The organism is Rhodothermales bacterium (assembly GCA_034439735.1).
Classification (GTDB): Bacteria; Bacteroidota; Rhodothermia; order Rhodothermales; family JAHQVL01; genus JAWKNW01.
Map to the genome: position 1 here is coordinate 1 of JAWXAX010000118.1, position 52,013 is coordinate 52,013.

The 52,013-nt window shown below is 61.4% G+C and carries 42 protein-coding genes and 1 pseudogene; 19 read left to right on the top strand and 24 right to left on the bottom strand.

The annotated features are described in order from the left end of the window. Both SH809_09390 and add read right to left on the bottom strand, forming a co-directional pair. The coding region (locus SH809_09390) for a hypothetical protein (protein ID MDZ4699905.1) at positions 1-733 on the bottom strand (733 nt) is incomplete at its 3' end. Next, positions 693-1,739 carry an adenosine deaminase gene (add, locus tag SH809_09395; protein MDZ4699906.1) on the bottom strand — a complete coding sequence of 349 codons (1,047 nt, stop codon included), beginning with the start codon at positions 1,737-1,739 and terminating at the stop codon, positions 693-695. The genes add and SH809_09390, both read right to left, overlap by 41 nt. A gap of 616 nt (positions 1,740-2,355) precedes the next feature. Here add and SH809_09400 point away from each other — a divergent pair. The 6 genes from SH809_09400 to SH809_09425 all read left to right on the top strand — a co-directional run bounded on the left by SH809_09400 (position 2,356) and on the right by SH809_09425 (position 9,001). Next, entirely contained in the window at positions 2,356-2,643 is a 288-nt protein-coding gene (locus SH809_09400) for a twin-arginine translocase TatA/TatE family subunit (protein ID MDZ4699907.1), read from the top strand. 2 nt (positions 2,644-2,645) lie between these two features. Beyond that, entirely contained in the window at positions 2,646-4,193 is a 1,548-nt protein-coding gene (locus tag SH809_09405; GenBank protein MDZ4699908.1) for an amidase family protein, read from the top strand. 95 nt (positions 4,194-4,288) lie between these two features. After that, entirely contained in the window at positions 4,289-5,164 is an 876-nt protein-coding gene (gene sucD / locus SH809_09410; GenBank protein ID MDZ4699909.1) for a succinate--CoA ligase subunit alpha, read from the top strand. Between the two features lie 20 nt (positions 5,165-5,184). Then, positions 5,185-5,775 (top strand): ribosome biogenesis GTP-binding protein YihA/YsxC, encoded by a 591-nt coding sequence (gene yihA, locus SH809_09415; GenBank protein MDZ4699910.1) that lies wholly within the window; start codon positions 5,185-5,187, stop codon positions 5,773-5,775. A 32-nt stretch (positions 5,776-5,807) separates the two neighbouring features. Continuing rightward, the gene (serA, locus tag SH809_09420; GenBank protein ID MDZ4699911.1) at positions 5,808-7,394 is read left to right on the top strand and encodes a phosphoglycerate dehydrogenase; all 1,587 of its coding nucleotides are present in this window, start codon (positions 5,808-5,810) and stop codon (positions 7,392-7,394) included. Positions 7,395-7,468: 74 nt separating this feature from the next. Further along, complete coding sequence (locus tag SH809_09425; GenBank protein MDZ4699912.1) at positions 7,469-9,001, top strand: GMC family oxidoreductase; 1,533 nt, start codon at positions 7,469-7,471, stop codon at positions 8,999-9,001. A 670-nt stretch (positions 9,002-9,671) separates the two neighbouring features. Here SH809_09425 and SH809_09430 read toward each other — a convergent pair. Then, on the bottom strand, positions 9,672-9,899 hold the full coding sequence (locus SH809_09430) for a hypothetical protein (protein MDZ4699913.1): 228 nt from the start codon (positions 9,897-9,899) through the stop codon (positions 9,672-9,674). Between the two features lie 367 nt (positions 9,900-10,266). Between SH809_09430 and SH809_09435 the strand changes: the two genes are divergently transcribed. The 3 genes from SH809_09435 (at position 10,267) to SH809_09445 (ending at position 14,360) form a co-directional block, all read left to right on the top strand. After that, positions 10,267-11,172 (top strand): hypothetical protein, encoded by a 906-nt coding sequence (locus SH809_09435; GenBank protein MDZ4699914.1) that lies wholly within the window; start codon positions 10,267-10,269, stop codon positions 11,170-11,172. A 24-nt stretch (positions 11,173-11,196) separates the two neighbouring features. After that, entirely contained in the window at positions 11,197-12,075 is an 879-nt protein-coding gene (locus SH809_09440) for a nucleotidyl transferase AbiEii/AbiGii toxin family protein (protein MDZ4699915.1), read from the top strand. A gap of 1,127 nt (positions 12,076-13,202) precedes the next feature. Continuing rightward, complete coding sequence (locus SH809_09445) at positions 13,203-14,360, top strand: hypothetical protein (GenBank protein ID MDZ4699916.1); 1,158 nt, start codon at positions 13,203-13,205, stop codon at positions 14,358-14,360. 549 nt (positions 14,361-14,909) lie between these two features. On the opposite strand, the gene SH809_09450 is transcribed toward SH809_09445, so the two are convergent. The 6 genes from SH809_09450 to truA all read right to left on the bottom strand — a co-directional run bounded on the left by SH809_09450 (position 14,910) and on the right by truA (position 20,251). Continuing rightward, complete coding sequence (locus SH809_09450) at positions 14,910-15,917, bottom strand: YpdA family putative bacillithiol disulfide reductase (GenBank protein ID MDZ4699917.1); 1,008 nt, start codon at positions 15,915-15,917, stop codon at positions 14,910-14,912. A gap of 6 nt (positions 15,918-15,923) precedes the next feature. Then, a complete protein-coding gene (tadA, locus tag SH809_09455; GenBank protein MDZ4699918.1) occupies positions 15,924-16,400 on the bottom strand; it encodes a tRNA adenosine(34) deaminase TadA in 477 nt (158 codons plus the stop codon). Between the two features lie 5 nt (positions 16,401-16,405). Continuing rightward, positions 16,406-17,668 carry an arginine deiminase family protein gene (locus SH809_09460; protein MDZ4699919.1) on the bottom strand — a complete coding sequence of 421 codons (1,263 nt, stop codon included), beginning with the start codon at positions 17,666-17,668 and terminating at the stop codon, positions 16,406-16,408. A 114-nt stretch (positions 17,669-17,782) separates the two neighbouring features. Beyond that, the gene (locus SH809_09465) at positions 17,783-17,971 is read right to left on the bottom strand and encodes a hypothetical protein (protein MDZ4699920.1); all 189 of its coding nucleotides are present in this window, start codon (positions 17,969-17,971) and stop codon (positions 17,783-17,785) included. Between the two features lie 46 nt (positions 17,972-18,017). Continuing rightward, complete coding sequence (locus SH809_09470) at positions 18,018-19,367, bottom strand: kelch repeat-containing protein (GenBank protein MDZ4699921.1); 1,350 nt, start codon at positions 19,365-19,367, stop codon at positions 18,018-18,020. Between the two features lie 122 nt (positions 19,368-19,489). Further along, positions 19,490-20,251 (bottom strand): tRNA pseudouridine(38-40) synthase TruA, encoded by a 762-nt coding sequence (gene truA, locus SH809_09475; GenBank protein MDZ4699922.1) that lies wholly within the window; start codon positions 20,249-20,251, stop codon positions 19,490-19,492. A 43-nt stretch (positions 20,252-20,294) separates the two neighbouring features. On the opposite strand from truA, the gene SH809_09480 reads away from it, so the two are divergent. Further along, complete coding sequence (locus SH809_09480) at positions 20,295-20,876, top strand: shikimate kinase (GenBank protein MDZ4699923.1); 582 nt, start codon at positions 20,295-20,297, stop codon at positions 20,874-20,876. A gap of 3 nt (positions 20,877-20,879) precedes the next feature. Here SH809_09480 and SH809_09485 read toward each other — a convergent pair whose 3' ends face one another. Continuing rightward, on the bottom strand, positions 20,880-21,539 hold the full coding sequence (locus tag SH809_09485) for a ribonuclease HII (protein ID MDZ4699924.1): 660 nt from the start codon (positions 21,537-21,539) through the stop codon (positions 20,880-20,882). Positions 21,540-21,560: 21 nt separating this feature from the next. Between SH809_09485 and SH809_09490 the strand changes: the two genes are divergently transcribed. Beyond that, positions 21,561-22,670, top strand: a complete 1,110-nt coding sequence (locus tag SH809_09490) for a Gfo/Idh/MocA family oxidoreductase (GenBank protein ID MDZ4699925.1) — start codon at positions 21,561-21,563, stop codon at positions 22,668-22,670. Between the two features lie 336 nt (positions 22,671-23,006). Beyond that, complete coding sequence (locus SH809_09495; GenBank protein MDZ4699926.1) at positions 23,007-23,702, top strand: TorF family putative porin; 696 nt, start codon at positions 23,007-23,009, stop codon at positions 23,700-23,702. A 96-nt stretch (positions 23,703-23,798) separates the two neighbouring features. On the opposite strand, the gene murF is transcribed toward SH809_09495, so the two are convergent. Next, positions 23,799-25,427 (bottom strand): UDP-N-acetylmuramoyl-tripeptide--D-alanyl-D-alanine ligase, encoded by a 1,629-nt coding sequence (murF, locus tag SH809_09500; protein MDZ4699927.1) that lies wholly within the window; start codon positions 25,425-25,427, stop codon positions 23,799-23,801. A gap of 25 nt (positions 25,428-25,452) precedes the next feature. Then, a complete protein-coding gene (locus tag SH809_09505) occupies positions 25,453-26,253 on the bottom strand; it encodes an alpha/beta hydrolase (protein ID MDZ4699928.1) in 801 nt (266 codons plus the stop codon). A 350-nt stretch (positions 26,254-26,603) separates the two neighbouring features. On the opposite strand from SH809_09505, the gene rho reads away from it, so the two are divergent. The 7 genes from rho (at position 26,604) to SH809_09540 (ending at position 38,446) form a co-directional block, all read left to right on the top strand. Further along, a complete protein-coding gene (gene rho / locus SH809_09510) occupies positions 26,604-27,713 on the top strand; it encodes a transcription termination factor Rho (protein ID MDZ4699929.1) in 1,110 nt (369 codons plus the stop codon). 375 nt (positions 27,714-28,088) lie between these two features. Then, positions 28,089-28,730, top strand: coding sequence for a TetR/AcrR family transcriptional regulator (locus SH809_09515; GenBank protein MDZ4699930.1), 642 nt, complete (start codon positions 28,089-28,091; stop codon positions 28,728-28,730). Between the two features lie 36 nt (positions 28,731-28,766). Further along, positions 28,767-30,407 carry a TolC family protein gene (locus SH809_09520; protein MDZ4699931.1) on the top strand — a complete coding sequence of 547 codons (1,641 nt, stop codon included), beginning with the start codon at positions 28,767-28,769 and terminating at the stop codon, positions 30,405-30,407. 49 nt (positions 30,408-30,456) lie between these two features. Beyond that, positions 30,457-31,620 (top strand): efflux RND transporter periplasmic adaptor subunit, encoded by a 1,164-nt coding sequence (locus SH809_09525; protein ID MDZ4699932.1) that lies wholly within the window; start codon positions 30,457-30,459, stop codon positions 31,618-31,620. Between the two features lie 28 nt (positions 31,621-31,648). Further along, positions 31,649-35,545, top strand: a complete 3,897-nt coding sequence (locus SH809_09530; GenBank protein MDZ4699933.1) for an efflux RND transporter permease subunit — start codon at positions 31,649-31,651, stop codon at positions 35,543-35,545. 295 nt (positions 35,546-35,840) lie between these two features. Then, entirely contained in the window at positions 35,841-36,965 is a 1,125-nt protein-coding gene (locus tag SH809_09535) for a hemolysin family protein (protein ID MDZ4699934.1), read from the top strand. Then, positions 36,962-38,446 carry a Mur ligase family protein gene (locus tag SH809_09540; protein MDZ4699935.1) on the top strand — a complete coding sequence of 495 codons (1,485 nt, stop codon included), beginning with the start codon at positions 36,962-36,964 and terminating at the stop codon, positions 38,444-38,446. The genes SH809_09535 and SH809_09540 overlap by 4 nt, the downstream gene beginning before the upstream one ends. Before the next feature lie 114 nt (positions 38,447-38,560). Here SH809_09540 and SH809_09545 read toward each other — a convergent pair whose 3' ends face one another. From SH809_09545 to SH809_09600, 12 genes and pseudogenes are all read right to left on the bottom strand, one after another. Further along, the gene (locus tag SH809_09545; protein ID MDZ4699936.1) at positions 38,561-39,205 is read right to left on the bottom strand and encodes a DUF937 domain-containing protein; all 645 of its coding nucleotides are present in this window, start codon (positions 39,203-39,205) and stop codon (positions 38,561-38,563) included. Between the two features lie 216 nt (positions 39,206-39,421). Continuing rightward, positions 39,422-41,143, bottom strand: coding sequence for an amidohydrolase (locus SH809_09550; GenBank protein MDZ4699937.1), 1,722 nt, complete (start codon positions 41,141-41,143; stop codon positions 39,422-39,424). A gap of 28 nt (positions 41,144-41,171) precedes the next feature. Further along, the gene (locus SH809_09555; GenBank protein MDZ4699938.1) at positions 41,172-42,626 is read right to left on the bottom strand and encodes a glycine--tRNA ligase; all 1,455 of its coding nucleotides are present in this window, start codon (positions 42,624-42,626) and stop codon (positions 41,172-41,174) included. Positions 42,627-42,715: 89 nt separating this feature from the next. Continuing rightward, positions 42,716-43,036, bottom strand: coding sequence for a helix-turn-helix transcriptional regulator (locus tag SH809_09560; protein ID MDZ4699939.1), 321 nt, complete (start codon positions 43,034-43,036; stop codon positions 42,716-42,718). Between the two features lie 319 nt (positions 43,037-43,355). Further along, positions 43,356-43,994: pseudogene (locus SH809_09565) on the bottom strand (methyltransferase domain-containing protein). A 45-nt stretch (positions 43,995-44,039) separates the two neighbouring features. Then, positions 44,040-44,426: a HigA family addiction module antitoxin gene (locus tag SH809_09570; GenBank protein MDZ4699940.1), complete on the bottom strand. Its 387-nt coding sequence runs from the start codon at positions 44,424-44,426 to the stop codon at positions 44,040-44,042. Between the two features lie 80 nt (positions 44,427-44,506). Next, complete coding sequence (locus SH809_09575) at positions 44,507-44,872, bottom strand: type II toxin-antitoxin system PemK/MazF family toxin (GenBank protein MDZ4699941.1); 366 nt, start codon at positions 44,870-44,872, stop codon at positions 44,507-44,509. Further along, the gene (locus tag SH809_09580) at positions 44,848-45,090 is read right to left on the bottom strand and encodes a hypothetical protein (protein MDZ4699942.1); all 243 of its coding nucleotides are present in this window, start codon (positions 45,088-45,090) and stop codon (positions 44,848-44,850) included. The genes SH809_09575 and SH809_09580 overlap by 25 nt, the downstream gene beginning before the upstream one ends. 90 nt (positions 45,091-45,180) lie before the next feature. Then, complete coding sequence (gene radC, locus SH809_09585) at positions 45,181-45,924, bottom strand: DNA repair protein RadC (protein MDZ4699943.1); 744 nt, start codon at positions 45,922-45,924, stop codon at positions 45,181-45,183. A 185-nt stretch (positions 45,925-46,109) separates the two neighbouring features. Beyond that, positions 46,110-47,183 carry a mannose-1-phosphate guanylyltransferase gene (locus SH809_09590; protein MDZ4699944.1) on the bottom strand — a complete coding sequence of 358 codons (1,074 nt, stop codon included), beginning with the start codon at positions 47,181-47,183 and terminating at the stop codon, positions 46,110-46,112. Positions 47,184-47,328: 145 nt separating this feature from the next. Beyond that, positions 47,329-48,234 carry a glycosyltransferase gene (locus SH809_09595; GenBank protein MDZ4699945.1) on the bottom strand — a complete coding sequence of 302 codons (906 nt, stop codon included), beginning with the start codon at positions 48,232-48,234 and terminating at the stop codon, positions 47,329-47,331. A 146-nt stretch (positions 48,235-48,380) separates the two neighbouring features. Continuing rightward, the coding region (locus SH809_09600) for a C25 family cysteine peptidase (protein MDZ4699946.1) at positions 48,381-52,013 on the bottom strand (3,633 nt) is incomplete at its 5' end.

Consider the following 52,013-nt stretch of genomic DNA (forward strand, 5'->3'; position numbering starts at 1 on the left):
GGGGTGGGGACGGTCGGAACGGAGACACCTTCGGCCGCAGGGCCATCTCGCCCGGCGGCATGGTCAGCAGCGGGTTCGCCGGCGGCATCCGCCATCCGGAATCGTCGCCAAGGTCCCTATGATGCGTGTGTCCATCGGAGGCCCCAACCGGTCGATACAGCGCCAGCGGCGCCGTGGTCGCCAGGTCGTGCGGCTCCATTCGGAGGCTGGGCGACCAGCCCCGGAGGACCAATCTGCCAGAGCGAGTCGTCCCTTCCGCGTCGGCCTCGGCGGAGATCAGCAGGACGAATTTATTCAGGGCGATCTCGGCCAGCATGGTCGTGCCGTTGCGGACGACCCCGAGCAGGACCGGCTCGGCGAACTCGGGCGTGGTGAGCCACGCTTTATACAGCGAGTAGGGCCCCAGCGCCGCCGGCTCGGGCAGGCCGTCGATGTGGACCACGGGGGTGTACCGGTGGATGCCGGCGGCCGTGACGCTGGCGCCGAAGGGACTCGATACCGGCACGAGTTCGACATATCCCGACGCGCCGCGCAGCGCCGGGACGGGGACGAGGGTCGTGCAATACAGGTCTGAAACGCGAAGCGTATCCGCAAACGTGGGGTCCAGGCAATACTCCTTTTCAACGTCCTGTGCGTGGGCGGGCGGTGCGGCAAACGCCATCCCCACGGCGACGAGTAGCCACCAGAAGTAGTTAAGGGGAAGAGCCAGGGGTGGGGAAATCGTCAATCGCATGCTGGAGCATGTCCTGTTTTTCTTGCCAAGATAGGAAACTGAAGCGGAATCCATTTAGCGCGATTTCGCGCAACTGGTCGGCCGTCAGGCCGCTATGGCGGTAGACGTGCCACAGCTCATCGGTGACGGTCGTCCGGCTAAAGAGGCGGTTGTCCGTGTTGATCGTCACCGGGATGCCGGCGTCGACATACTGGCGCAGCGGATGTTCGGCGTAGCCGGGCACGACGTGAGTCTGGACGTTGCTCGTCGGGCAGATCTCCAGGGGGATCTGATGGTCCACTACGAACTGCAACAGGCGAGGGTCTTTGTAAAGCGATGTGCCGTGTCCGATCCGGTGCGCACCGCCGTAGAACAGCGCCTGGTGGATTGATTCCGGACCCCAGGATTCTCCGGCGTGGATCGTCAGGTTCAAGAGGTGGTTGCGGGCGTAATCGAAGGCGTGGAGGTGGTTCTTGGAGGGGTTGCCGGCCTCGCCGCCGGCGAGGTCGAACGCCGTCACGCCGCGGTCTCGGTACGCCACGGCCAACTCGGCCTGACGGAGCGACGCGCTCTCGAACCGATCCCGCAAACCACACAGGATCAGGTTCGTCCGCACCCCGAAATCGCGCTGGGCGTTCCGCAGTCCGTCCAGCACCGCCTCCACGATTTGCTCGAGCGTCAGCCCTTCTTCACGGTGCAGGATCGGGGCGAAGCGTACCTCCAGGTAGCGCACGTTTTCACGAGCGTTGTCCTCCGCCAATTCATACGCCGCACGCGCCAGGCACTCACGGGATTGCAGGATCGGAATCGTGTATCGGAACCAGGCGAGGTAGGCTTCGAGGGACTCCGAGTGGTCGATTAGCCGCAGCGCATCGTCCAGGCCGGCGAGGCTGTCCGCCGGCAATACGCTCAGTTTTCCCTGTTTTTGCGCCTCATCCAGCAACGTCGACAGCCGCAGCGAGCCATCGAGATGACAATGCAACTCGGCCTTGGGCCACGTTAGGATATCAAGACGAGTCAGGGACACAGTATTCTATTGTGAGTTTATAATTGACGGTACGCGCCAAGCCTGAACATGTCCTCCTGAGACCCATAGCCCGAAGTCATCCCGAGCCTGTCGAGGGACCCCCCGGACGATCGAGAGGTCCCTCGACAGGCTCGGGATGACTTCGGATAAGGGTATGAACCGCCCTTCACTACGTCTGCTAATGAACACACCGTTCCAGACTGGTCGTAAATTCCTGTAAAACAGCATCTTATGGGAATTAGCGATTTGGTCCTTTAACCTTGCGTTCATGCCCGAGCAGAAAACCCCCGAAGCTGGGCTTTGGGTCTCAGCAGGACAAGATCGAGAGACGTACGTCAGATCCGTTTGTATGAAGGTGAATGAAGGTACGCATCGGGCCGCCTTCCTTAAACCATTATCCTTGAACCTTAAACACAGAAAGGAACACCCACCCCCTCGTTTCGTTTTCTAGAGGCAGCCGGGTTAGTGCTCCGTGTGCAAATTTTGGAGCAGTTTCGCGGGCCGGCTTGCTTTTTGCCGCCCGTTTTCACGAAACTTCCGGTTCCGGCACAGTACGTCAGGCACGCGGCCTGGGGCGCTTTCCGGACGCTGATACATCATATTTGAGGTATTCGACATGGGTAATCTGGGACCCTTCGAGATTTTATTGATCTTTCTCGTCATCCTGCTTGTATTCGGAGCCAAACGCATTCCGGAGATCGCTCGCGGGCTTGGTAAAGGCATTCGCGAATTCAAGGCGGCGACGTCGGAGCTGAAAAACGAGCTCACGGTGGATTCGTCGCCCCACCGCATCCAACCTCCTCAGCAGGGCTCCACCGCACCGCGCGCCGATACGTTTACGCCTCCCGCGTCGCAGCCCTCCCCGGTTGACCGCGGCGCTTCGGCCGGCTCTTCGGAGCAGTAGTCATGAGCGTTCACGAGGCCCGTGCGGCTATTGTGAGAAAAGAGACCAGTGCGTTGGAACTGGTCTCTTCTTTTTTGTCGAAGATCGAACGCGACAATACACGTTACAATGCCTTTCTATCGGTAGATGAGGCTGGCGCGCGTGTGGCTGCGGCCGCCGTGGACCGAGCCGTCGCCGCCGGCGACGCCCCTCCGCTCGCGGGGCTCGTGCTGGGCGTGAAAGACGTGATCTGCATCCAGAACGGTCCCGTCACCTGCGGCTCCCGCATCCTGGAAGGGTTTACCTCGCTGTTCGACGCTACGGTCATCCGACGCCTCAAGGACGCCGGCGCCGTCGTCGTGGGCAAGACGAACTGCGACCAGTTCGCGATGGGGTCGTCCAACGAGTCGTCCTACTTCGGCCCGGTGCGCAACCCTCTCAATCGAGACCTCGTGCCCGGCGGCTCGTCGGGTGGGTCGGCGGCGGCGGTCGCAGCCGGCTTCTGCAGCGCGGCGCTGGGGAGCGACACCGGCGGCTCGATCCGCCAGCCGGCGGCCTTCTGTGGCGTCGTGGGTCTCAAACCGACATACGGACGCGTGAGCCGCTACGGGCTCGTCGCCTACGCCTCGTCGTTTGACACCATCGGTCCGCTCACCACCTCGGTCCACGACGCGGCCCTGATCCTGAACGTCATCGCCGGCCAGGACCCCAGCGACGCCACCAGCGCCCCCGTGCCGGTGCCCGATTATACGGCCAATCTCGACGCCGGCGTGCGCGGGCTCCGCATCGGCCTCCCCTCCGAGTACTTCGCCGAAGGGTTGGAAGAGGGGATACGCGCCGTCATCATGGATCAGGTGGCCCGCCTCGAGCGCGCCGGCGCCTCGATTGTCCCCGTCAAGCTGCCGACCACGGCCTACGGCATCGCCACGTATTATATCCTCACCATGGCCGAGGCGTCGAGCAACCTCGCCCGGTTCGACGGCGTCCGTTACGGCTATCGGGCCGACATGCGCGACATACGCCGCCGGGCGGACCAGGAGCGCAAGGCCCTCGACGCCGCCATCGCCGGCGCCGAGCGGGCCGGCGACCCCGCGGAGGTCGCCGCCCTACGCTCGCGCCGCGACGAGCAACGGTCCCTCCTCCAGGAACTCTACACCCGCACCCGCTCCGAGGGCTTCGGCGAAGAAGTAAAACGCCGCATCATGCTCGGGACGTACGTCCTGTCGTCGGGGTATTACGACGCGTATTACGCCAAAGCGCAGCAGGTGCGAACACTGATCCGGCGCGACTTCGACGCCGCGTTCGAGCAGGTGGACGCCCTGCTCACCCCGGCCACTCCGACGCTCCCTTTCCCCCTTGGCAGCAAGACCGACGACCCGCTGGCCATGTACCTGCAGGACGTCTACACCGTCACCGCCAACCTGGCCGGCATCCCCGGCCTCGTCGTCCCCCTCGCGGGCCACCCCTCGGGGCTGCCTGTTGGCCTTCAGCTCCTCGGCCGGCACTTCGAAGAATCCACGCTGCTACGAGTAGGCCAGGCCGTGTCCCATTCTTCCACAGATTTCCATTGATAAATTCCGGCTTAGACGGAGCGAAACCAGCGGCTTCGTGTTAGAGCAACCAATCTTGATTTTTGCGCGCATCCAGAGTAGACCGAACCGAACGCATGAGCATCCTAGTCGATAAGAATACCCGCCTCATCGTGCAGGGCTTTACCGGCCGCGAGGGCACGTTTCACGCCGAGCAGATGCTGGCGTACGGCACAAACGTGGTAGGCGGCATCACGCCGGGCAAAGGGGGGCAGCAGCACCTCGGCCGGCCCGTGTTCAACACTGTCGCGGAAGCGGTTGAAAAGGAAGGCGCCAATACGACTGTCATCTTCGTACCCCCGCCCTTCGCGGCGGACGCGATCATGGAAGCGGCCGACGCCGGCATCAAGGTGATCATCTGTATCACCGAAGGCATCCCGGTCCGCCAGATGATCCCGGTGTATCCCTACGTCAAATCGAAAGGCGCGCACCTCATCGGCCCGAACTGTCCCGGCGTCATCACCCCGGGCCAGGCCAAGGTGGGCATCATGCCGGCGATGATTTTTAAACCCGGCCCCATTGGCGTGATCTCCCGTTCCGGCACGCTCACCTATGAAGCGGTCGACCAGCTCAGCCGCGAAGGCCTCGGGCAAAGCACGGCCGTCGGCATCGGTGGGGACCCGATCATCGGCACCCGCCACGTGGACGCCCTGGTGCTGTTCCAGGCGGATCCGCAGACGGAGGCGGTTGTGCTGATCGGTGAGATCGGCGGCACGGCGGAAGAAGAGGCGGCAGACTACATCAAGGCGCACATGACCAAACCGGTGTTTGCGTTTATCGCCGGTCGGACCGCCCCTGCCGGGCGCCGCATGGGCCACGCCGGCGCGATCATCTCGGGCGGCAAAGGCACGGCGGCCGATAAGTTCGCGGCGCTGGAAAGCGCCGGCGCCGTCATCGTTCTCAATCCCGCGCTCATCGGCGAGACCGTCAAAGCCCACATGAAGGCGGCCTGACCCCCCTACCCCCGGTACCCATGACCATACGAGACGTCCGCTTCACACGGGGCGCTGCGCGCTGGGAGCACCTGGCCGACGACGGCCTCCCGGAGGTGGCGTTTATCGGGCGCTCGAACGTGGGCAAAAGCTCCCTGTTGAATATGCTGACCGGCCGGCGCGCGCTGGCGCGTACGAGCGGCACACCGGGAAAAACGCAGGAATTTAACTACTACCTGGTCGATGAAACCCTGTATTTCGTCGACTTGCCCGGGCTCGGGTATGCCAAAATCTCGCAGGCGGAGCGCGCCCGGTGGGAACGCTTTATCGTCCGATACATCACCGAACGCGAGCCACTCCGGCTGGTGGTGCAACTCATCGATTGCCGACACCCGCCGACGTCGATCGACCGGGACCTCATGCACCTGCTGAAGGAGCACGAGATCCCCACGGTCATCGCGCTCACGAAGGCGGACAAGCTGTCCTCCAACCAGAAGGCGGCCAGCCTGCGCGGCCTCAAAGAAGTATTTACCGCCATCGACTACGAACTCCCCGCCGTCTTTACCTCCGCCACCCAACCCGCCGGCCGCGACGAATTGCTCCGCTGGATCGGCGACCTGGCGGGCGTCTGACGGTCCATCCGCCTACCCTCACCCTCATGGCCATGAACGTGATTATCACCGATGCCGTCGCTCAGGCGTGCATCGATCTGCTTGACGCTGCCGAAATTCGCGCGGATATCCAGCTCAAAAAATCCCCCAAGGAACTCAAAACGCTCCTCGCGCATGCCGATGGGTGGATTATCCGCAGCGGAACGACGATCACGGCCGACCTCATCGAAGCCGCCCACAACCTGAAAGTGATCGGCCGGGCCGGCGTGGGGGTGGACAATATCGACCTCGACGCGGCCACCCGGCGCGGGATATTGGTCATCAATGCGCCCGACGGCAACACGATTTCCACGGCCGAGCATACCTGCGCCATGCTCCTCTCGCTCGCCCGGCACATCCCTCAGGCCAACGCTTCGCTAACGAGCGGCAAGTGGGAACGCAAGGCATTTACAGGGTCCGAACTGGAGGAGAAAACGCTTGGCATCCTCGGCCTCGGGAAGATCGGCCGGACCGTCGCTGCGCGCATGCTGGCGTTTGGGATGCGCGTCATCGGATACGACCCCGTCATGTCCCGCGAAGCGGCCGAGCGGATGGGGATCATCCTGGTGTCCATCGATGAGGTCATCGAGCAAAGCGACTTCATCACGGTCCACACGCCGCTGAACGACATGACCCGCGGGCTGCTCAATGCAAAATCGCTCGCGCGGTGCAAGCCGGGCGTCCGGATCGTGAACTGTGCGCGCGGCGGTATCGTGGACGAGATGGCGCTGCTGGAAGCACTGGAAAGCGGCCAGGTGGGCGGCGCGGCGCTCGACGTCTACTCGCAGGAACCCCCGCCGGCCGCGCTCGAACGCCTCGTGCAACACCCCAACGTGGTCGCCACGCCCCACATCTCCGCTTCCACGGAAGAGGCGCAGGAAAAGGTCGCCCGCCAGGTCACCGAGCAGGTTGTGCTTGCCCTCCAGGGCAAACCGGTGAACTCGCCCGTGAACGGCGCCGCCATCCGCCTCGCCGCGCAGCCCGAAGTCCAGCCCTTCCTGGTGCTGGCGACGAAGCTGGGTCGGATTGCCGGCCAGCTCATGGAAGGCAACATCGAGTCCCTCATGGTCCGCTGCTACGGCGATGTGCCCCATCGCTACGCCGAGGTTATTTCCGTGGCGGCCCTCAGCGGCCTTCTGGGTTCGTTGCTCACGCAGCCGGTAAACCTCATCAACGCCCCCGTCCTGGCCGAGTCGATGGGCCTCCGGGTCGAAGAACAGCGCGCGGCCTTGCACGACAGCTTTACCAATCTCATTGAGGTCGTCGTAGGATCCGGCAAACGCACACGCCTCGTTGGCGGGACGGTGTTCGATCGGAACGACCCGCGCCTCGCGCGCGTGGATGATTATGATGTGGAGGTCCGCCTCGAAGGCCGGCTCCTGTTCTACACAAACGAAGACCGCCCCGGCATGCTCGCCGCCGTCGGTGGGATCCTGGCGGACGCCAATATCAACATCGGGGTGCTCCAACTGGGCCGGAAGGGCGGTCGCGGCACGATGGCCCTCACGGCGATGAGTGTGGACGACGATATCCCGAAATCCGTGCTCGACAAGATCGCCGGCCTCAAAGGGGTGCTGGGCGTGAGGTTGGTGCACGTCTAACCGGCCGGCCGCGTCTTGGAGGCCGGTACCCTGCGTCGTATCCTGGATCCCACATCCACGGAACGCGAGGTCCCATGCACATCGACGCGAGAACGCTTGAACCGGGGTCCCTGATCGAAGGGGATTTGTGTATCGTAGGCGCCGGTGCCGCCGGCATCAGCCTGGCGCTGGAATGGGCGAATCGCGCCCACCGCGTCATCCTGCTTGAAGGGGGCGGGTTCGACTACCACCCGGCCTTGCAGGACCTCTACCGGGGCGAAATCGCCGGCGAGCCCTACCTCCCGATGGAAACCGTTCGCCTTCATTATTTCGGTGGGACGACGGGGCACTGGGCCGGCTGGTGCTCGCCGATGGAGCGGTCGGACTTCGAGGCACGGGACTGGGTGCCGAACAGCGGATGGCCCATCACGCGCTCCGATCTGGATCCCTACTACGCCCGCGCTCATCCGTACCTCGAACTCGGGCCTTACGCCTACGATACGGCCCACTACGAGGCCGAAGACCCCGCCCGTCGCCGGCTTCCGTTTGACCCTGGCATGATCTGGAGCAAGATGTGGCAGTTCAGTCCGCCGACCCGCTTCGGGACGACGTACCGTGACGCCATCGTGGCCTCGCCGAACATCCATCTCTATACCTATGCCAACGCCACGGAAATCGTCGCCAACGACCCTGTTCGCGCGGTAGACTTCCTCCGGGTAAAAACGATCGATGGGGTCGAGCACCGGGTGCGGGCGCGGCAGTACGTACTCGCCTGCAGCTCGACCCAGAATGCCAGGCTGTTGCTGGCGTCCAATGCTCAGGCCTCCGCCGGCCTGGGGAACGACAGCGATGCCGTGGGGCGGTACTTCATGGAGCACATCGAGATGCCCGGCGCGCAGCTCGTTCTGAATAACGCGGATCCGCTCCCGCTATACGGGATGGATTATACGGTTCGCCGGCCTCGCGCCGAACTGGCCATCGGGGAGGAGGCGCAGCGCCGGCACGGGGTGCTCGCCGGCACCTGCTCGCTGAACCCTGGCGTCTTCGGGAAGGAGATCACCAGTTATTTCACCCGTTTCCGCGAGCGGCTCCGCCGCGAGGCCGGCGGCGAGCAGGTAGAAGCCACGTCCGTCCCTCCCCCTCCGCCACCGCCCTCGGAGGAGGGCCGCACGTACATGCTCCTGTCGCGCGCCGAACAGGCCGCCAACCCGAACTCCCGCATCGTGCTCAGCCGGGAGGTTGACGCCCTGGGGATGCCGCGTGCGGACCTCCACTGGCGGTTTACCGAGCAGGATAAACGCTCCATCCGCGTCTTTTACGAGACCCTCGGCCACGAATTCGGCCGGCTGGGACTCGGGCGCGTGCAGCTGCTCGACTGGCTCACCGAGGGTAGCGATACGGATTGGCCCGACTTCCTGAGCGCCGGCCGGCACCACATGGGCACCACACGCATGAGTGACGACCCCAAACGCGGCGTCGTCGATGCGCGGTGCGCGGTCCACGGCGTCGCCAATCTCCACGTCGCCGGCGCCTCCGTCTTCGTCACCTGCGGCGCCCCGAACCCGACCCTGACGCTCGTCGCCCTCACCCTCCGCCTGTCCGATCGCCTGAAGACCCTCCTGGCGTGAGGCCGGCTACTGGACGTTTTCGCGCAGCGAGCACAAACTTCATTCTACCTCGCTTGATACGCAACCGATCGACGTCTCGGCGAACCGGACGCCGCGAAAGGACTGTCGAGTACGACACCACAGCGTCCCTCCACTCCCGCTTCCTGACTGATCAGATGCAGGTCTCGCGATCTTGTCCTGCTGAGCCTGGTTGTCTGACACGTTGAATCTGCGGCGTATCCGTTCCGGGTTCCGGGTTCAATCTTCCGGGCAAGCATGCCCGTATCGCCCGATTGCCCGGAACCCCGAACATCCATACTTCGGACAGTTTCCGCGGCTTAGCCGCGCCGGGCGACCAGGCCCATCCTCGCCGCGAGGAGGGGCAAATCCCGTCGGCGCGAAGCGGTGACGGGATGGGGAGGAGCGAACGGATCCCGGGCGGATGGGCCAAAGGCATCCCCAGTCTCTTCTGCCTTAATTTTCGCAAACTCGGCCGTCAGGTCGAGTGGCAAAAAAATGATCCGTGTTGACGCTGGGTAGCACGTTTCCCCGTTTCGATATCGATAAATCGGCATGAAACTCACTCCTCCTCGATCCGAGAATGAGGCCTGATTTGTCACGCAGCAGCGCCCTGCTTTGTAAACTGTCCGAAGTATTAACTATCAAAGAACAATCAACGGAAAACTCCGATTCACGCTGAGCCAGTACGCATCCCGATGACGGCCGACACGCGGGCAAAGGTGTAGAGCATGACGCCGAGCAGGGCCCGGTCGCGCAGCCCGCTTATTTTTGCTACGTCGATCGCGCCGAACAGGTCGCGCACCTGGGCGGGGGAGAGGACGGGCGTTTTGCCTTCCCGGGCGGCGTGGCTTGGCCCCTTAACAACGGTGGTCGGGTTCGAGGAGACGATCTGCCTCATGACAAGATAATCGAAAAGCATCCGGAGCGCGGCCAGGTGCTGTTTGATGGTTGGCGCGACCCCGTGCGTATGGTGCAGCCTGATTCCGGCTTTCAGGCCCGTTAGAAGGGAGCCGGCGACAATATTTGGGGATGAGCGTCACTGGGCTGGCTTATTTTCTTGTAAACGCCTATTTTCTTAACCAAGAAAACAAAAGATTCCAGGAAAACTTTTCAGGCGTATGCTGAGCGAGAGAGAGGCCGCGGAACGGCTAAAACGAGGCGAACTCGATGTGTGGCCCCTGAAGGTGTTGGCGGCAGAGGACACCGCGCCCAGGCAAGCCTCCGGCGCGGACTTTCTGATCGACCTAACATGGGAAGGGACGGAGATGAAGCGCGGTTTTGTGGCGGAATACAAATCGGTTGCTACCCCGAAAAACGTGGAGGTGGCCATCCAACAAGCTAAAAAACAGGCTCGCTCAAGCATGGGCCGGCTGCCGATGATTCTCGTTCCCTACATATCGAAGGAAACCGAGAAGCGGCTGATCGAGGAGCAGGTAAGCGGGCTCGATTTTTCGGGAAACGCACTCGTCGTCGTGCCCGGCGAGCTCATCATCCGCCAAACGGGGAATCCCAACCGTTTCCCGTCAAGCCAGACGATCAAGAACGTCTACGAAGGAAAAAGCGCGCTAGTCGGCCGGGTGCTCTTTTGTCGTCCACAATTCAGCAAGGTACAGGACGTCCGCGACGAGATCATCCGCCGCGGCGGAGAAATCAGCCTGGCCACCGTATCTAAAGTGCTCTCCTCCCTGGAAGACGACCTGATCATCACAAAGAAGGAGGGCGTTCAACTGATACAGCCGGAGCGCCTTCTCGATCTCCTGGTACAAGAATACAAAGGGCCGAGGATTAAACGACGCCTGTTGGGAAAATCGCCGGATAACAAGGCCTTCCTGGAAAGCATTGTCGCGGCGGCGCCGGAGGGTGTTCGGTTTACAGGGCTTTCGGAAGCACTTTATGTGCTCTCGCCGCAGAGCGATGAGGTGACCCGAGTGTATGTTTCGACCATGGGGGACTGGGTTGGGCGTGTATCTATCCAGGAGGTAAGCCGTTTCGCCAACGTGGAGCTGGTGGAGGTGGAAAGGGGGGAGGTGTTTTTCGACACCACGCCTCATGGGGGATTCCCCTGGTGCTCGAAGCTGCAGATTTATTTGGAGCTGATGCAGGGGGGAAAGCGGGAGCGGGAGGTGGCGGCCCAGCTGCGCCGAGAAATACTCGCCGTATCCATGGCGTGACACCAACCGAACGAGGGCTTGACGATGGGCTTTCCTGCAGGGGAAACCGATGTGCTGCGAGACGAACTGCACGCGCTGAGCATCCGGCTCAAAGGCCGCGACGTGCGCCTTATCATCGGGGGAGGATATGGTCTATTGCTGCGTCAACAACACGTAGCGAAACAGGGAGCGCCCACGCTTCGGCCGATCCCCGCCGCACGATCGACGGAGGACATCGATCTGTTTTTGTCGACAGAGCTGATCGTTGACGAAGAGCGCTTCAGCGTATTGCGAGATGCGTTGGCGGAGCAGGGATACCGTCCCGTCGAGAGGGCAAAATATTATCAGTTTGACCGGACGGTTGATTACTTTGGGCAGAGCCGTACCGTAAAAATTGATCTGCTGGCTCCGCTACCCTTAACGGAGGATTCTCGGATAAAGAAGGATTCTCGCCGTATTAGCCATCGCGCCGTGAAGGGAATCCACGCACATACTGCACCGGAGGCATTGACGCTGGAGGAGCACCTGCTCCCCGTGGAAATATCTCGGGGCCAGGAGCCGGCGACCGTCTTTTTGCCACATCCGTATACGTTTCTGGTGCTCAAGCTCCACGCCTACAAGGATCGCCGAGAGGACGAGGCGAAAGATTTTGGTCGCCACCACGCCTTTGATCTTTATCGAATCCTGGCCATGACAACGGAGTCGGAATGGGAAGAAGCAACGGGAATTCGAGACCGATATCGGCACCTGGCACCCATACAAGAAGCGTGTCGCATCGTCGGAGAGTTTTTTGGGGGCGAGATAACACCGGGGACGATTGCCTTGCGGGGCGGAGCGCAAAGAGGTGGGGCCGAGTTACTTGGAAGGGACCTGGTGGAGTTCTTGCGAGATTTGCAGGAACTCTTCCCGCCAGTTGGTGAATAGCAGGATACCGTCAAAAGAGGGTGGAATGCCCTCACCCTCCGCTTGTCCAATCGACTCAAGACGCTGGTGGGGTGACGCGCTGCCGCTTCAGCGAGCGAGCAGCATCTCCGTGTTATCACGCACGTTGTGCAACCAATCAACTTCTCAGCGAACCGGACGCCGCGAAAGGATTGTGGAGTACGGCACCATAACGCGGCTGCGTGGATGAGCAGCGCGCCAGGCGACCAGGCCCATCCTGGTTCTCGGGGGCAAATCCCGTGGGCTGGAAGCGGTAACTAGACGGCAGGGTGGAGTTTGATTTCTTACGCTGCTCCGCCCTGTTCTGAATTCGGTACGGAGCATCAGATAGGAAAGAACAAGCAACGGAAACTCCGATTCACGCTGGGCCAGTATACAATGACCTTGGAGACCCATAGTCCACAAACATCAAACGAACATTATCACATATATTTCTATCCATAATGCCAAATATAACATCGGAGTCGATGAAGATGAACTTTTTTTCAACAAAACACGTTGCCGTGTTTATTATTCTATCTTTTCTTGGAATGGATACGCTTGCGCAGTGTCAAGATGCTGATCCGCAGATTTATCAGATGGTTTATAATAAAAACGGAGAATGTATAGGATATGATAGTGTTAGGCATGCATATGGGATATTGTATTGGGACAGTGGTAGGGACTCTCTGTTGGAATCTGCTCTGTATCCAGGCAACGATATCGACCCTGCGATATTCGGCACGGCAATTAGTTATTCAATGAATGAAAACAAATACGAGTATTCAGTTTCAAACGGAACCGCAAGATTCAATAGTATTTATTCCATTGTGATTGAAACAGATATGACTCATTATGATGTTGTTGTACCAGGGTTCGGTTGGAATACATCGGCGTCTTTAGATCTAATGTGGTTCTATTCGGTGCCTACACTCGCCGGTTTAGGTCGCGATCATCGTGGCATTCGACGAGATTCAACAGTTAATGGGTTTTCCTATTTTAGTTCAAAACTTCCGGGCATCGTAAATAGTTACTTCAGAACCGCTGGGGGGTATGGTGGCTGGGATGATGAAGGGCCTACTAGCAAGATAGGAGACGTTGCTGATTCACTCTATCAAGCTACGCGTTCTGTGCGCATGGAGACCGTCGGCCCTGTAGTCGACACAGATACCTGGGGTGCCACCCAGATAGTCGACACGCTCATAACCTACGTACCCAGAAGCGAGAATCTGGATTGGATCCTCATTTCGGCCCTGGCGACCGATATCGAAGCCCACCTGCAATCTACACGGACTGCCCTGATCGCTGCCGACGAAGGGGCCGCGGCAACTGAACTCGCCGCGCTACTCGCCCTGGTCGAAGCTGAAAAAGACGCGAACCTCACCAGCGAAGCCTACGCCATCTTCCGGTACAACGCCGAATACTTGCTCGATCAGCTGGAGAACGTCTCCGCTCAGTCCCTCGCGGCCGGCTGGCAGTTGGGCGGTCTGCCGCTCGACGTGCCGGATTCCAACTACGAGCAAGTCTACAGCACAGTCCCGCTTACGCAGGCCCCCTTCGCCTGGGGCGGGACGAGCTACGTCTTCGAGGAAGACATGGCGCTCGAACGGGGCTACTGGATCAACACCGACAGCGCCGGTACACAGATCGTTATGGGCACCCCGGTTGCGTCTTCTGTGCTCGATCTCATGGCCGGTTGGCATCTCATAGCCGGCCCGAGCTGTGACCTGGACGTAACCGCCATCGACGACCCGGGCAGCATTCTCGTGCCCGGCTCCATCTTTGGCTACAACGGCGGCTATGTTGCAGCTGCCACCCTTGATGAGGGCGAAGGATACTGGCTCCAGACCTCAGCCGCAGGCCAACTCACGCTCGACTGCGCCGCCTCGGCCGGCAAGACCGCGCTCCCGGCCGTCATCCAGGACCCGACCGTGGCCGCCGCCTTCCGCCGGCTCATCGTCCGTGGCAACGGGGGCAGCCAGACCCTCTACTTCGGCGCGGCCTTCCCGCAGCCGCAGGCCGTTTCTTTTGCGCTTCCGCCGCCTCCACCCGCCGGCTCGTTTGATGCCCGCTTCGAGGGCGATAGCCGGCTCGTCGAAGCGGGAGAAGGGGTTGTCCAGATCCAGTCGGGCCAGTACCCGGTCACGGTCGAACTGGGTGCCGGATCGAGCATGATACTCGAAGAACTGGCGGACGGCGACGTCGTCGCTACCCGGCCCATCGCGGCCGGCGAACCCCTGCCCATCACCAATCCCGCGGTTACGGCGTTCCGCATCAGACCTTCCTGATTAGCGAGTAGCGAATAACCAGTAGCGATTAGCGATGAGGCCGGGAGTCTGTCGCCGAGTGGTGTGAGAACCAAAATCGCCCTGTCATCGCGATCGGACGCAGCGGCGCCAGCCGATGTGGGAGCAGAGCGACCTCCATGATAGTACCGAGGAGTGAGTAGCGGATCAGGTATTCGTTCGGGCGACGAACGTGCCGGCGTGGCTCGTGCTCGACCACAACGAACTTCCACTCGGTACACTGGCCGAAGGCGAGGAGCGCCTGAACGTGATTCTGTTGACATTTTATGTAGAAACGCCCCGGTGGGGCGTCTCAGCGAGGTATCCGGCTTTCGTAGGGCTCGGGAAAATCGTTGCCGTCAGGAGACGCCCCACCGGGGCGTCTCTACGACCAAAATATTTAAGAGGGGTGCGATCGTCGTCGGACACCGTTTGTCATGCCCGATAAGAAAGCCCCGTGAGCCGGCCGGTTGCGGCCAAAATCAATCAATCGAGGGGGAGGAACGACACGATTATCAAGCGACTCCAGAATGACAGCGACGGCGCGGCCGGCTACTGGACGTTTTCCGCCACCGGCCCCGGGATCTGGCTTGCATCCCCCACGACCCCTCGGGCGATAAACTGCATGATCAGCTTCGCGTGGTAGCGGCCGTTTTCGATGAACCAGCGGCTAGTCCGCAGCCCGCCGCAGACGGTGCCGGCCATGAACAGCCCCGGCCGCTCGGTCTCGAACGTATTGGGGTCGTGGATGGGGGAAAGGTATTCGTCGCCGGCGATCGTCACGCCCAGCCGCTCCAGGAAGGTGTAGTCCGGCCTGTACCCCGTCAGCGCGAGTACCCGGTCGTTCGGGATGGTCGTGCGTACGTCGGGTCCTTCGAAGGTGAGGCGGCCGGGCTCGATGGACACCACCCGGCTGTTGAAGTGCGCCTTGATCGCACCTTCTTTGATCCGGTTCTCGATGTCGGGCTTGATCCAGTATTTGATCTTATCCGATAGCTCCGCGGCGCGGACAATCATCGTCACGTGGGCGCCGGCGCGGTGGCACTGCAGCGCAGCCTTCGCGGCCGAGTTTTTGGCCCCGATGACGGCGACCTGGAGCCGGGAATAGGCGTAGGGCTCCCGAAAATAGTGGGTCACGTGGGGAAGATCCTCCCCGGGCGCCCCGATGGGATTGGGGATGTCATAAAACCCGGTTACGACGACCACCTTTCGGCACGCATACGCATCCTTGTCCGTCACGACCGTGAACGCCTGGTCCTGGCCTTCGAGGTCGACCACCGATTCATACAGACGGATGTCGAGCCCCTCCACGTCCGCTATACGGCGGTAGTAGTCGATCCCTTCCTCGCGCGTGGGTTTGACGCCCCGTGTTGTAAACGGGTGGTCGCCGATCTCGAGCAGCTCCGGCGTCGAGAAAAACTCCATGTTGGTGGGATAATCCAGCAGGGAGTTGACCAGCGCTCCTTTTTCGATGATCAGCGCCGAGAGTCCCTCGCGCTTCGCGCTGATGCCGCAGGCGAGGCCGACAGGGCCGGCGCCGATGATGATGACGTCGTGCATGGGGATCTAGCGGACGAGGCGCTTTTTGCGGAAGAAGTCGCGCATCAGGCCGGCCGCGGCGTCCTGTTCAACGCCCGAGACGATATCCACCTGATGATTCAGCCGACGATCCTGTAGGATATTGTAGAGGGTGGAGGCGGCGCCGGCTTTTTCGTCGAACGCACCGAACACGACGCGGGCGACTTTGGCCCACACAATCGCGCCGGCGCACATCGGGCAGGGCTCCAGCGTCACATACAACGTACACCCCTCCAGGTATTTCTGCCCGATCGTCTCGCACGCGGCCGTCACGGCGATCATCTCGGCATGGGCGGTGGGGTCCTTCAGCTGCTCCACCATATTCCGACCCCGGCCGATCACCATTCCCTGGCGCACAACGACCGCGCCGACGGGCACTTCGTTCGCGTCGAAGGCACGCTGTGCTTCGGCGAGGGCCATCTTCATCCAGCGCTTGTCGGGCTCGAGGAGCAATGAAAGACTCATGGGCGCTACAGGGTCTTGCGTGAGAGCGGGAGCGTCATGCAACGGGGCCCGCCCCGGCCGCGCGACAACTCGTTGCCTTCCAGCTTGATCACCATCTTTTCGCCCGGCACAAAATCACTTTCGTCGTGATAGGACAGGAAACCGCGCGCCGTCACGATCCGGTAGCCGCGCTCGCGCATCTCCTCCATCGTACGCACGTTGCGCTCGTAGCCAATCACCAGCCCGGGGGCCAGGGCGAAGAAGTTGGCGCCGTCCGTCCACTGCTCCCGCTTCTGCGCGAGCGGGTCATCTCCGCCGCAGGGAATAAACGAGAGGGTGCGCCCAAGCACGGACTCGAGCGCCGTCTTGAGGCCGACCCCGGTCTCGGCATAAAACCGGCTCGGGCTATCGCCACGGCTGTACAGTGCCACGTTGCCGGGCCGAGTCTGCTCGATCAGCGGGGGGAAGATCACGCATTCGTCGGGCGACACGAAGGTGAACACGGTGTCCAGATGCATGCACGCCCGTTGCTTGGGCAGATTGGCCATCACCACATGCTCGATAGGCGTCCGGGCAAACAGCTCGCGCACGACATTCATGACGCCGCCAAACGACGTGCGTTCGGAATGCCCGATCAGGATGGCCGACTCGTTCAGGACCAGCAGATCTCCCCCTTCAAACGTAACGCCCTCCGGCAGCTTAACGATGTGGTCCTTGAGTGCTACGAACCGGGGATGATAGTGGAGGACGACACTCAGGATGATGCTTTCTCGGGCGCGGGCGGCATTGGCGGGGTGACTCAAGATGATCGTGTTGCCGACGGTCGCCCCGAGATCGCGGGTAAAGAGCAGGTTGGGCACCGGCTGGGCATGAATCGGGAGACGCGACACGCCTGTGAGTGCGAAACGGTGCAGTTCGTTCGGGGAGAGGGCCTTGAGCTGCTTTTCAAACGCCTGCAGGTTCTGCGCCTGGGACACCTGGCAGAGTTGCTCGACAAAATCGAATCGGGCGGATTCCTGGTCGAATGCTTCCCGGAGCAAGGTCGCGATCTGGAGCACGGCGTCGTTCTCACCGATCACCTTCTCGAACACCGCACACATGAGCTGGTGTTCGTTATGGGCGTCCTCGACATGTAGGATATCCTCAAAGAGCAGCTCTTCCCTGTTTTCGGGCGAAACCATCGACATTTCTTCGCCCGGCGTATGGACGATGACACGGGTCAGATATCCTGTTTCGGACGTGACGTCGAGAGGACTGGCAACCAGATCCGGCTGTGGGGAGGGCGACACCGGCGGTGAAGTTGGAGGCACGGAGATGCAGCGGCTTGAGTGGCGTAACGGGATTCGTGTGCCTCTAAACGCGTGATCCAGTGGAAAGAGCCCGGGGGGAGACGATTGACGCGTTCAGCCGCGCCGTTCTTGTAGGACGCCGATAAAGCGTAGTATGACGGCGATGACGAAGAGCAGTAAGAGCGCCTTGAGTGCGTAATGGAGCAGGAAGCCGGCAATCTGCAGGATCACGCCCAGAATCATGATCGCGACGAGCAGAACGATCGCGATAAAGATCCATCGGATGATGTGTTGGAGGTCCATGGGCGCGTGTGGTGTGAGGCGGCGTGTAGAGCTTACGGTATACCGGTCAAAAACCAAACCCCGGATTAAAATACTCGGTGCTCGAGAGGGCGTCACCATTTCCTATGAAGCCGCCCACCAGCAGTATTCGTCCCGAAGGCAGTTTGGTTGCGGTATGACCGTGCCGGCGCTGCGAGGGCGACTCGTTCTCAAACAGAAAAAATTGGTCCAAGGATTCCACGTAGACCTCGGAGTTCTGAAGCACAGGTCCCCCCAGGAAGATCCGCCCGCCGAACGAGAAGATGATGCCAGGTTGCAGCGTGGCGGTGGCGTGCCGGAATCGCCCCTGAACGAACGGGGTGGAGCCTATGATCTGCAGCGGGGAGGAGTCGAAGTCGATCGTGAAGTTCATCTTCTCTTCCGAGGTCTCCGTGTAATACGTCCCGGCGACCAGGTAGCGGCCGTTGCTGCTTGCCCCTTCCGGATCCAGAGGGGCTACGGTATGGCTGTAGATTTCTCCGATGCCATCCACGGCAACCCCGCCGTCGCCTACGGCGAACAGGGTGTCGCGAGCGAAACGGAACGTCTGGAAATCCCGAAGCGGTTTGATCTCGCTGCGCGTGTCCGTCTCATTTTCGCCGATTCCCCCCTGAACGTCGATCACCGTGCCCCGGGAATCCGTCGTGATAAACATGACGTGGTAGGCGCGAGCGATCGGGGGCCCGACATACGGCACTCGAATAAAACGATTTGTGGCCGGGTCAAACAGTTCGACTTCGGGCACCAGGTGGGATAGCTGCACGGGGGTGCCTCGCGAGGCGCCGCCGAGGACGAGCAGCCGGCCATCGGGCAGGCGCGCGGTGGCGTGGCCAGTCCGGCCGCGGATCATACGGTTGGGGAGTAACTCAAAAGAAGGCGCTTCGGGGTCGAGCGAAAAAGCCGTGTTGAGCGCCGGATCGACCATGCCCGGGGCGCCACCGATCAGGATGAGCCGGCCATCCGGCAGCAGCGTCGCCGTGTGTTCGCCGATTCGGAAAGGGGGCGGAAGTGTGGGGCTTTCGTTCGAAAACTGGAACTGCATCCGGATGAGGGAGACTTCCTCAACACCTTCCACGCCGGCCACATCGATGGCCTCCACCCGAAAGTCGTTGACCCCAAGCGCCAGGGTTACCGTGTCCACCCAGGTATCGTCGATCGGGTCAAACGCCATCTCCCGGCCATCGATCTCGATATGATCGATGAGACGAAACGAAGAGGCGCGTACTTTTATCGTGACGACCGAGTCCTCGAAAATCTGATTCACCGAAGGGGCCAGGAGCTCGAGCTCGGGCGGTCTGGGGTCGACAAACGGGCGGTCGCAGGCCGCGAAGATGAAGGTGACCGCCAGGAAAAGCGCCGGCCCGAATAGACGCGGCATGGCCGGGACGCGTTGACCAACGGCCGTGGCGGCATCAAGTGGGGCAGTACCGGCGCGAAGCATAAGCAAGGTGGCGTAACAGCGATTCGACGCTGAGTATAACCGTCAGCAAGATTCAACACCTAATCGATCGGCGAAGTTCGCGGCTCATCGAGGTAGCGGACGGCCTCCAGTGTGAGGCCGTGGGCCGGCGCGGCCGGCCCCGCCTCCCGCCGGTCGCGGGCCTTCAACACCCGCCCGATGTCGTCCGCCGGCCGCTTGCTTTGGCCGATTTCGACCAGGGTGCCCACGATGGCGCGGACCATCCCGTGGAGGAAGCGGTCCGCCGCAATACAGAACAGCCAGTCTCCCGCGCGCTGTTCGGGGCGCCACACGGCGTCCCGGACGGTGCAGACCCGGTTCTGCGTCTCGGAGGCGGTGAGGCAAAACGAGTCGTAGTCGTGCTCGCCCAAGAGCGCATGGCAGGCAGCGTTCATCCGGTCAACATCCGGCGAGGGCACGACCAGCGCGCGGAAACGCCGCTCAAGCGCGATGGGCGTCGTGCTCACGCGGTAGTGATAGAGGCGTTCGACGGCGTCGTAGCGGGCGTGAAAGGAGTCGGGCGCCGGCGCGACATCCCGCACCGCGATGGCGTGGGGCAATAATCCATTCAGCGAGGCGCGCAGCCGGAACGGGTCGATCGGTTCCGCCGTTTCGAAGTGGCCGACCTGTCCGCGCGCATGCACGCCGGCGTCCGTCCGCCCTGATCCAACCACCGCAGTCGGACGGCGCAGGGCCACGCTCAGGGCGTCCTCCAGGGCTTCCTGGATGGTTGCGACGCCGGATTGGCGCTGCCATCCGGAAAATTCCGTCCCATCGTATTCGATCAACAGGCGATATTTCATGGGCAGGCGTGGTGGAAACGCGTCGAATTAACGATCATCCAGGATGTCCGAGCCGAAAATACTCCGCGACGCGCTGCCGCGCATCTACCTGACGGGATTCATGGGGAGCGGGAAAAGCACCCTCGGCGCCGCGCTGGCCACGCGGCTCGGCTATGATTTTGTCGATCTCGATGAGCGGATCGTGGAGCGGATCGGGATGCCGATCGCCCCTTTCTTTAAACAGTTCGGCGAGGCGGCTTTCCGCTGGCACGAGACGGAAGCCTTATACGAAACAGCTGAACGGGCGCCACTGGTTGTGGCCGTCGGCGGCGGGGCATTGGTTTCGGAAGACAATCTGGCTTTTGCCCTGGCCCATGGGCTCGTGGTTTACCTGCACGTGGAGCCGGCCGAGATCGTACGACGCCTCCGAGCGGAACCGAACACCCGGCCCATGCTGCTGGATCCGGAAGGGCATCCGATGCCCGAGGCGCTGGTGTCCGAACGAATCACGCGCCTCATGACTTTCCGGGATCCCATCTATCGCCGCGCTCATCTAACCGTGGATGTTGGCCCGTATTCGGTGGATGAAGGATGCCGGCAGCTCGACGCGCAGATAAACGGGTACGTGTCTTCTCCTTCGCCATAATCTTCAGGGGATACGCACCGGCGTGAGACGGAACGTACGGCGATGGTACGTCGTCGGGCCGTGTGTGGCCAGAGCCCGGTAGTGCGCGGGGGTCGGGTAGCCGGCGTTGCGGGCCCAGCCGTACTCGGGATGCGTCGCGTCCAGATCGCGCATCAGGCCATCGCGGACCGTCTTCGCGATGATCGACGCTGCCGCGATGCTGTGGGAGAGGGCGTCGCCCTTCACGATGGTGCGTGTGGGCCATGCCGGGTTCGGAAACGAACGGTTGCCGTCGATCAGGACAATATCCGGGTCGATCATCAGGTTGACCGTTGCCCTCCGCATGGCTTCGAGTGAAGCCCACAGGATGTTGAGGTGGTCGATTTCTTCCGGCGAACAGATGCCGATGCCCACCGCGACCGCCTCCCGTCGGATGTCGATCGCCATCCGTTCCCGTTGTTCGGCCGGCATCGTCTTGCTATCTCGTACGCCCTGAAGATACACGTCCGGAGGAAAAACAACCGCCGCCGCCACGACCGGGCCGGCCAGGCAGCCTCGTCCGGCCTCGTCCGCGCCGGCCACCCGAGACCAACCCTGCCGCCAGTAGATCTTTTCTATGTCGAGTGATGGACTAATCGCTTCCCGTTCCTTTCTTTGCTGTGCATCAGAAGCCCTTTCAGGCATCAAACCACAAGGAGTGAGTATATGGCGAAAAAAGTCAACGTCGCAATCATCGGGCTCGGCTTCGGGGCCGAGTTCATCCCCATCTACCAGCGCCACCCGGACGCCGTCTGCTACGCCGTCTGCCAGCGCAATGAAGACAAGCTGCACGAGATCGGCGATGCGTTTGGCATCGAGGTGCGGTATACCGACTACCAGTCGGTCCTGGACGACCCGAACATCGATGCCGTGCACATCAATACGCCCATCGCCGTGCATGGCATCATGAGCTTGCAGGCGCTGCAGGCCGGCAAACACACGGCCTGCACGGTACCCATGGCCACCACCGTGGAGGAGTGCCTGCGGATCGCCGAGGCGCAGCGCGCCAGTGGGAAGAACTATATGATGATGGAGACGGCGGTCTACACACGCGAGTTTTTGTATGCGAAGGAGTTGCTCGATAGTGGGAAACTGGGCAAGATCCAGTTCCTGCGCGGCTCGCATCAGCAGAATATGGGGTTGCCTGGATGGCCGGCCTACTGGTATGGCTTCCCACCGATGCATTACGCCACCCACGCCGTCAGTCCGCTCCTGGCGCTTGCCGGCACCACGGTCGATGAGGTCGTCTGTTTTGGGTCCGGCCGGATCCAGGAGGAATACGTTCCGCTGTACGGCTCGCCGTTCGCCGTGGAATCGGCCCTGATGAAGCTGCGCGATTCGGAGCTCGCCTGCGAGGTCACGCGTTCGCTCTTCCACACCATCCGCCAGTACCGCGAGAGCTTCGATGTCTACGGCACCCAGCGCTCGTTCGAATGGGAGCAGCTGTTCGAGGAAGGGATGGTGCTGTTTTCCGGTTTTGAGGACGCGGAGCGGGTTAAAGTGCCCGACTACGGTCATCGCCTCCCGCGCGAGATTCAGTCCTTCACTCAGGCAGGCGTATACGACGAAGAACACGAGCACACCTCCTTCATCCAGGGCAGTGGCCACGGCGGATCCCATCCCCACCTCGCCAACGAGTTCATCGAGTCCATCGTCCAGGGCCGGGCACCGATGCCCGACGCGGCCACTTCCGCGAACTGGACCATGGCCGGCCTCTGCGCGCACGACTCGGCCATGAAAGGCGGCGTAGCGATCACGGTACCCCGGGTCGACTGATCTCGCCGGCTGCTCGTTTAACCCATAAAATTGAAGCCCGGAGGCAACACCTTCGGGCTTCTTTCATTTCTCGAAAGCCCCTTTTATTTCTCGACAAGTCGGCAATAGATAGCCCGGATACGAAAACTGTCCTCCGTAATAAATTCCTGACTTTCTGCGCATCCGAGGTGACTTTTTCCTCATTTTTGGATGTTTTGTTTGAAGAAATAGAAGAGAAAGCGCTTTTATTATTTCGGCATACTGGCTTGTCGCCTTAAAAAATTATATATATCGATCCACCGACTAAGCCTTCCGTCGAATCAACCCCCAACCAAACGAATATCCTACATGAAAGCCATGCGACCTGTACTCCTTCTGCTAGCCGTTCTAATTTTAGGAAACATTCGCCCCGCGGCGGCTCAGTCGTTTAGCCTGGGCGCCGATGTCGTCAGCCGGTACATCTGGCGCGGGGTCGACTTTGGCGAGTCGATGAGTGTTCAGCCCGCGCTTGAATTCAGTGCGGGCGCTTTGACGGTCGGTTCATGGGCCTCCTACTCGATCTCGGCTTCGGGAGCGTATGCCAACGAGCATGACCTGTATGCAAGCGTGGCGCTTGGGCCCATCACGGTGGGTATCACGGATTATCACTTCCCGGCGCCGGGTAACGACTCGCTCGGCCTCGACTACTTCAACTACGAGGATGGCGGTTCGCACTTTCTGGAACTGAACGTGGGCGCCGGCGGGACGGAGACCTTTCCCCTCTCGATTTCGGCGAACATTTTCTTCCACAACGACGACGACAACTCGGTCTACATCCAGCTGGATTACCCCTTCACGGTGGAGGATGTGGATCTGGGCGTGACAGTCGCGTTTGTGCCTCAGGAAAGCGCGTTTTACCGCACGTCGGCCTTCGGATTCGTGAATCTCGGTCTGTCGGCGTCCCGCGAACTCAAGATCACCGACTCCTTCTCGTTGCCGGTTTCGGTAGCCTACATGATCAACCCAACGCCGAATGCGGCGCGGAGCTTTCTGGTGTTCGGCGTCAGCCTGTAGCGTCTTGTCCGTCTCGTAACTTTCTTGCCGGGCCAGCAAGGATACGTCATGCGCGGCGTGTTGCCGGATTTCTCCGGGGCACGTCGCGCATGTTCGTCAGGAACGGGCGTTGTAGGTGTCGGGCAGGTCGTTTTCGAAGAGCACGGTGTCGCCGGCCTGGAGATGGCAGTCGAGGTAGGCGCGGGCATCGGAAAAGGAGGGGTAGATGAGGATGTGGTCCTCCGGGAAAGCTCTCCGGCGGAGGCCTTCCTGGATGGGACGCGTCTGTTCGTCGCCGATGAGGATGGCGAGGTCGACCTGGCCGGCCATGTGTTCGCCGAAGAGGCGGTTTTCTTCCTCCTGGCGGGCGCCGAGTTCGACCATCCCGGGCGTGACGACGACGCGCTGCCCGCCGGTGAACGCTCCCAGCACGTCCAGCGCATGCCGTGCGCCCACCGGGTTTGCGTTGAATGCGTCGTCAATGATCGTGTACGTTCCCTGTCGTCGTAGCTGGAGGCGGTGTTCGATCGGTTCGATCCGGGCGACGGCATGGGCAATCTGTCGGAGGCGCATGCCATAGTGCCGGCCGACGGCCACGCCCAGCAAGATATTGACGACATTGTGCTGCCCGAGCAACTGCGACCGGAAAGGATGTTCGGCGCCCGTGTCATCCCGCACGATAAAAGACAGGCCTTCCGGACCGTAGACGAGATCGCGGGCCACGATGTCGGCGTCCGGCACGGCGCCTGCGGATACGCGCCACACCTTGCCCGGTGCGCGGGCCGCCATCGCCTCGACATTCGGGTCATCGGCGTTTAGCACCGCGACTCCGCCGGGTTTGAGCCCTCCGAGCAGGTCGCTTTTTTCGGCCGCGATCGCTTCGATAGAGCCCATCGTTTCGAGGTGCGCCGGCCCGACGGACGTGACGATGCCCAGGTCGGGCGCGGCGATGGCGCACAACTCCCGAAGATCGCCCCGATACCGCATGCCCATCTCGAGGACGAGTAGCTGGTGTTCCGGCTTGAGCTGTTCGTTAATAACGAGACAGATACCCATGGGAGTGTTATAGGAGCCCGGAGTAGCGAGCACGTTCCCCCGCTGACGCAGGATTTCGGCCACGATGAACTTGACGCTTGTCTTGCCATAGGAGCCCGTGACCCCGATCACCTGCAGGTCGGTTCGCCGGCGCAGCGTCTCGGTGGCCTGTCGTTTGAACCCATTCTGGAGCCAACGTTCATAGGGCGCCATGAGGTAGGCAGCCAGGAGCACCCAGAGCGGAGCGAGGAGGTCCGCCGCGAGCCACCCGAGCAGGTATCCTGCGGCGCCCTGGAGGGGGCCCGCGGAAAAAGCCAGCAGCGCGCCGCCGGCGACCGGGGCCGTTGCGCATACGAAGGCGGCGCCAGCGAGGCGCTTCATCCGGCCCGTGAAGGCAATCGGCTTCTTGATCTGAAATCCGAGGTAATGCCGGGATGAAGCGAAGGCAATCGTCCACAACAGGGCTGCCGCGACGGCGCCGTACCGGTGAAAGGCGGCTGTCGCAACGAGGAGCAGGCCGAGGATATGGGATATACGTACGATCTGGCTACGCCCGCGGGAGCGTAGCCAGGACCGAAACCGGGGTGGTTTATAAGACTCCAACTGCAGCATGTGCAGGTAGAATCGCAGGCGTTGCCAGCATCGCCATAACGCGCTCAACGTAGCGGCGGCGATGCCCAGGCTGTAGAGGATCTGAAACAATGCGTCCATGCAGGGGATGATCCGGGTGGAGCGATCAGGCGGCGGGCGTGGGTTCGAGAAAGCGGGTGATGGCCTCGCTCGTCAGAGCCGGCTGGTCGAGGTACCCGTAGTGTCCGGCGTCCTGTAACGGGACTAACGTGGCGTTTGGCAGGCCGGATACCAGCGTCGTCATCTGGGTATGGGAAATGGCATCGTCCCGGGTGCCCCAGAGGATTAGAACCGGAGCGGTTATCCGGTCGAGCCGATCTTCCAGATAACAGGTTACTGTTTTTACGAAGGTCTCGCGCATGACCCCCTGTAACTGCCGGAAATCTGAGGACCCCAGCATGGGCCAGATCCACGTGTGTCTGAGCCAGTCCATCCCGATGGCGCGCAGGCGAGGAGGGAGGAGGGTCATGGGCGCTTTCAACGTGCGGGCGAGGCCGCTGCGCAGGTAGTAGCCGGCGGAGCGCGACGGCCGAATGCCCGAGGGGCTGATCAGGACGAGGCGTTCGATCAGCGGGGCGAATTCCGGTTCGCTGGCCATATAAAGGGCGATTCGACCGCCATTCGAATGCCCGATGATGGGAGCGCGTCGCAGGCCTTCCGAAGCCATGAAAGCCGCGATGAGGCGCGCGTATTCCGGCACGCCCCAGGGCTCGGGGGGCGGCGGGGTCGTGCCGTGCCCGGGGAGATCCGGCGCCAGCACCCGGTACGTAGCGGCTAGCGGCAACGCCAGGGCATGCATGAGCGAGGCGTTACTACCCCATCCATGCAACAGGATCACGGTGTCTGCATCCGGTGGTCCGCTTCGTTCCACCTGGAGGCGGGATACCCACGTGCTCGGGTCAGTCATCGCTGTCGCTTCGTTTATATGCGGCTCATCAAGCGTCCGGAAACCATCGGCGTGAAGCAACGTTCCATAACGGAGTTTTTGTAGCTATTCCTTGTTGGTTGGAAGTTGGGAGCTTGCGAGACGCGCCACCTGCGCGTCCAGAACGTGTCCGGATAGCATGGCCCGGCGGCGGTGGATGCCGTGAGAGAGGTCCATGCGTGTGGAAATCCGACGCCGTGAGTGGCCTCACGGCGATGTCAGAAAAAAGCGGGACGTGTTTCCTGTTTTAGATTGGTATGTAATTGGCCTTTCCGTGTTTTGTGGAATAGAAGGTCAACGTTAACCCAGAGACTAGATCCTTTTAACATTGTATGGGAGAGATACCTTTCCGTGGTATACTCGAGCTGATTGGCGACAAGAAGTTTGGGTTTATTCGTGAGTTGCGGCCTGAATTGCCGAAGGGAGAGAACGACGCATTTGCCCCTCCACCGCTGATACGTAAGCTGAATCTGCGCGACGGCGTGATCCTGGAAGGGACGTTACGTCCCGGTCGCAAGGGCGATCTGCAGGTGGAAAAAGTGACCACGATCATGGGTGTTAGCCCGGACGAGTGGGTGCGGACGCGGGACTACGAGACCGGTTCGATCATCTACCCCGAAGAGAAGCTGAATCTCGTGACGGGGCCGACGGATTTTTCGATGCGCGCCGTGGACCTCGCCGCACCGATCGGGAAAGGGCAGCGTGCCCTCATTGTGGCGCCGCCCCGGACCGGCAAGACCATTCTTTTGAAGCAGATTGCGGCGGCAATTACCCGAAACCACCCGGAGGTTGCCCTCGTGGCGCTGCTCGTGGATGAGCGGCCCGAGGAAGTGACGGATTTCCGCCGATCCACCTCTGCCATGGTCTTTGCATCCTCTAACGATCGGGAAGCGGATAACCACGTCCGCGTTTCCACGTTATCCCTGGAATACGCCAAGCGGCTTGTGGAGCTCAAGCGGGATGTCGTGCTGTTATTGGACTCGTTGACGCGCCTCGGCCGCAACTTCAACCTGTGGACGGAAGGCAGTGGGCGAACGTTGTCCGGCGGTCTGGATTCTCGGGCCATGACGATCCCTCGAAAGATATTTGGCGCCGCGAGGAATATCGAAAACGGCGGCTCGCTGACCATCATTGCCACGGCCCTGATCGAGACGGGCAGCCGCATGGACGAAGTGATTTTTGAGGAATTCAAGGGGACGGGCAATTCCGAAATTGTGCTGGACCGCCAGATGGCCGATAAACGCATCTACCCGGCGATCAATCTACGGAAGAGCGGCACCCGAAACGAGGAGTTGCTCCTGGGCGATATGGTGGCACAGCATCACAAGCTTTTCCGGGCGCTGAACAGCCGGCCGCCGATCGAGGCCATGCAGGCATTGCTGCGCCATTTCCAGCAGATCCCGACGAACGAACGTCTGCTCAATGAGCTGATCCCGAATTAGCCGACCGGCCGATCCGGTGTAGCGAACCGCCTGCCTGTTTTTTTTGATGTCAGGGGCACTCCATACGGTGCTTTTAAATTGCCTCAGTGTCAGGGAGGATTATTTTAGGTAGTATGACGAATGCCTAAAAAAGTATTGACATAGAGTCAATAGGTTCCTATTATTCAGGGCGTTTGGTTGCATCTCCTCTGGTTTCAATGGCGCCTGGCTCACTCCCTGAGTCGGGCGCCTTTTTTATACGACTCTTTTTTGTAGGACTCTTTGAGGGCATCCTGGCAAATCTTGACACCTTCTTAATGGGTGGGGTGAATCTTGTTCAGCAACGTGACGTAGTGGTCAAAAACTGACTCACGCGTCACCTTTCCTGAACCGAGCATGGAGGTACCAACGTCCCGAAGAGCACGCGAACGCCAGTTGCGGCGAGATGCCATCCTGTCGGCCGCGCGGGTGGAGTTTGCGGAGAAAGGATTCGAGCATGCCAAGCTCGATGACATTGCGCGTAGGGCGGAGTTCGGCAAAGGGACCCTGTACAACTACTTCAGGGAGGGCAAGGAGGCCATGTTGTTTGCCCTCTTTGATGGGTTTTACGACGACATGGAGCGGCTGGTGCGGGTCTCGTTTTTACCCGTCGAAGAGAAGAAAATAACGTTCCGTCAGGCGCTCTATGACTATACGTTGTCATGCCTCTCGTTCTATTTACACGACAAGGAGCTTTTTCTCATTCTCGTAAAAGAGGCACATCGGATGTGTTTTGGAGAGAACGAAGGGCATGCGTCGTATTTCCGGGCGCAACAGGAGCGCATTGTACACGCGTTTACCGTACCGATAGAGGCGGCCATGGGCGCCGGCACGATCCGTACCATGGACGTGCATGCGACGGCGCACATCATCCTGGGCAATATTCAGGGGCTACAGGTGCACCTGTTGTTGGCCGGCGACACCGCCTGCTCGCCGCTGGCTCCGGAGTCGGCAGCCGGGTTTCTGACCCATCTTTTAATGGATGGACTGAGTGTCTGATCGGTCCCATCCGCTCCCAAAGACCAGTATAACTGTATGCTGTATCGTTGTCCATTAAGGTTGTTGAAGGCGTTCGGCCTGGTCTTCGTGGTGCTGGTGATCGCCGCCCCTCGGGTGGGCTACGGGCAGTTCGCCTCGATTTCACCCCTGTCGCCTCGAGAGCCGATCACGCTTACACTCGAAGAGGCGCTGCAAATCGCTTATATCCAGAATTATGCGATGAAAGATGCGCGGCTGGGGGTAGAGGAAGCGGATGCCCAGGTAAAGGAGGGGTATGGCCAGTTGTATCCTCAGATCGAGGCATCGAGCAGCTATACGCGTAACTTGAAGAGCGCCAACCCGTTCTCGGGCAGTTCGGCCGGCAATCTCTTCTCCTCGCTGGGGTTTATAGACTGGCTGGCGTACAACGAGCGTTCCCGTACAGACGAAGACCCCGGCACGGACCCTCTTACGTTTGACGATTTCATCGATCGGCAACAAGAGGGTATCGACCGCGCCGGCATCATTCTGGACGCGCAGGACAACCCGTTCGCCGTGCCGAACCAGTTTCAGTCCGGCATTACCATCACTCAGAAGATCTTCGACTTCAGCGCGTTCATTGCGGTGAAAGGCGCATCGCGCTACCTGACGACTGGCCGGGAGTACGGGCTCAAACGGCAGGAACAGGTCATGATCGACGAGGTTCGCGCCGCCTTCTACCAGGCGCTCCTGGCTCAGGAATCGATTGAAGTCGCGCGTCAGAGTGTGGGACGCACCGGCGCCACGCTCAGTGAAATCTCACGCCAGGTGACGCAAGGAGTGACGCCCAAATTTCAGCGCTTGAGCATGGAGGTGGAGCTGGCGAACCTCGAGACGGCTTTGTTGCAAACCTCCAACCGCGCCGAGCAGGCGTTCGATCAGCTCAAGGTAGTCGTTGGCATCCCGGTCGATCAGCCCCTCCATCTGGTGGGGCAACTCGCCGTGGATTCCATTGGAGAGTTTCAGACCATCTCGATGGAAGACGCCGTGGGCGTGGCCATCGACCAACGGCCCGACCTCGACCAGTTGCGCGAGAGCATCAAACTGCAGCAGTTGAATGCGCGTGTGACACGAAGCAGTTATCTGCCCACGCTGAACGCGTTCGCCAACTTCAGCTATGTCGGTAACGTACCGGGCAATCGGACCTTCCTGATCGCCGACGCGGATGATCCGTTTACGTTCAGCCAGGGGTCGAATTCCTTCTTCAGCTCCAGTTACTGGAATCCGGCGATTAATGTGGGCTTCCAACTGCGTTGGCGGCTGTTTGATGGATTCCAGAGCCGTTACCGGGCTCAACAGGCGACCATCGCCGCGGACCGCCTCGAGGTGCAATTCGATCAGCAACTGCAAGGCGTCCGGCAGGAGGTGGCGCTGGCGCTTCGTAACCTGGAGGCCGCCCGCATGCAGATTGCCAGCCAGGAACGGAATAGCGAGCGGGCCGCATTGAATTATGCCTACGCCGGCAAACGGCTCGAGGAGGGCGTCGCCACGCCGCTGGAAGTGCGGAATGTATCCGACCAGCTGGATCAGAGCCGGCTGAACCACCTCCAGGCCATCCACGACTACCTGCGCGCTCGGAGCGCGTTCGAAACGGCTGTCGGCATGCCGCTCGCCAATTCGGAGGAACTGAATCTTGCCCTTGCCCGCTGGCGCGAATAACGCTGACATAAGCTTACGACGCTGTATCATCATGACTTCTATGAGCCCTATGAATCGTCTTTCCTTACTACATTTTTATGCGTTCGCCGTGTTCGTCCTGATGCCGTTTGCAGGGATGGGATGTGGCGGCGCGCAGAACGATGACGCTACCGGTGCGGCGGCGGTGCCCGTGGCCACGGTGGGTCGCAGCGTGCGTATCGAGACGCTGGTCGTGTCGCCTACAGCCTTTGTCGACGTCATCGAACTGACCGGTTCGGTGGAAGCCAGTAACGATGCGGCGTTGTCGGCCGAGTCGAGTGGCACCTTGCTGTACCGCGCCGCGCGTGGGGCCTATGTAGGTAAGGGGGGTGTCGTGGCGCAGATTGACTCGACGATGTTATACGCCGGCTATCGTCAGTCGGAGGCGATGTTCGACGCCGCTCAGGCGCAGTTTAATCTGGCGCAAGACACGTACGATCGGCAAACGCCGCTGTATCAGGATTCGATCATCAGCGCGACCGAATACGAACGCGTTAGGGCCGAGTTGAACCAGAGCGCGGCCCAGCTGCGCCAGTCCGAGGCTGCGCTCGCCCAGTTGCGCGAGCAGCTTGACAATACGCGAGTAACGGCGCCCTTTGGCGGGTACGTAGAAGAACACATGGCGGAAGTAGGGGAGCAGGTGGTGATGGGTACCCCCGTGGCGCGCCTGGTTAACAGCGCAGCCGTCAAAGTCGCCGCCGGCGTGCCTGAGCGGTACGCCAGCACGATTCGCAAAGGGACACCGGTCGAGATCGAGTTCGGTCCAAACGGCGACGGCCGCATTTCGGCGGAGATCGAGTTCGTGGGCGGTGCGATCGACGCCGCAAGCCGGACGTTTCCGATTGAAGTGCGCGTCGAGAATCGCGAGGGCATCCTCAAGCCCGAGATGACCGCGCGGTTGTTCGTGACGCGTGACCGATTGGCTGACGTGCTGGTTGTGCCTCAAACGGCCGTATTGCTCGATGAGGCCGGCTACGGCGTTTTTGTGGTCGGATCCGAGGACGGCAAACGTGTCGCCCATGCCCGCACGGTCGAAACCGGTGCTTCGTATGGCGGCTATGTCGTGATTACTGACGGCATCGAAGCCGGCGAAGAAGTGGTCATCCTCGGTCAGCAAAATCTTACTGAAGGCGACGTCGTCGAGGTCGTATCGACTACTGAGAGCGCCTCGTTGCGTCTCGTGTCTACCGAATAATCATCGTCAACCGTTCGGCATCCGCGTTATGAGAATCACCGATATCTCGATCCAGTATCGCACCAGCGTCCTGGTGTTGACCGCCATTCTTACGATTGGTGGCCTGCTGAGCTACCTGACGATCCCGAAGGAAGCCAACCCGTCCATCGAAATCCCGCAGATCGTCGTCACGACCATCTACCCGGGAGCGAGCCCGGACGACATCGAGTCGCTCGTGACCCAGCACATCGAACAGGAGGTGCAGGGACTGAGTGGGATCAAGGAAATCCGATCGACCTCGACGGAGGGGGTGTCGACGGTGATTGTGGAATTCGATCCCGACGTGTCGATCGACGACGCACTGCAGAAGGTGCGCGATAAGGTGGGCATCGCCAAGTCGGAAATACCGCCTGAAGCCGAGGAGCCTCTCGTGAGCGAGATCGACCTCCAGGAGTTTCCGATCATGACGATCAACCTGGCCGCTGGCTACTCGCTCGCGCGGTTGAAGGATGTAGCCGAGGATCTCGAGGAGCAACTCGAGGGCATCCCGTCGGTGCTGAAGGTAGATGTGATCGGGGCACTCGAGCGGGAGGTGCAGGTGGATGTCGACCTGAACGCGCTCAAGTCGTATAACCTGGCGTTTGAAGACGTCATTGCTACGATTCGTGAGGAAAATACCAACATTCCCGGGGGGTCGATCGACGTCGATCGGGCCAATTATCTTGTGCGGGTGAACGGTGAGATCGAAGCGCCGGCCGAACTGGAGAATCTGGTGGTCGAAGCCCCGGGAGGGGTGCCCGTCTACATTCGAGATATCGCTACCGTCGTCTTCGGATTCAAAGAACGTGCGACCTATTCGCGGCTGGAGATGATCCAGGAAGAGGACGAGGAAGGCGCGCTCCGCATGTTGTCCGACGAAGAGTTGGCCACGCTCCAGGTGGTCAGTCTGAACATCGTGAAACGTTCAGGCGCCAACATACTCGATACGGTAAAAGAGATCGACGAGAAGATGGCCGCGTTTACCTTTCCGGCCGGCACGAGGCATGTCATCACGGGCGATATGAGCGTGTACGTTGAGGCCATGTTGAAAGACCTGGAGAACAACGTCATCAGCGGTCTCATTTTCGTTGTGGCCGTGTTGCTGTTTTTCCTGGGCGTGCGGAATGCCTTCCTGGTGGGCATCGCCATTCCGCTTTCGATGTTTATAGCCTTCATCCTCTTTCAAACGCTCGGATACACGCTCAACTTCATCATCCTATTCAGCCTGATTATCGCGCTTGGGATGCTGGTTGATAATGCGATCGTGATCATTGAGAATATCTACCGATTCCGAGAGCAGGGGTACTCCCGGTTCGAGTCGGCGCGGCTGGGTACCAGCGAGGTCGGTCCCGCCGTGATTGCTTCGACGGCCACCACCGTGGCGGCATTCGCTCCCATGTTGTTCTGGCCGGGCATCATCGGGGAGTTCATGAGTTATATGCCGCTGACGCTCATCGTGACCCTGATTTGCTCGCTGTTCGTGGCGCTTGTGATCAACCCTGTGTTCATGGGGATCTATGCCCGGATGGACAACGAAGAATCACCTCCCATGCGGCGCGCGGCGCGGATCGGGGCGACCGTGCTTGTGGCACTGACCGGTGTCGTGATCGGCATCGCCAACTGGAAGTCGCTGGTCGTACTCATCGTCGCCATTCCGGTGTTGATCTGGATGCACAAACACGTATTCAAGCCCATGGGCGACCGATTCGTGCAGACTGGATTTCCAAGGATTGTCACGCGATACAGGACGTTTCTGAACTGGATGCTTGAGCGGGACTACAGCGCGAAGCGTGCCTTGCTACGAAATACGTTTTCGTTGGGCGCCTTCACGCTGGGGGCGGTGGCGCTTGTCCTTGGCGGCATCATCAGCCGCATAGCCGGCCAGTATGCCGGCATGATTCTGCTCGTACCGGGCGGGATTCTGGCGGCCCTCGGGCTCATCGGTATCTTCGTGCACATTGCAGAAATCCTGTACATCGGTGGAAAGACGACCGTAAAAGGGGGCGTATACCTTGCCCTTGGTATCGGGGCGTTACTGGGGATCATCCAGATAAGCCCTCGCCATCTGGAGCCGAGCGCCGCCGTTGTGTTGATGGCCGTGCCTGTGCTGGTAGTGCTAATCGGCGCGCTGGGCTGGGTGTTTAAAGCCCCCCGGCAACTCATCCTGACGGACAACCGCTCGCGGTTGCTGAACGGGGTCATTGGGTCACTTTTTGGCATAGTGGGTCTCTTCGTGCTCGCACCGACGGGCGTCGAGTTTTTCCCGACAACAGATCCGAACCAGGTGGCCATTGAATTTGAGGCGCCGCTTGGGACGAACCTGGAGACGAGTAATGGCGTGGCTCTGGAGGCGCACTCCCGGATCGATGCGCTGTTACATGACAACCCAAACCTCCGCGCGAACGTCAAGAATATGTTGACGAATGTCGGCGTCGGGGGCGACGTCATGTTTGGCGGCAGTGCGGCCGGCCCCGAGCGGGCGCGCCTGACCTTGAATCTGGTGGACTACGAGGACCGCGCCGAGCCTAGCCCCATCACCATGGCGGCACTCCGGAATCAGCTCAAGGGCATCCCGGGAACGGAGGTTACGTTCAGCCAGGATCAATCCGGCCCCCCCGTTGGCAACCCGGTCAACATCGAGATTTCCGGAGCGGACTTCGAGGTGATCAGCCGTGTGGCAACGGAGGTCAAGACGCGATTGAGCGAAGCATCGGAAACGGGCGCCATACCCGGGCTGGTGGATGTGAATGACAACCTGAACTCGGGCCGTCCCGAACTCCAGGTCGATATCGATCGCGAGCGCGCGGCCCAATACGGGTTGTCGACGAGCCTCATCGCCTCTACGATCCGTTCGGCCATCAACGGCTCCGAAGCCGGCACGTACCGCACCGGTAAAAACGAGTACGACATCATTGTACGCCTCGCGGAGTCCGACCGGTCCAGCCTCGAAAGCCTCCGCAATCTTACCATCGTGCACGAAGGGCAGCAAGTGCCCCTCGTAGCCGTCGCCGACATGCAACTGCGTGGCGGTTTAGGGTCGGTGACGCGGCTTGACCTGTACCGGGTAGCGACGGTGACCGGAAAGGCAGCCGATGGCTTCACTGGCCCTGAGGTGCTGGCCTCCACAAGGGCGCACCTGGCGGATTACGAGACCACCGTGCCCGAGGGATATACCCTTACCTATACAGGCGAAAACGAGGAGCAGCAGGAGAGTTTTGGCTTCCTCAGCTATGTGTTACTGATTGGCGTGGCCCTGATCTTCATGATCATGGTCGCCCAGTTCAACAGCGTAAGCACGCCGTTTATCATCATGGTGGCCGTTGGCCTGAGTCTGATCGGGGTTCTGTTGGGGCTGATTCTGACCCGCACGCCATTTGGCCTGATGACATTTATTGGCGTCATCAGTCTTGCCGGCATTGTGGTGAACAACAACATCGTGTTGATCGACTTCACGATGAAGTTGCGCGAGCGTGGTATGGATAAACGTGCGGCCATTATCGAAGCCGGTGCTACTCGACTCCGCCCCGTGATTCTGACCGCATTAACCACCGTGATCGGCCTGGTGCCGTTGACCGTCGGGTTAAACATCGACTTCGTGGGCCTGCTGACGGATTTTGCGCCGAACTTCCAGTTGGGATCTCAGAACACGCAGTTCTGGGGGCCGATGGGCATCTCGATCATCAGCGGATTGACGTTCGCGACCTTCCTGACGCTGGTCATCGTGCCGGTCATGTACTCGGTCTTTGATTCTATCTCGCAGCGGTTCTCGCAGACATTCGCGGTGGAGAATGACGAAGAAGTGGACGCGATCGCCGGCGACGGGACGCCCGACGGCCTCATGCCCCAACTGGGCGGAAATGGGAGCGCTTATGCACTGAAGGATGGCGGCGCCCAGCGGCCGGCGTGAGGGGCGTGAATCGCAGACGTTAAGGATACAACGAACGAGCAGCGGCCTGGAGTGCCGGGACGCATGAGCGCTCCCGGGCTGCTCCAGCCGCTGCTTATTGTGTCGAGTCGATCTATGGCCGGCTCGTATTTGCGTTACGACAGCCGTCTTATGGGCTAAATCAGGATTGCGGAAATACCCTGAAAGTAGTAAGCTGTAGAATGGACCTGTCGGCGCGGTAAACCTGTCGCTGTTGTTTCCACGTTAAGAGCCCGCCAGCACGCATCCAAACGGCCGATACGATGTTGAAGCCCGCATGACACTTCTCGCGATTTACATCATTCTGGCCATAGGCGTCTCCTTTTTGTGTTCGATCATGGAGGCTGTGCTCCTAAGTATCACCCCATCATACATTGCGGGGCTCGAACAGGAGGGGCGTAGTCTAGGGAGTAAGATTCGGATGTTGAAGGCACAGATCGACCGTCCGCTTGCGGCAATTCTGAGTCTGAATACCATTGCAAACACCATGGGGGCCGCCGCGGCCGGCGCGCAGGCCGCCGCGCTTTTTGGCAGTCATGTCGTAGGGGCATTTTCGGCAGGGATGACGCTGATGATCCTGATCTTCTCCGAGATCATCCCGAAAACCGTCGGCGCTATCTTCTGGCGCCAGCTCGCGCCGATTGTGGTCCGAGTGTTGATGCCCGTGATGTGGGTCATGTGGCCGCTCGTTCGACTGGCGCAGTCGGTCACACGGTTGTTGACGCGCCATCGCAGCAAGATATCGTTCAGCCGCGAGGAGTTTTCGGCTCTCGCAGAAATTGGCCATCAGGAAGGCGTTTTCCATGAGAACGAGTCGCGCATCCTGAAAAACTTGTTTCGCTTTACGTCGATCCGAGTGAAGGATATCATGACGCCTCGCATCGTTGTGTTCTCGCTGGCAAACGCGATGACAATCGATGAAGTGATGGAATCGCACGAGGAGTTTCGGTTTTCGCGGATTCTGGTGTATCGCGAAAGCCGAGATGTCGTGGCGGGCTATGTATTAAAAGACGACCTCCTACTCAAGGCGGCGCAGGGGCGGGGGGATCTTACGCTGGAGGCGTTGACACGGGAGATTATGGTCGTGCCGGATGCTCTGTCCATCTCGGCCTTATTGGATCGGTTGTTGGACCGTCTGGATCATATCGCTATGGTCGTAGACGAATACGGCGGGTTCGCGGGCATCGTTACGATGGAGGATGTGGTGGAGACGTTGCTCGGGATGGAAATCGTCGACGAGGCGGATACGATCCAGGATTTGCAGGAGTGGGCGCGCCAACAGTGGACGAGGCGCGCGCGCCGGCTGGGGTTGCTCACCGAAGCGGGAGAGGCCGTGGCGACGGCACCTGCACAAATGATGACTGGTCGTCCGATCGAAACAGGTAATTCGCCGGCCGAATGAGTATCTCGTCCCTGCCTGATGCCCAGCTGCGGGTCTTTGCGCGGCCGGCCGCGCCGGCGCTTGAGGCCATCCGCACGGTCTATCTCGTCGGCATCTGCGGCACGGGGATGGGCTCGCTCGCCGGATTGCTTCAGGAGGCCGGCTATGCGGTATCGGGGGCGGACCAGGCGGTGTATCCGCCCATGAGCGACCGACTTGCCGAGGCCGGTATTACGGTGTTTCAGGGGTACGACCCGGCGCATCTCGAGCCCGCGCCAGACCTCGTCATCATCGGCAACGCCTGTACGCCGACCCATCCGGAAGCCGCCGCCGCGCGCGATCGCTGCCTCGTGCAACTGTCGTTTCCCGAGGCACTCGCTCACTTATTTCTTGCGAATCGGCGTTCGCTAGTGGTAGCCGGCACCCACGGAAAAACGACTACGACGGGCTTGCTGGTCCACCTGCTCCGCTCGGCCGGCCGCGACCCGGGGTTCCTGGTAGGTGGGGTGATGCAGAATGTCGGCGTAAGCTGCGCTGTTGGAACGGGGCCGCATTTCGTCGTCGAGGGCGATGAATACGATAGTGCGTATTTCGACAAACGCCCCAAGTTCGTCCACTATCGCCCGACCAGCGCCATCGTGACGTCCATGGAACTCGATCACACGGACATCTATCCGACCTGGGAAGCCTATCGCGCCGCCTTCGAGGAATTGACGCGGCTGGTGCCTCCGGAAGGACTGCTTGCTCTTTGTGGAGACCACGAGCCGGTGCGAGATCTGGCAGTGATGGCGAGGAGCCGGGTCGTGTTATATGGTCTGGACCCCGTCAATACGATCTCATGCCGCGACCGTCAGGTGGACGCCGATGGCCAATCGTTTACGCTCGTATCCGGAGGCCGCGCCCTGGGCCGGCTCCATCTCCCGATGCATGGCTTGCATAACCTCAGTAACACGCTGGGGGCGGTGGCTATCGCGCTCGACGAGGGGTTGAACTTCGATGAAATTCACGCCGGCCTGGGGTCGTTTCCCGGCATGATGCGCCGGCAGGAAGTGCTTGGCGAGGTGCGCGGCATCCGAGTGCTGGACGATTTTGCACACCATCCTACGGCCGTGCGCGTCACGATCGACGCTGTGCGCGACGCCAACCCCGGGCGCCGGCTCGTGGCCGTGTTCGAACCGCGGTCCAATACCAGCCGGCGAAAGGCCTTTGAGCTGGCCTATGTGGATGCCCTGGCTCTCGCCGACGTAGCCTGTCTGACGACGCCGCCGTTCCGGCACAACGACCGGGTGGAGGATTTCCTGGATCCGGACGTCATCGTGCGGTTGCTGGAACAACTAGGCATAACGGCCCACCGCACCGCCGACGCCGATGACATGCTGGCGATCTTGCTACATCTCCTCGTCCCGGGCGATGTTGTGCTCATCATGAGCAACGGGGGTTTTGGGGGGTTGCATCGCCGGCTGCTGGATGGATTAAAGATGGGAGATTCAAGATTAAAGTAACCGTGCGCCGGGCACCTCCCAGGGACACCTGCCCATCCCGACAACGCAGGCATTGTCGGGATTTGCCCCTCCTCCGGGGCGAGGAGGGGCCTGTGTCCCGAGCGCGGTGCGCAATTAGAAGAGCTTCTTCGCCATCCCGAGGAGGTCGTCCATGACGGAGCCGTCCTTGTCGGCGTCCAGGAAGCTGCCGAGCATGTCGAGCGCCGGGTTACCGGCCGCTTTCTGCTGGGGCTGACCGCCGCCGGTGAGGCCTTTGAGGAGGCCGCCGAGGAGACCGCCGCCGCCACTATTACCACCACTGTTGCCACCGCCCATGGCGGCGCCAGCGAGGCCTTCGAGCAGGCCGGCGTTGGAGGTCTGCTTGCTGAGTGCACCCATCACGACCGTCGCCAGCATCGGGAGCATCTTCTTGAGGATGCCGGCGTCGAGGCCGGTTTGTTGCGCGGCGTGGCCGGCGACGTTGCGGCTCACATCCTTGCTACCCAGGATGTGCCCGAGGATGGCGTTGCCATCATTAATCGTTTCGGCCTGGCCGAGAAGATTCGGTTTTTCGACATACTGCGAGTGGCTCCCTTTCTGAAGCGCGCCGAGGAGCCCTTCCAGGCCACCGGGCGACGAAGCGTTTTTCTGGATGCCGCGGGTGAGGGCAGGGATCATGTGCGTCACGGCGCTCTGCACCTGGTTCGGGTCCAGGTTTAGCTGCTTGGCCATCTGCTGGAGTACGGCTCCGTTCTGGAGCACACTGGAAAGAAGATTCATGGGTAGGTGTTAGGCAATGGGTAGGAAGAAAAAGCGCGATAACGCGTGGTCCGCGTAACGTTGCGCGCGATCAAACGCCGGTCCATCGACCGCGTGGGTCCGAAGACGGTCGAAAATGGGGGATTCGCGGGGATGAAACGTCTGAATTGTACACAATAACTGTATAAAAATGCACCTCCATGCCGGCTTCGCCTCGCTTTTTACACAGCATGTAGATCACGGCGTACGGTACGCCACCCGGCCGCCGATGATGGTCATAACCACCTCGGTGGCGGGGATCTCCTCCTCGGGAATGGAGAGGATGTCGCGAGATAAAACGGTGATGTCGGCGAGTTTGCCGGGCGTCAGCGTCCCCTTGATCGTTTCCTCGAACGCGGCGTAGGCGTTGTTGATGGTATAGGAGGCCAGCGCCTGCTCGCGGGTGAGGCGCTGTTCGGGGTAAAATACCGAGCCGTCGTTCAAGCGTCGGCTCACGGTGGCGTAGTAGCTGGCCAGGGCGGAGACGTCCTCCACCGGGGCGTCGGTGCCATTGCCGACGACCACGCCGGCGTCCCAGAGGCTCTGCCATACGTACGCTCCTTCACGCGAGCGCTGTTCACCGAGGCGTTTGGGCACCCATGGGCCGTCGGATGTGGCGTGGACGCCCTGCATGGCGGCGATGACGCCAAGGTCGGCCATGCGCGGGATATCGTCTGGATGGAGATGTTGCGCGTGTTCGATGCGCCAGCGGAGGTCGGTCTTGTCCGGATGGGCGGCAAACAGGCGCTCGTAGATGTCGAGCACCTCGCGGTTGGCCCGGTCGCCGATGGCGTGGATGTTGACCTGGTAGTTGTGGGCGATGGCCACGAGAGCGGCCGCCTCGAGCGCCTCGATCGATTCCAGGTTCAACCCGGCGCTGGAGGGCATGTCCTCGTACGGCTCCAGTAGCCACGCCCCGTGTGGGCCGAGGGCGCCATCGATAGCGAGTTTGATGGATCGGACGTTCAGGAAGTGGTTGCCGTAATCCGGTAAGAAGTAGGCATCCATCCGCGCGTCCAGTTCCTCGGGGGACTCGCCGCGGAGCATGACGTAGAGGCGGACGGGCAACGCGCCTTCGTCGGCCATGCGTTTGAGGAAGTCAATCTCCTCGAACGACGACCCGGCGTCGTGGAACGAGGTGATGCCGGCCATCAGGGCGGCCGCGCCAGCGAGTTCGACCTGCTTGCGGAGGTCGGCCTCGATCTGCTCGGGGCTCCGCTGTGCGAGGTAGCTTTCCAGGGCGCGGCCGACGAGTCCCTGGGCGGTTTCGCGCAACAGCCCGGTGGGCTCGCCCTGCGCGTCGTGGACGATTTCGCCGCCGGCGGGGTCGGGGGTCTCAGGACTCACGCGGCCCAGTTCGAGGGCGAGGGCGTTGGCGAAGGAGGCGTGTCCGCTGGCGTGCGTGAGGTAGACGGGGTTTTCGGGGGAGGCGGCGCTCATCGTGTGGTGGGTGGGGACGCCGTCGGCACTGCCGGCGGGCGTTTCGTCCCACTTCTCCTGGTGCCACCCGCGGCCAAGAATCCACGCGCCGGGTTCGGCCTGTTGCACGGCTTCGGCCACCATATCGACCATTTCCTGCCAGGTGCGGGCCTTTGTGAGGTCGAGGATCATCTTCGCCTCGCCGATCCCCAGGAAGTGGCCGTGGCCCTCAATAAGGCCGGGGATGGCGAGCCGGCCGGCGAGGTCGATCACCTGGGTGCTATCCCCGATGTACGACGCGATCTCCTCTTCCGTACCGAGAGCCACGATCCGGTCGCCGCGGACAGCCAGGGCGCGGGCCTCAGGGACGAGGGAATCTACCGAGACGATGCGGCCGTTGGTGAGCACGAGGTCGGCCGCCGGCTCGGCGGGGGCGCCGCACCCAATGAGCCATACGAAGCCCGCCAGCACAAGTAAGAAACGAAAGGGGAGCGATTTCATGAGGCCGTACGGGAGTTTGGAGGATGGATCACATTCCGCGCTTCGATCTCTCCTTCCAGGCGCGCATCTGATCGAACAGGTAGGCGGCGACGTTGTCTTTCGGTATACGAACCTGAGCCATCGAGTCGCGCTCACGGACCGTCACGGTGCCGTCCTCGGTCGTTTGGCCGTCAACCGTGATGCAGAACGGGGTGCCGATCTCATCCATTCGGCGGTAGCGCCGGCCGACGGCGCCCTTCTCGTCGTAAAACGTGTTGAAGTGCTGGCGGAGGTCCTGGTCGATGGCCTCTGCGATTTCCGGCATCCCGTCCTTCTTGACGAGGGGGAAGATGGCGACTTTGATCGGGGCGATTTTGGGGTGGAATTTGAGGACGACGCGTTCTTCCTCACCGTTGACGGCCTCTTCGTGGTAGGCTTCGCTGAGGAGCATGAGGATGGTGCGGTCCATGCCGGCGGAGGTCTCGACGACGTAGGGAATATACCGCTCCTGCGTCTGGGTGTCGAAGTACTCCATCTTTTTGCCCGAGAATTCCTGGTGCCGCCTGAGGTCGAAGTCCGTGCGCGAGTGGATGCCTTCGATTTCCTGCCAGCCGAACGGGAATTCGTACTGGATGTCGACGGCGGCGTCGGCGTAGTGGGCGAGTTTTTCGTGGACGTGGTACTGGAGTTTGTTGGCCGGGATGCCGTTCGCCAGGTGCCACTGGAGCCGTTTTTCCTTCCAGGCCTCGAAGGCCTCCATCTGGCTGCCGGGCTTGACGAAGTACTGCATCTCCATCTGCTCGAACTCGCGCATCCGGAAGATAAACTGGCGGGCGACGATCTCGTTGCGGAACGCCTTGCCCACCTGCGCGATGCCGAAGGGCACGGCCAGGCGGGAGGTCTCTCGGACGTTGTGGAAGTTGACGAAGATGCCCTGGGCCGTTTCGGGGCGGAGGTAGATCTTGCTGTCGGCATCGGCGATGGGGCCGATGTGGGTGGAGAACATGAGGTTAAACTGGCGCACCTCCGTCCAGTCGAACGCGCCGGAGTCCGGCCCTTTGATCTCCTCGCCCATGATGATGTCGTAGAGCGCCTTCGGCATATCCTCGGCGTTGAGGGCGGCTACAAGCTTTTCGTACACCCGGTCCGCGTCGGTATCCTTCCCCTTGTTGCGCAGCTTCGCGATGTGGCCTTCGATGAGCTGGTCGGCGCGGTAGCGCATCTTGGAGGCTTTGTCGTCGATGAGCGGGTCGTTAAACGCGTCGACGTGCCCGGACGCCTTCCAGGTCGTCGGGTGCATGAGGATGGCCGCGTCGAGGCCGGCGATGTTGTCATGCCGGTAGACCATCGCCTGCCACCACGCGTCGCGCACGTTCCGCTTGAGTTCGACGCCGAGCGGGCCATAGTCGTACGTGGCGCTCAGTCCGCCGTAGATCTCGGACGACGGGAAGATGAATCCACGGCGTTTGCAGAGGGAAACGAGCTTTTCGAACAGGTCGGACATGGAAGCGGCCGGGCTACTACAGGGTGCGTCGGGAAAGAGCGCATACTACCAGTCTGACAGGGGTGGGGTTTCTGGAGGATTGGAGGCGATCACGCGGCGTAGCCTATTTCTTCGCGCGGCTCGCCCTCCAGCCGCGGTCGGATCTGAATGATCACTTTCTGATCGAGCAGGCTCAGAAAATCGAGCAGCTTATCTGTTGTGAACCGGCTGAAGTGGCCATTCATGAGGTGGGAGACATCCGGTTGTGCAATCTTCAGCAACTGAGCTGTCTCCCGCTGTTTCAGGCCGCGGTCCTTGAGAATCCGAAAGACGTAGAAGCCGATTCTGGCACGCCGGTGCAATTCAGTTGCGTCGGCCAGCCCGAGATCCGCGAAGACGTTGTCGGTGCCGTGTTCATGGGGTCTAGCCATTGTCGCGTTCATTTATTGCTAACTCCTGAGCATCTTTGAGTCACTTTCGAATGACTTCCAGGTCTTCCCGAGGCGTTTGGCCCCCTCTCCCTCCCATCCATACCATCGATCGTCGTATCGGGGGATTGAAGCCCTCGTCTAGCGGGTGAGTCATTTATAGTGAATTTTCTATGTCTGGTTCCGGGCGAGTACAGGTACCATAGAAGACTATCACCTGGCCACTCTCTTCCCAGACACATTTCACCAGTCAAACGTAACGTCCTCTGCACTTTTTTAATTTGATTGCGAAACACAATCAGCGGTCAGACGAAGGAGATCTTTAGCCGTTATTGATCCCGTTGGGGCGACTCGTAGGTGGTTTCATCACTGCATAGATGCATATTCCCGCCGCGAAACCCATGCGCTCAAGAACCAGGCGGAGGGGGAACGTGAGAAGATCCGCCATACCGGTTATAAGGCTCCGGAGCTCGCGGTTGGAGATGGCCTTCCCCAGATCGCGGAGCCGCGTGAGTGGCATATTGGGCCAGTAGATGGGGTGCCCGAGGCGGTAGCTCCTGCTTACGAAGGGTATGATGCCCTTCTTTTTCAGGAGATGGGACAGATTGGAAAGGCGATAGGCAAACAGGTGCCGGGGCGGGTCCACCGCAAAGGGACGACGACGGAGGAGCGACAGATAGGAGACGTTGTCGTAGTGGGCCTTGTACAGATCGAGGTAAAACCGGGCGGTGCGGGGTCTGAAAAGGAGTTCGACGCCGGCGTTGTTGTCCGTCTCGATGATCAATACGCCGTTTTCCTTGAGTACACTGTCCACACTGCGCATGAGCGCGTTAGGATCGGCGTAATGTTCGATGACGTGGCGTAGGAAAAAGACATCATACGTCTGCTTGCTGGAGCGTTCAAACGTCTCGATACTGACTTCTGCTATCGACGTCAACCCGAGTTTTTCGCGTGCAAAGGCCGCAGAGACGGGGTCGGGCTCGACTGATCAGCGTGACGGATAATTTTATGGATCCTCCGTCAGTAGGTCATTCAACGGGCGTGTCTCACCGCGTTCGTAGGCGGCTATGGCTTCATCGGCCATGTCCGACAGGAGGTCGGAGTTCTTTACATAGGCCGTGCTAAATTTCTCCACGTGGATGTCCTCCGCACATGCACTCGCGTGTGCGAGATCGTAGTTCATCTGCATCCGAAGCCACGTCTCCGGGGTCGAGCCAAAGGCTTTCGACAGCCGCACGGCCATTCCGGGCGTGATGCTGGCGTGTCCATTGATCAGTCGGGACAATGCGGAACGGCTTACGCCGAGGCCCCGCGCCGCTTCCTCAATGGTTAATCCCAGTGCCTTGATGCACTCTTCGCGAACGATCTCGCCGGGGTGTAGGGGATTTTTCATCGTTTCGAAAAAGCTCGCAACAGGTAAATTTTCATAGGGTGCTGAAATAAGGTTCTCACTGTTCGGCAAATGCACCGGAGTTAGATGACATGCCTGCGTATCGCCAGCCCCGCATCCAGTTGCTCCTTGAGTCGAGAGGAGATGGATTCGATGGTAAGTATATTCAAACGACCTACTTCCCTGATGAGAACACGTCCGTCCGCCGTAAAGACGTGGGCAGGCAAAGCATAACTCGTTTTGCGAAGTCCGCCCAAATCGAAATCGACCTCTTCGATCAAAACTGAGTTTCGATGATAACTCTGGCTCGTGACCTGACAGAGTACATAGGCTCCATTTTCCAGCGGAGTCAGAACGATAGCCGGGCGGATCTTGCTGCCCGAAAGATCCGCGAATGGCCAGTTGATCAATACAACCGAGCCGGTCACAAGCTCTTCAGGTGCTCCCATGCTTCGTCTTCTTCAGGTCGATCCCAAAAGGTGGCAAGTACGGGTTCACTGAGAAGCGCCGAAGCCCGAGCCAGCGAGACGGTATCTTCGGCCTCTTTCCCATCACCCACTTCTGGCAAGATTGTGATGAGCACGCTTTTTCCTTTGAGATCGAAAGGCTCTTCCAGGATAAGCTGGCCGGCCAGATCAATCGTTGCTTTAAGTGTGACTAGTTTCATGTGTGGTGCCTTTTCAGTCTGCCGTAGTCCACGGCAGGTAACGATGCTGGTCCGCCGTCGGATCCAGACCGGAAGCGAACGGGCGATCCATCACCCACTCAACAGCCCCCGCTCGGCGAACGACGTGTAGCTCTTCCCAGCGATAATCAGGTGGTCGTGGATCGGTATCCCCATCAGCTTGCCGGCTTCCACGAGTTGCCGCGTGATGCGGATGTCCTCGCGGCTGGGCTCGAGGTTGCCAGAGGGGTGGTTGTGGAGGCAGACGATGCCGGCGGCGTTTTCCAGGATGGCCTTCTGGAACACCGCCCGGGGCTCGACGATGCTGGCGGCCAGGCCGCCCTCGCTGATCGTGAAGTCTCCCACGATGACGTTGGCGGTATTGAGCAGGACGATCTTGAAGATCTCCCGGGGAAGATCCCGCATCAGGGGCCCGTAGACGCCGGCGACGTCCTCTGGCGCCCGCACCTGAATACGCGGGCCGGCCTGCTGCGATTCCACCCGCCGGCCCAGCTCGAACGCGGCCACCAGCTGCGCCGCCTTCGCCGCGCCGATGCCGGCGAGGCGGGTGAGTGCATTGTGATCTCGTCGCGACAAGGCGTGCAGCGAACCGTACGCCTGCACCAGCGCCTGCCCGAGTTGGACGGCCGAGAGGCGCTCGTCGCGGGTGCGCGTGCCAGTGCCGAGCAGCAGGGCGATGAGTTCGGCGTCCGACAATACCGCCGGCCCGAGTTTGCGGAGCTTCTCCCGGGGCCGGTCCGATTCGGCCCAGCGGTGGATGGGGGTGTGATACTGTAGCTCCGGCTCGCCGGAGGTGCCGTTGGAGGGGTCGGGCATGGCGTCGAGGCTTTATCTACCTAGACGTAATGCGAGGTCGGAACGTACCGTGTGCTGGTGAAAAGAGGTGTCGGGTTACGCTTCGCTAACCAATCAACGGCCGCTCATATGGCGTAATGGAAAATGTCGGGTTACGCTTCGCTAACCCGACCTACGGGGGCTCCACGCCATAAGAAGCCACACGATCAAATGTACTGGTTGAGCTGGTGCACGTTGAGGTAGTCGACGACGTTTTTGACCTGTTGGGCGCTTTCCTGGTTGCAGACGAGGACGGCGTCTTCGGTGTCGACGACGACGGCGTCGTGGATGCCGACGAGTACGATGAGGCGTTCGCCGCCCTGGACGAGGCAGCGGCTGGAGTCGTGCACGATCACGTTGCCCTGGATGGCGTTGCCATGGTCGTTTTTATCGCTCAGGGCATAGACCGCGCGCCAGTCGCCGACATCGTTCCAGCCGAAGGAGCCGGGGACGACAAACACGGTGTGCGCGCGCTCCATGACGCCGTAGTCGATGGAGATCTTCGGGCACTTCATGAAGGCGGCCGTGATGACCTCGCGCTCCCGGTCGGTCCCGACCGCGTCGAAATAAGGCGTGAAGGCGTCGTGCGCCTCGGGGAGGTGCTCCTTGAACTGGGCCATGATCGTATCCGCCCGCCAGATGAACATCCCGCTGTTCCAGAGGAAATCCCCGGAGTCGATGAAGCTCTCGGCCGTGGGGAGGTCGGGCTTTTCGGCGAACGTCTTGACCGCATACGAGCGCGCCGCCTCGTTCATGTTGATCGTCCCGTCGAACTGGATGTAGCCGTAGCCCGTTTCGGGGTGGGTAGGGGTGATGCCGATCGTCACCAGGGCCTCCGGCTGCTGGGCCTGCTCGATGGCTACTTCGAGTACTTTGTGGAATTGTTTGACGTTCTGGATGAGGTGGTCCGCCGGCAGCACCACCATCGTCGCGTCCGGGTCGCGGGCGAGCAGCTGCGCGGCCGCGTAGGCGATACACGGCGCGGTATTACGGCTCATCGGCTCGGCGAGGATGTTCTCGAGCGGGACGGCCGGGAGTTGTTCGTGGGTCTGCTGGACGTACCGTTCGTGCGTGACGATCAGGCACCGTTCCGGCGGGATGAGCCCCTGCAGACGCGCCACGGTGTTCTGGATCAGCGTGGCCTGGCCGAATACGTTGATGAATTGTTTTGGCCGGTCCTGCCGGCTCCGGGGCCAGAAACGGCTTCCTACGCCGCCGGCCATGATGACTGCATATACCATGAGAAATAGTCTTTATGTAGGGGGATGATACGGATCGAACGATAGCGTAGGCCGGGGTTGAAAAACTTCATGAGGCGCCTCCCTCTTTCGTAGCCGCGGTGCGGCGGTGCGGAAGCGCTTGTCCCGGTTCAGGACGCGGAATCTCTCATATCCACAATCGGCCAAAATGATCGCGAAGGTAAGCGATTGCCGCTGGCCCGATCGGCCGGCGCGGGGTCGACTTCGCCTCCCGCCAGGCGTCGCGGACGCCCCGCAGAAACGCCCTCACTTCGCGACGCCGGAGGGCCCGGAGGCCATAAATTCCCACCCAGCCCAGGCTGTACACGACGGCCGGCACGGCCGGAAGATGCGTGTGCGCCAGCAAGAGTCGGCTCCGGGTGTGATGATACAGCCGGTGACGCGCCTCGTCGGCCCCGGTCGAGCCGGCCGCGGCCGGCGGAATGTGGTGCACCACGACATCGGGCACGAACTGGATGGCAAACCCCCGATCGATGGCTCGGTAGGCGAGGTCGAGTTCCTCGTTCCCGTACACATACGACTCCGGGTACATCCCGCATGCTTCTACGACGGAGCGTCGGATGACATGCGCGCCGCCGAGGAAATAGGCGACACGATGGGGCGTGGCGAGGCGCTCTTCCGTCCCGGCGCCGCGGGGATGGGGCGTAAGCCAGCGCTCTGTATCTCCCCGGAAATCCCGGATTTTGAGGGCCAGGATGCCGGCCTCGGGATACCGCGCCAGCGCGGCCTCGATGCGTAGCAGGGCCTCGTCGTCCACAAAAAAAGCGTCATCGTCCAGCACCACGAACGCATCGCCCTTTGCCTCCCGCATGAGCCAATTCCGCCCTGCGCCGACACCCAGCCGAATCTCGGAGCGGAGGAGGCGCAGTGGGAACGGGCCGGCCTCCAGCGCCTCCCCGTCGATGGGCCGAGCCGACGCGTCGTCGAGCACGATCACCTCGGCCTCGGCGCCCTGTTGCGAGGCGACGCTGGCGAGACAGCGGCTGAGTTCATCGGGGCGATCGCGGGAAGCGATCAGGATTGCAAATTGCAAATTAAAAATTGAAAAGTGAATGGTGAAAAGTGAATGGTGAAATGGTGGAAGTGAATCGTGAAGTATACAAAGTGATAGGTATCGCGATCACATCACCAATCGCTTATTCGCTAATCGCTAATCGCTAATCGCTAATCCCAATTCCTTCACCGAATAACCACCAGCTTCTCGATCCCCGATTCATTGTTCACCTCCAGGTTGCGGCCTTCGGCGCGGGCGAAGACCTTGTAGAGGTAGACCCCGGTGGCGATGAGGTCGCCGTCGGCGTCGCGGCCGTCCCATGGGAGCTTGTTCCAGCCGATGCGGAGGCCGCCGGCTTCGAGAGTGGCGGGGTCCTCGAGGAGGTCGAACTCGCGGATGAGCCGGCCGGTGAGAGTATAGATGCGGATCCGGAACGACTCGGCCAGCGCCGCGTCGGCCCCGCGGAGGCGGAAGGCGAACGTAGTGGCCGTGTGCATCGGGTTCGGGTACGGGTAGAGGCTTTCGATCTCGACGGCGGCCTGGACGCGGAAGTGGACCTGGTACGGGCTGTCGTCGGATTCATTACCGGAGGCGTCGAAGACGCGGACGACGAGGGTGTGCGTAGTGTCGGCGCCGGAGAGGTCGGGCGTGAAGAAGACCTGTGCCTCGGGGGCTCCGGCGGTGGCCGGCTGGAAGTCGACCTCAGGACTGGAGAACGGTACCGACCGGCCGTCGAACTGGAGGCGGACAAAGCTGGTGTCGTCGATCGGCAGGAAGGTGTTTTCGTCCTCGATAGTGATCTGGATCGTCGGCTGGCCGGAGACAAACGGGATCGCCGGGTCCTGCAGATTCTGGACGGGGTTGGGGTCGTGCGGCAGCGCCTCGTCGTCCACCAGCACCTCGAAAGTCGGCGCGGCGTTGTCGCTCTGCACCAGGAAGGTGCTGTTGAGCAGGTTGTTGAGGGGGACGGGGTCCGGGTATTCCTGCTCGACGCGGACGGTGACGCGATTGGCGCCGGCGAGCGGGTCGGTGTCGATGACGAGGCGCGAGATCAGCGGTACGTCCGGTTCGAGGCTGCGCAGGGTGTCGACGCCGGCGACGGACTCCCGGTTGGCGCTGTCGGTGATCGTATACGTGACCCACGCCTTCGCCGCGGTCGCGGGCCCTAGGTTGAGGACCGGCACCTCGACGGTGAGGGCCTCGGCGCGGGCAAGAGTGTCGGCGGATAGTATGCTTTCCGTCGGGGCGATGGCGAGCTCGGGCGCCGGCGTGTGCAATAGCCGCCATGCGGCGAGCTGCGGCGTCGCCTGCCGGCTGGCGTCGGACAGGGTGGCGCGGAGGCGGAGGTAGGGGTGGACGCGGGCGTCGATCGACCCGAGCGCAAACGGGGCGTCGCCGACATCCGCCGCGAGGACGGATTCATCCTCGGCGAGGACATCTACCCGAACCTCGCCCGTCGGCGTGGCGACGGCATCCACCTCCAGCATTTCCCAGCGGGACGCCGGCCCGATCGGCGGCGACGTGACGACACCCTCGGGCTGGAGGAAGGTGAGCACGGTATCCTGCACGATCTCGTTGGTCCCGCCCACGGGCACGACCCATTCGACGGTTTCATCCGGGAAGCCGGCCCGGGCGAAGCCGATCCATAGATCGTTGTAGGTGAGGGTGTCGATGGCGGCGCTGCCGAGGCCCGCGAAGAGCGCCTTGAGTTCCGGCTGGAGGGTCGGCCCGCTGAGGTTGCCCAGGTGGCGGGTGCGGAGGAAGACGTAGTCGCCGGCTTCGAGAGTCGTCAGCACCTCCTCGATCCGTTGCATGGCGCGGGTCGAGTCCGTGTCGAACCGATCTTCCAACTCCTGGGGCATGCGGTAGGTGGGGAAGGAGTTGTGGTAGTCGATGGCCCCCGTTTCACCGTCCAGGACGAGTACGCCGTAGCCGAGCGTAACCGACTCGAAACGTTCGCCGTTGACGACGTATTGCCCTTTTTCGATGCCGTTGCCCCGTTCGGCCGAGGCGCTGACCGAGACGTCGAACGCGCTGATGGCCCACGCGCCGGCCTCGGCGTCCCATTGCAGGAAGGGGTCCGTCTCGTTATCTGCAAACAGGTTACTTTCCTGGGCCCAGACAAAGCCGGTGGCGGTAGTCTTTACCGTGAAGGCGGCCGTCTGCCAGGCGGCGGCGTCGGACTCGAGGGTGGCGCGCCAGTAGTAGGCGACGCCGTCGGCCAGCAGGTTCGCCGGCACCCAATCGGCGACGATACCGGTTGTTGTCACGGTGGTCGATTGGATCGCCGGAGAGTCGAACGATGGCAGGGAGTCCAGCTCAATCCGGATCGTCCGCGACTCGCGGTCCGTCCGCGCGAGCGCCACGCGGAGCCGGGGTTGCCGAGCGGGAACAACGGCGAAGGGGAAGGGGGATAGGAGCGTGATGCCGGTCGAAAACACCGTGTGCGATTTCTCCGCCCGGTTGTTGGTTTCGTCTTCCTCGGGGTACCGGCCGTCGGGGTCGACGACAGCGGCGAAGCGGTGTTGCCCGACGTCCGCGTCGTCGATGGGGACGCGGAAGTCGATGCGTTCGGCGAGGGCGATGGGGGCGACGCGCTGCCGGCGGTCGGCCTGCCCGCCGTCGGGTCGGAACTGGGTGAGGAGGATGTCGACCGAGTCCGCCGGCATGAGGCCGAAGTTCAAGATGTCGATGGCGACCGTCATCGCCGAGTCCGCCGGGACGGGGCTGATGGGAGAGATGGCGACCGCGTCCGCCGTGACGACGAGATCCGGTTGGGCCGCGATCCGGATGTGCGTGGCGGGGTCGCCGATGAGGCCGTACTGGAGGAGGACGTCCATCACCGAGACGGTGCCCGGCGAGCCGGCGTCGAACCGGCGCTTGGCCTCCATGAGGGCGGTGCCGAGGACACGGACGGTGTCCTGAAAAACGACCTCGTGGACCTGGTTCGTGAGCAGGGCCGGGAGGGTGATGGTGGAGGCGCTCGACGAGCCCCAGTGGGCGATCGCGCCGTTCATCGACGCCAGGACGAGGCGTTCGCCAAAGACGAGGCGGTCGGTGACTTCAAAACGTCCGCCGGCGAAGTTGCCCGTGTTGCACCCCATGGAGAGAACGACCGGCAGGCGGTCCGCATTGTCGAAGTTCTCGGGGTCGTCGGTGACGATTTCCCAGGTGTCGGCGGCGGAGTGGCCAAAGTAGCTGAGCCAGGCCGCGCCGTTTTTGAAGGCCTGGCTGAGGGAGTCCTGAAACGAGGGGTCGAGGGGTGTCGAGGCGTTTTTGAAGAAGCGGAGGGTATCCATGGCGGCCGGGTTGCCGGCCGTGATCTCGCCCCAGCGCTGAGCGCGGGTTTGGAGCAGGTTCTGCTCGGACGTGCTCTGCCCGCCGACGAGCACCATGTGGCGTTTCTGCCAGAGTCCGGCAGGCGCGCCTTCGTACCGGGCCAGCTTCTGGACGAAAAACGCGCCAGTGGCGTTGTCACGTATGGGCAGGCGACCGATGGCAACCGACTCCCATCGCCGGTCCTCGGCCATGGCGTACCAGCCGTCGCTCGGCGAGTACCCGAACGGGATGACTTCCCAGGATTCGAGCGGCCGGCGGGCGCGGTCGTCCTCGGGCCGGAGCGCATCTCCCCAGAACACCACAAAACGAGGCGGCGTGGCCCAGGTCTGGGTCGCCTGGATAAACCGGCGGATGGCGATAGGCGTGGGCCGGCCATAATCGAACTGATCGAAGAGATCACCCTGAAACACGATCTGCGTGCTGTACCCGTCCTGGGCCTGTCGGTAGGCGGCGAGGGCCTGCGCCGAAGCTTCGAGGGA

What these genes read in the sequence shown, in the direction of transcription:
- SH809_09400 (MDZ4699907.1), top strand. Translation starts at nt 2,356, where the DNA reads ATGGGTAATCTGGGACCCTTCGAGATTTTATTGATCTTTCTCGTCATC.
- SH809_09405 (MDZ4699908.1), top strand. Translation starts at nt 2,646, where the DNA reads ATGAGCGTTCACGAGGCCCGTGCGGCTATTGTGAGAAAAGAGACCAGT.
- sucD (MDZ4699909.1), top strand. Translation starts at nt 4,289, where the DNA reads ATGAGCATCCTAGTCGATAAGAATACCCGCCTCATCGTGCAGGGCTTT.
- yihA (MDZ4699910.1), top strand. Translation starts at nt 5,185, where the DNA reads ATGACCATACGAGACGTCCGCTTCACACGGGGCGCTGCGCGCTGGGAG.
- serA (MDZ4699911.1), top strand. Translation starts at nt 5,808, where the DNA reads ATGAACGTGATTATCACCGATGCCGTCGCTCAGGCGTGCATCGATCTG.
- SH809_09425 (MDZ4699912.1), top strand. Translation starts at nt 7,469, where the DNA reads ATGCACATCGACGCGAGAACGCTTGAACCGGGGTCCCTGATCGAAGGG.
- SH809_09430 (MDZ4699913.1), bottom strand. Translation starts at nt 9,899, where the DNA reads ATGAGGCAGATCGTCTCCTCGAACCCGACCACCGTTGTTAAGGGGCCA.
- SH809_09435 (MDZ4699914.1), top strand. Translation starts at nt 10,267, where the DNA reads ATGAAGCGCGGTTTTGTGGCGGAATACAAATCGGTTGCTACCCCGAAA.
- SH809_09440 (MDZ4699915.1), top strand. Translation starts at nt 11,197, where the DNA reads ATGGGCTTTCCTGCAGGGGAAACCGATGTGCTGCGAGACGAACTGCAC.
- SH809_09450 (MDZ4699917.1), bottom strand. Translation starts at nt 15,917, where the DNA reads ATGCACGACGTCATCATCATCGGCGCCGGCCCTGTCGGCCTCGCCTGC.
- tadA (MDZ4699918.1), bottom strand. Translation starts at nt 16,400, where the DNA reads ATGAGTCTTTCATTGCTCCTCGAGCCCGACAAGCGCTGGATGAAGATG.
- SH809_09465 (MDZ4699920.1), bottom strand. Translation starts at nt 17,971, where the DNA reads ATGGACCTCCAACACATCATCCGATGGATCTTTATCGCGATCGTTCTG.
- SH809_09470 (MDZ4699921.1), bottom strand. Translation starts at nt 19,367, where the DNA reads ATGCCGCGTCTATTCGGGCCGGCGCTTTTCCTGGCGGTCACCTTCATC.
- truA (MDZ4699922.1), bottom strand. Translation starts at nt 20,251, where the DNA reads ATGAAATATCGCCTGTTGATCGAATACGATGGGACGGAATTTTCCGGA.
- SH809_09480 (MDZ4699923.1), top strand. Translation starts at nt 20,295, where the DNA reads ATGTCCGAGCCGAAAATACTCCGCGACGCGCTGCCGCGCATCTACCTG.
- SH809_09485 (MDZ4699924.1), bottom strand. Translation starts at nt 21,539, where the DNA reads ATGCCTGAAAGGGCTTCTGATGCACAGCAAAGAAAGGAACGGGAAGCG.
- SH809_09490 (MDZ4699925.1), top strand. Translation starts at nt 21,561, where the DNA reads ATGGCGAAAAAAGTCAACGTCGCAATCATCGGGCTCGGCTTCGGGGCC.
- SH809_09495 (MDZ4699926.1), top strand. Translation starts at nt 23,007, where the DNA reads ATGCGACCTGTACTCCTTCTGCTAGCCGTTCTAATTTTAGGAAACATT.
- murF (MDZ4699927.1), bottom strand. Translation starts at nt 25,427, where the DNA reads ATGGACGCATTGTTTCAGATCCTCTACAGCCTGGGCATCGCCGCCGCT.
- SH809_09505 (MDZ4699928.1), bottom strand. Translation starts at nt 26,253, where the DNA reads ATGACTGACCCGAGCACGTGGGTATCCCGCCTCCAGGTGGAACGAAGC.
- rho (MDZ4699929.1), top strand. Translation starts at nt 26,604, where the DNA reads ATGGGAGAGATACCTTTCCGTGGTATACTCGAGCTGATTGGCGACAAG.
- SH809_09515 (MDZ4699930.1), top strand. Translation starts at nt 28,089, where the DNA reads ATGGAGGTACCAACGTCCCGAAGAGCACGCGAACGCCAGTTGCGGCGA.
- SH809_09520 (MDZ4699931.1), top strand. Translation starts at nt 28,767, where the DNA reads ATGCTGTATCGTTGTCCATTAAGGTTGTTGAAGGCGTTCGGCCTGGTC.
- SH809_09525 (MDZ4699932.1), top strand. Translation starts at nt 30,457, where the DNA reads ATGAATCGTCTTTCCTTACTACATTTTTATGCGTTCGCCGTGTTCGTC.
- SH809_09530 (MDZ4699933.1), top strand. Translation starts at nt 31,649, where the DNA reads ATGAGAATCACCGATATCTCGATCCAGTATCGCACCAGCGTCCTGGTG.
- SH809_09535 (MDZ4699934.1), top strand. Translation starts at nt 35,841, where the DNA reads ATGACACTTCTCGCGATTTACATCATTCTGGCCATAGGCGTCTCCTTT.
- SH809_09540 (MDZ4699935.1), top strand. Translation starts at nt 36,962, where the DNA reads ATGAGTATCTCGTCCCTGCCTGATGCCCAGCTGCGGGTCTTTGCGCGG.
- SH809_09545 (MDZ4699936.1), bottom strand. Translation starts at nt 39,205, where the DNA reads ATGAATCTTCTTTCCAGTGTGCTCCAGAACGGAGCCGTACTCCAGCAG.
- SH809_09550 (MDZ4699937.1), bottom strand. Translation starts at nt 41,143, where the DNA reads ATGAAATCGCTCCCCTTTCGTTTCTTACTTGTGCTGGCGGGCTTCGTA.
- SH809_09555 (MDZ4699938.1), bottom strand. Translation starts at nt 42,626, where the DNA reads ATGTCCGACCTGTTCGAAAAGCTCGTTTCCCTCTGCAAACGCCGTGGA.
- SH809_09560 (MDZ4699939.1), bottom strand. Translation starts at nt 43,036, where the DNA reads ATGGCTAGACCCCATGAACACGGCACCGACAACGTCTTCGCGGATCTC.
- SH809_09570 (MDZ4699940.1), bottom strand. Translation starts at nt 44,426, where the DNA reads ATGAAAAATCCCCTACACCCCGGCGAGATCGTTCGCGAAGAGTGCATC.
- SH809_09575 (MDZ4699941.1), bottom strand. Translation starts at nt 44,872, where the DNA reads ATGGGAGCACCTGAAGAGCTTGTGACCGGCTCGGTTGTATTGATCAAC.
- SH809_09580 (MDZ4699942.1), bottom strand. Translation starts at nt 45,090, where the DNA reads ATGAAACTAGTCACACTTAAAGCAACGATTGATCTGGCCGGCCAGCTT.
- radC (MDZ4699943.1), bottom strand. Translation starts at nt 45,924, where the DNA reads ATGCCCGACCCCTCCAACGGCACCTCCGGCGAGCCGGAGCTACAGTAT.
- SH809_09590 (MDZ4699944.1), bottom strand. Translation starts at nt 47,183, where the DNA reads ATGGTATATGCAGTCATCATGGCCGGCGGCGTAGGAAGCCGTTTCTGG.